Annotated in this window: 47 protein-coding genes, 1 tRNA gene and 1 pseudogene (2 of these 49 cut by a window edge); 23 read left to right on the top strand and 26 right to left on the bottom strand. The window is 40.2% G+C overall.

Annotation, left to right across the window (positions count from 1 at the left end; genetic code table 11):
• Window positions 1-1,033: the 3' portion of an MFS transporter gene (locus tag ACJAZP_RS01180; RefSeq protein WP_415228898.1), read on the top strand. The gene continues 203 nt to the left of window position 1, outside the view; only the last 1,033 of its 1,236 coding nucleotides appear in the window; its start codon lies off the left edge, out of view; its stop codon occupies window positions 1,031-1,033.
• Between the two features lie 106 nt (window positions 1,034-1,139).
• Here ACJAZP_RS01180 and ACJAZP_RS01185 read toward each other — a convergent pair whose 3' ends face one another.
• Together ACJAZP_RS01185 and ACJAZP_RS01190 are read right to left on the bottom strand one after the other, a co-directional pair.
• Complete coding sequence (locus tag ACJAZP_RS01185; RefSeq protein ID WP_415228899.1) at window positions 1,140-1,934, bottom strand: HAD-IIB family hydrolase; 795 nt, start codon at window positions 1,932-1,934, stop codon at window positions 1,140-1,142.
• 217 nt (window positions 1,935-2,151) lie between these two features.
• On the bottom strand, window positions 2,152-3,042 hold the full coding sequence (locus tag ACJAZP_RS01190) for a LysR substrate-binding domain-containing protein (RefSeq protein ID WP_415228900.1): 891 nt from the start codon (window positions 3,040-3,042) through the stop codon (window positions 2,152-2,154).
• A 386-nt stretch (window positions 3,043-3,428) separates the two neighbouring features.
• Here ACJAZP_RS01190 and fdhD point away from each other — a divergent pair, with 386 nt between their 5' ends.
• Window positions 3,429-4,388: a formate dehydrogenase accessory sulfurtransferase FdhD gene (gene fdhD, locus ACJAZP_RS01195; protein ID WP_415228901.1), complete on the top strand. Its 960-nt coding sequence runs from the start codon at window positions 3,429-3,431 to the stop codon at window positions 4,386-4,388.
• 9 nt (window positions 4,389-4,397) lie between these two features.
• Window positions 4,398-6,713: an FdhF/YdeP family oxidoreductase gene (locus ACJAZP_RS01200; RefSeq protein ID WP_415228902.1), complete on the top strand. Its 2,316-nt coding sequence runs from the start codon at window positions 4,398-4,400 to the stop codon at window positions 6,711-6,713.
• 140 nt (window positions 6,714-6,853) lie between these two features.
• On the opposite strand, the gene ACJAZP_RS01205 is transcribed toward ACJAZP_RS01200, so the two are convergent.
• From ACJAZP_RS01205 to ACJAZP_RS01220, 4 genes are all read right to left on the bottom strand, one after another.
• Window positions 6,854-8,227, bottom strand: coding sequence for a TRAP transporter large permease (locus ACJAZP_RS01205; RefSeq protein WP_415228903.1), 1,374 nt, complete (start codon window positions 8,225-8,227; stop codon window positions 6,854-6,856).
• Window positions 8,224-8,829: a TRAP transporter small permease subunit gene (locus ACJAZP_RS01210; protein WP_415228904.1), complete on the bottom strand. Its 606-nt coding sequence runs from the start codon at window positions 8,827-8,829 to the stop codon at window positions 8,224-8,226. Before ACJAZP_RS01210 ends, ACJAZP_RS01205 begins: the two co-directional genes overlap by 4 nt.
• Before the next feature lie 60 nt (window positions 8,830-8,889).
• Window positions 8,890-9,969 (bottom strand): TRAP transporter substrate-binding protein, encoded by a 1,080-nt coding sequence (locus ACJAZP_RS01215; RefSeq protein ID WP_415228905.1) that lies wholly within the window; start codon window positions 9,967-9,969, stop codon window positions 8,890-8,892.
• 387 nt (window positions 9,970-10,356) lie between these two features.
• On the bottom strand, window positions 10,357-11,937 hold the full coding sequence (locus ACJAZP_RS01220; RefSeq protein ID WP_415228906.1) for a BCCT family transporter: 1,581 nt from the start codon (window positions 11,935-11,937) through the stop codon (window positions 10,357-10,359).
• A gap of 408 nt (window positions 11,938-12,345) precedes the next feature.
• Here ACJAZP_RS01220 and ACJAZP_RS01225 point away from each other — a divergent pair, with 408 nt between their 5' ends.
• Window positions 12,346-12,885 (top strand): isochorismatase family protein, encoded by a 540-nt coding sequence (locus ACJAZP_RS01225; protein WP_415228907.1) that lies wholly within the window; start codon window positions 12,346-12,348, stop codon window positions 12,883-12,885.
• Between the two features lie 237 nt (window positions 12,886-13,122).
• On the opposite strand, the gene ACJAZP_RS01230 is transcribed toward ACJAZP_RS01225, so the two are convergent.
• Both ACJAZP_RS01230 and ACJAZP_RS01235 read right to left on the bottom strand, forming a co-directional pair.
• Entirely contained in the window at window positions 13,123-13,686 is a 564-nt protein-coding gene (locus ACJAZP_RS01230; RefSeq protein WP_415228908.1) for a PEP-CTERM sorting domain-containing protein, read from the bottom strand.
• 602 nt (window positions 13,687-14,288) lie between these two features.
• Window positions 14,289-14,740, bottom strand: a pseudogene (locus tag ACJAZP_RS01235) (endonuclease); the annotation flags it as partial.
• Between the two features lie 636 nt (window positions 14,741-15,376).
• Between ACJAZP_RS01235 and ACJAZP_RS01240 the strand changes: the two are divergent.
• Window positions 15,377-16,255, top strand: a complete 879-nt coding sequence (locus ACJAZP_RS01240; protein ID WP_415229017.1) for an NAD(P)-dependent oxidoreductase — start codon at window positions 15,377-15,379, stop codon at window positions 16,253-16,255.
• Window positions 16,256-16,514: 259 nt separating this feature from the next.
• Here ACJAZP_RS01240 and ACJAZP_RS01245 read toward each other — a convergent pair whose 3' ends face one another.
• The 4 genes from ACJAZP_RS01245 to ACJAZP_RS01260 all read right to left on the bottom strand — a co-directional run bounded on the left by ACJAZP_RS01245 (window position 16,515) and on the right by ACJAZP_RS01260 (window position 20,591).
• Window positions 16,515-18,185: an EAL domain-containing protein gene (locus tag ACJAZP_RS01245; RefSeq protein ID WP_415228909.1), complete on the bottom strand. Its 1,671-nt coding sequence runs from the start codon at window positions 18,183-18,185 to the stop codon at window positions 16,515-16,517.
• Between the two features lie 672 nt (window positions 18,186-18,857).
• Window positions 18,858-19,760, bottom strand: coding sequence for a homocysteine S-methyltransferase family protein (locus ACJAZP_RS01250; protein WP_415228910.1), 903 nt, complete (start codon window positions 19,758-19,760; stop codon window positions 18,858-18,860).
• Between the two features lie 277 nt (window positions 19,761-20,037).
• The gene (locus ACJAZP_RS01255) at window positions 20,038-20,385 is read right to left on the bottom strand and encodes a hypothetical protein (protein WP_415228911.1); all 348 of its coding nucleotides are present in this window, start codon (window positions 20,383-20,385) and stop codon (window positions 20,038-20,040) included.
• 5 nt (window positions 20,386-20,390) lie between these two features.
• On the bottom strand, window positions 20,391-20,591 hold the full coding sequence (locus ACJAZP_RS01260) for a hypothetical protein (protein ID WP_415228912.1): 201 nt from the start codon (window positions 20,589-20,591) through the stop codon (window positions 20,391-20,393).
• A gap of 892 nt (window positions 20,592-21,483) precedes the next feature.
• Here ACJAZP_RS01260 and ACJAZP_RS01265 point away from each other — a divergent pair.
• The 3 genes from ACJAZP_RS01265 to ACJAZP_RS01275 all read left to right on the top strand — a co-directional run bounded on the left by ACJAZP_RS01265 (window position 21,484) and on the right by ACJAZP_RS01275 (window position 24,274).
• Window positions 21,484-21,690 (top strand): cold-shock protein, encoded by a 207-nt coding sequence (locus ACJAZP_RS01265; RefSeq protein WP_415228913.1) that lies wholly within the window; start codon window positions 21,484-21,486, stop codon window positions 21,688-21,690.
• Window positions 21,691-22,557: 867 nt separating this feature from the next.
• Window positions 22,558-22,845: a hypothetical protein gene (locus ACJAZP_RS01270; RefSeq protein WP_415228914.1), complete on the top strand. Its 288-nt coding sequence runs from the start codon at window positions 22,558-22,560 to the stop codon at window positions 22,843-22,845.
• Window positions 22,846-23,356: 511 nt separating this feature from the next.
• On the top strand, window positions 23,357-24,274 hold the full coding sequence (locus ACJAZP_RS01275) for an ornithine cyclodeaminase family protein (RefSeq protein WP_415228915.1): 918 nt from the start codon (window positions 23,357-23,359) through the stop codon (window positions 24,272-24,274).
• Window positions 24,275-24,858: 584 nt separating this feature from the next.
• On the opposite strand, the gene ACJAZP_RS01280 is transcribed toward ACJAZP_RS01275, so the two are convergent.
• From ACJAZP_RS01280 to ACJAZP_RS01300, 5 genes are all read right to left on the bottom strand, one after another.
• Complete coding sequence (locus ACJAZP_RS01280) at window positions 24,859-26,040, bottom strand: ABC transporter permease (protein ID WP_415228916.1); 1,182 nt, start codon at window positions 26,038-26,040, stop codon at window positions 24,859-24,861.
• The gene (locus ACJAZP_RS01285; protein WP_415228917.1) at window positions 26,027-27,184 is read right to left on the bottom strand and encodes an ABC transporter permease; all 1,158 of its coding nucleotides are present in this window, start codon (window positions 27,182-27,184) and stop codon (window positions 26,027-26,029) included. Before ACJAZP_RS01285 ends, ACJAZP_RS01280 begins: the two co-directional genes overlap by 14 nt.
• A gap of 3 nt (window positions 27,185-27,187) precedes the next feature.
• Window positions 27,188-28,162 (bottom strand): HlyD family secretion protein, encoded by a 975-nt coding sequence (locus ACJAZP_RS01290; protein WP_415228918.1) that lies wholly within the window; start codon window positions 28,160-28,162, stop codon window positions 27,188-27,190.
• Window positions 28,162-29,574 carry a TolC family protein gene (locus tag ACJAZP_RS01295; protein WP_415228919.1) on the bottom strand — a complete coding sequence of 471 codons (1,413 nt, stop codon included), beginning with the start codon at window positions 29,572-29,574 and terminating at the stop codon, window positions 28,162-28,164. Before ACJAZP_RS01295 ends, ACJAZP_RS01290 begins: the two co-directional genes overlap by 1 nt.
• Window positions 29,575-29,663: 89 nt before the next feature.
• On the bottom strand, window positions 29,664-32,033 hold the full coding sequence (locus ACJAZP_RS01300; RefSeq protein ID WP_415228920.1) for an alpha-galactosidase: 2,370 nt from the start codon (window positions 32,031-32,033) through the stop codon (window positions 29,664-29,666).
• Window positions 32,034-32,325: 292 nt separating this feature from the next.
• On the opposite strand from ACJAZP_RS01300, the gene ACJAZP_RS01305 reads away from it, so the two are divergent.
• Window positions 32,326-32,973, top strand: a complete 648-nt coding sequence (locus tag ACJAZP_RS01305; protein ID WP_415228921.1) for a TetR/AcrR family transcriptional regulator — start codon at window positions 32,326-32,328, stop codon at window positions 32,971-32,973.
• A 202-nt stretch (window positions 32,974-33,175) separates the two neighbouring features.
• On the opposite strand, the gene ACJAZP_RS01310 is transcribed toward ACJAZP_RS01305, so the two are convergent.
• Window positions 33,176-34,624, bottom strand: coding sequence for a DUF6937 domain-containing protein (locus tag ACJAZP_RS01310; protein ID WP_415228922.1), 1,449 nt, complete (start codon window positions 34,622-34,624; stop codon window positions 33,176-33,178).
• Window positions 34,625-34,823: 199 nt separating this feature from the next.
• On the opposite strand from ACJAZP_RS01310, the gene ACJAZP_RS01315 reads away from it, so the two are divergent.
• The 6 genes from ACJAZP_RS01315 (at window position 34,824) to recR (ending at window position 41,494) form a co-directional block, all read left to right on the top strand.
• A complete protein-coding gene (locus ACJAZP_RS01315) occupies window positions 34,824-35,732 on the top strand; it encodes an alpha/beta fold hydrolase (RefSeq protein ID WP_415228923.1) in 909 nt (302 codons plus the stop codon).
• 591 nt (window positions 35,733-36,323) lie between these two features.
• The gene (locus tag ACJAZP_RS01320; protein WP_415228924.1) at window positions 36,324-37,715 is read left to right on the top strand and encodes a hypothetical protein; all 1,392 of its coding nucleotides are present in this window, start codon (window positions 36,324-36,326) and stop codon (window positions 37,713-37,715) included.
• Between the two features lie 325 nt (window positions 37,716-38,040).
• Window positions 38,041-39,504, top strand: coding sequence for an ATP-binding protein (locus ACJAZP_RS01325; protein ID WP_415228925.1), 1,464 nt, complete (start codon window positions 38,041-38,043; stop codon window positions 39,502-39,504).
• A gap of 14 nt (window positions 39,505-39,518) precedes the next feature.
• Window positions 39,519-40,187, top strand: a complete 669-nt coding sequence (locus tag ACJAZP_RS01330) for a response regulator (protein WP_415228926.1) — start codon at window positions 39,519-39,521, stop codon at window positions 40,185-40,187.
• Between the two features lie 162 nt (window positions 40,188-40,349).
• Window positions 40,350-40,640, top strand: a complete 291-nt coding sequence (locus tag ACJAZP_RS01335) for an EF-hand domain-containing protein (protein ID WP_415228927.1) — start codon at window positions 40,350-40,352, stop codon at window positions 40,638-40,640.
• 254 nt (window positions 40,641-40,894) lie between these two features.
• Entirely contained in the window at window positions 40,895-41,494 is a 600-nt protein-coding gene (gene recR / locus ACJAZP_RS01340; protein WP_415228928.1) for a recombination mediator RecR, read from the top strand.
• A 77-nt stretch (window positions 41,495-41,571) separates the two neighbouring features.
• On the opposite strand, the gene ACJAZP_RS01345 is transcribed toward recR, so the two are convergent.
• Together ACJAZP_RS01345 and ACJAZP_RS01350 are read right to left on the bottom strand one after the other, a co-directional pair.
• A complete protein-coding gene (locus ACJAZP_RS01345; RefSeq protein WP_415228929.1) occupies window positions 41,572-43,881 on the bottom strand; it encodes a YgiQ family radical SAM protein in 2,310 nt (769 codons plus the stop codon).
• A 135-nt stretch (window positions 43,882-44,016) separates the two neighbouring features.
• Entirely contained in the window at window positions 44,017-45,987 is a 1,971-nt protein-coding gene (locus ACJAZP_RS01350; protein WP_415228930.1) for an exoribonuclease II, read from the bottom strand.
• Window positions 45,988-46,181: 194 nt separating this feature from the next.
• On the opposite strand from ACJAZP_RS01350, the gene ACJAZP_RS01355 reads away from it, so the two are divergent.
• Window positions 46,182-46,272, top strand: a tRNA-Ser gene (locus tag ACJAZP_RS01355).
• A gap of 261 nt (window positions 46,273-46,533) precedes the next feature.
• On the opposite strand, the gene ACJAZP_RS01360 is transcribed toward ACJAZP_RS01355, so the two are convergent.
• Both ACJAZP_RS01360 and ACJAZP_RS01365 read right to left on the bottom strand, forming a co-directional pair.
• Window positions 46,534-48,321, bottom strand: a complete 1,788-nt coding sequence (locus tag ACJAZP_RS01360; RefSeq protein WP_415228931.1) for a DUF3413 domain-containing protein — start codon at window positions 48,319-48,321, stop codon at window positions 46,534-46,536.
• 5 nt (window positions 48,322-48,326) lie between these two features.
• The gene (locus ACJAZP_RS01365; RefSeq protein ID WP_415228932.1) at window positions 48,327-48,551 is read right to left on the bottom strand and encodes a DUF1414 domain-containing protein; all 225 of its coding nucleotides are present in this window, start codon (window positions 48,549-48,551) and stop codon (window positions 48,327-48,329) included.
• A 173-nt stretch (window positions 48,552-48,724) separates the two neighbouring features.
• Between ACJAZP_RS01365 and yejK the strand changes: the two genes are divergently transcribed.
• The 5 genes from yejK to ACJAZP_RS01390 all read left to right on the top strand — a co-directional run bounded on the left by yejK (window position 48,725) and on the right by ACJAZP_RS01390 (window position 53,207).
• Window positions 48,725-49,780 carry a nucleoid-associated protein YejK gene (gene yejK, locus ACJAZP_RS01370; RefSeq protein WP_415228933.1) on the top strand — a complete coding sequence of 352 codons (1,056 nt, stop codon included), beginning with the start codon at window positions 48,725-48,727 and terminating at the stop codon, window positions 49,778-49,780.
• Between the two features lie 107 nt (window positions 49,781-49,887).
• The gene (locus ACJAZP_RS01375; RefSeq protein WP_415228934.1) at window positions 49,888-50,754 is read left to right on the top strand and encodes a 6-carboxytetrahydropterin synthase; all 867 of its coding nucleotides are present in this window, start codon (window positions 49,888-49,890) and stop codon (window positions 50,752-50,754) included.
• Between the two features lie 70 nt (window positions 50,755-50,824).
• A complete protein-coding gene (locus ACJAZP_RS01380) occupies window positions 50,825-51,175 on the top strand; it encodes an HIT domain-containing protein (RefSeq protein WP_415228935.1) in 351 nt (116 codons plus the stop codon).
• A gap of 71 nt (window positions 51,176-51,246) precedes the next feature.
• A complete protein-coding gene (locus ACJAZP_RS01385; protein ID WP_415228936.1) occupies window positions 51,247-51,846 on the top strand; it encodes a penicillin-binding protein activator LpoB in 600 nt (199 codons plus the stop codon).
• 113 nt (window positions 51,847-51,959) lie between these two features.
• Window positions 51,960-53,207 (top strand): COG3014 family protein, encoded by a 1,248-nt coding sequence (locus ACJAZP_RS01390; RefSeq protein WP_415228937.1) that lies wholly within the window; start codon window positions 51,960-51,962, stop codon window positions 53,205-53,207.
• A gap of 54 nt (window positions 53,208-53,261) precedes the next feature.
• Here the strand turns inward: ACJAZP_RS01390 and ACJAZP_RS01395 are convergent, their stop codons facing one another.
• Window positions 53,262-54,161 (bottom strand): ketopantoate reductase family protein, encoded by a 900-nt coding sequence (locus tag ACJAZP_RS01395; protein ID WP_415228938.1) that lies wholly within the window; start codon window positions 54,159-54,161, stop codon window positions 53,262-53,264.
• 105 nt (window positions 54,162-54,266) lie between these two features.
• On the opposite strand from ACJAZP_RS01395, the gene ACJAZP_RS01400 reads away from it, so the two are divergent.
• Window positions 54,267-54,749, top strand: coding sequence for a YajQ family cyclic di-GMP-binding protein (locus ACJAZP_RS01400; RefSeq protein WP_415228939.1), 483 nt, complete (start codon window positions 54,267-54,269; stop codon window positions 54,747-54,749).
• A 59-nt stretch (window positions 54,750-54,808) separates the two neighbouring features.
• On the opposite strand, the gene ACJAZP_RS01405 is transcribed toward ACJAZP_RS01400, so the two are convergent.
• The gene (locus ACJAZP_RS01405) at window positions 54,809-55,351 is read right to left on the bottom strand and encodes a DUF2058 domain-containing protein (RefSeq protein WP_415228940.1); all 543 of its coding nucleotides are present in this window, start codon (window positions 55,349-55,351) and stop codon (window positions 54,809-54,811) included.
• A gap of 155 nt (window positions 55,352-55,506) precedes the next feature.
• Between ACJAZP_RS01405 and ACJAZP_RS01410 the strand changes: the two genes are divergently transcribed.
• Window positions 55,507-55,923, top strand: coding sequence for a CBS domain-containing protein (locus ACJAZP_RS01410; RefSeq protein ID WP_415228941.1), 417 nt, complete (start codon window positions 55,507-55,509; stop codon window positions 55,921-55,923).
• Between the two features lie 14 nt (window positions 55,924-55,937).
• Here the strand turns inward: ACJAZP_RS01410 and aat are convergent, their stop codons facing one another.
• Complete coding sequence (gene aat, locus ACJAZP_RS01415) at window positions 55,938-56,657, bottom strand: leucyl/phenylalanyl-tRNA--protein transferase (RefSeq protein WP_415228942.1); 720 nt, start codon at window positions 56,655-56,657, stop codon at window positions 55,938-55,940.
• 229 nt (window positions 56,658-56,886) lie between these two features.
• On the bottom strand, window positions 56,887-57,671 hold the 3' portion of the coding sequence (locus tag ACJAZP_RS01420; protein WP_415228943.1) for a citrate synthase. The gene runs 508 nt beyond the window's last position; only the last 785 of its 1,293 coding nucleotides appear in the window; its start codon lies off the right edge, out of view; the stop codon is at window positions 56,887-56,889.

The raw sequence follows: 57,671 nt of genomic DNA on the forward strand, positions 1-57,671 counted from the left end.
GTGGCTTGGAGGCAGCATTGACAAGGTCTCCCTAGAAAAGTTTATTCTATTCTGCACCATTGGACTTTCTCTGGCGGCGCTCACTCTGTGGCAGACCAATAATATAACAACGCTTGTTATCGGGCTTTTTCTGCTGCGTTTTTTTGGTCAGGGACTTTTTCCACACACCGGCATAACCACCATGATGAAAAGGTTTTCTTTGAATCGCGGTAAAGGTCTGAGTGTGGCAACCACAGGTGTACCCTTAGGTGAAATCATACTACCTTCGTTTGCAGTCTTTCTTATTGCCCAATTCGGCTGGCAACAAAGCTGGCTGGTGATCGCACTATTAGTCCCTTTGTTCTATCTTCCTCTGGCACTTTTTCTTATTAAACGCGGCAAAGATAAAAAATATGCCGAACATGATCCAAGGGGAGATAATCAAGCGTCAAAACCTATTAAAGAGGATGGCTCCAGAAGGACGTTACTTTCCGATTTTCGTTTTTGGCTGGCACTGCCCACGGTTCTTTCCTCACCCTTCATCGTCACCGGAATATTTATTCACCAGGGATTTTTTCTACCGCAGATGGGCTGGACCCCCATGCTTTTTGCCAGTTGCTTCGTCTTTTATGGAATTGCCCATTGGCTTTCATCAATGTATGCGGGATCATTGGTGGACCGATTTAGCGGCAGACAACTGTTAAAATATTACCCTATTCCAATGCTCATGGCTTTGCTGCTGGCATCGCTGGTAACAGGTCACTGGGTTGCTTACGCGCTGCTTATTTCGCTCGGCATTGCCATTGGCTCGGGCAGTCCAATCATTAATGCGCTTTGGGCTGAAGTATACGGTACCAAGCATCTTGGCAGAATTCGCGCGCTCATGGCATCTCTTGCGGTGATATCTACCTCGATTTCTCCAATCTTATTTGGTTATCTCATTGACAATGGCATCAGCGGATCTCAGCTTTTCTTGTGGCTCGCTATGTACGTATTGTTGGCAATGTTTCTCGCTTTGTTTTCATATTCTAATGAGAAACAACTGAAAATATGATCCTATCAGCTGTTTTTTTAAGCAAAAAAACCGCCGCCGAGTTGCTGTTTCTTTCTGTAAGGCTAAAACCGGATTATATCAGTTTATTGATTCTTCTATGAGGGTTTTAGCTAACGGCTAATATTAAATCGGAGACACTGTCATATATTTTCAAAGAGACTGCTTTAACCTCTTCCTTGGCATTGTTTACAGCATAACCATTATATTTTTCCAGCATAGGAATATCATTTAAGTCATCACCAATCACGGAAATAAAATTTTTGTTTGCTTTAGAATGCTCAATAATAATATCTAAACCGCTGGCTTTGCTTATCCCTTTAGGTACGATGTTTATGTAATTCAGGTTGATAAATACTTCTACTTCACTTTCATATTTGAGCAGGATTTGTTCTTTTAATGTCTTTGCTTTTTCAAAATTATCATTTAAACAGCCAATCAGTAAGACTTCCCCATCAAGCGCTGTTTCTATTGTTTTCGAATATATTTTAGCGTTTCTTTCATATACTTCTCTGGAAATTTCATTGCTCAGGCTGGCGGTTTTATTGGTCATATTACAACCGTCAAATCCATTGGATATAATCAGTTCATCTCCAAATTTTTCTTTTAGCATGTTAACCAACTCTCGAGCTAATGCGTTGTCCAGTGCTTGTTTAAATAAAACATTATTTTCACCATCGACAATAAAGGAGCCGTTAAGTGCTACGAGATAGTCATAATCTATATTTCTTGTTTTTTTCTCATAAAGCATGCTTGCAACATCTCGACCGGTACTGATCGCGAAAATATTGCCTTTTTTTCTCCAATTGTTAACCGCAAGGAGGTTCATGTTTAAATCCTGCTGATCATTTCTATGGAATGTTTTATCGTAATCGGAAGCAATTAATTTAATATTATTTAACACTTTGTTATCCTTAAGTATTACTGAAACCGTGTATTGAAGTACTTTTTAATATTACATATTAACCGTTTTTACCTGTGCTTACGAAGGAGATAAACGAATTTATTCACAAAACTGGAACCTGCTTATTAAGTGTAATTTGGTCTGATAGCGGATCCTAATTGTCCGGTTTAATTCCGAATGTTGAGAAAACAGATAACGACCTGATTAGAATGACATATTAATCGGATTCCTCAGTGACGTTGAGGTATTCAATACACAAATCGAGAAAGACCTGTGCCTGAGGAGAAATGCTTCGACCGGCCAATTTGAAAATACCAATTTGACGTTCGAGTGGCGGGTTGGTCAGAGGGATCCAAATCAACTGTGTTTCGTTACTTGGAAAAGCGAGCTTGGGCAGTGTTGTGATCCCTATACCTAATGCTAATACCGAGAATAGCGAAGTGAGGTTCTCTATCGAATAAAGTGCTCGCTGGCTAAGCACCCGCGCCGGGGTAGGGTCTAATAACGTAGATGTTCCGTTTTTAATAAAGGGTTGTTTTAACAACGCTTGCCATTTGACTCCCTGTGGATGTGCAGCGATCGGATTATCCCGTAAACACACCACGCCAATCGGATCGTTGATAAGCGGCGTAAAATCTATCGCATCGTCTTCAATGTTGAAGCTGCTGCCAAGCGCTAAATCCACTTCTCCTGCCAGTAATCTAGCTTCAACCGCCGGCGCATTATCGTCAATTAAACTGACTTCTACATTTGGATACTTTTCACAAAATGCGCGCAGTACATTGGGAATAAGTTTGCCTGCCACGGAAGGTACGCTTGCTATTCGGACTCTTCCCTGTTGCCCGCTAGCCGCCGCTTGTAAGTCATTGACTAATGAGGCGTAAGTATTCAGGAACTGCATTATTTTGGGTAAACATATTGTGCCGAATGGGGTGAGTGTAGATTTGTTTCCAGCTTCGAACAGGGGTTGGCCGAGTGTTTTTTCCAGCTCTTTTATGGATGCAGAAAGTGCCGCTTGCGAGCGGTTTGCACGATTCGAAGCGGCTCGAAATCCACCTTCTTCGACGACCATCACAAAATGATTTAATTGTTGGAGTTTGATATTCATTGATAGGATTCCTGGTGAACAATTTATTTACCTTGCTCTTAATAAAGTGATAGATTTTTCTTATCAAATGAATGAATTTTAGCGTTTGATTTATCACAAGTCAAAGAGTACCGTGCAACTATATTGTTGCACAGTTGTCACGTGACTGTTAAATGATTGGGTGGGGTCAGGCGCATGCAAAATAAAAAATACTCAGCTAAAACACCTGTTTTAGCTTCAAAAGCAGCACTGAATGTTTGTTGCATATTGTATTGGGTATTTAATAACAGATAACAAAGTAATAGTTCTGTCGATTTATTACTTTTTATGATTTTTTAAATGCAAATATTATCGAAAAAATGCCTTATAGAAGAGATCCGTTTTGACAGTCAACCTATGGGGAGCCTATGCCTGAACATCAAGTAAATCAGGAAGATTATTCGTTAGATTATAATGATCCGGCTTTTAATCGTAATTTTGAGCAAAATAATCATCCACTGGATCAATCAAGCTTAAAAACGTCATCGGTGATGACCTGTTTTCGTCAGCAGATAAAGGGTACACAAGTAAGCCTTTCTATTGATTCAGTGATTGTCGAAGAGCCCTTACAGATTAGCCTGATTTATAGCGACAGTTCGGGTAAAGAACAAGAGCGTATTTACTTAGTGACTATGCGCACTCCAGGTGAAGACCTTAATTTGGTGACCGGGTTATTTTTGGCAGAAGGTATTATCAAAAGCGCCTGCGACATTACAGGTATCAATGATCAATTAGATGCGAATGAAATTTCCGCAAATAAAATAGTGGTTCGCTTAGCCGCGAATGTGGTTGTTGATTGGGACTTGATCAGCCGTGATACAACCTCATTCTCCAGTTGCGGAGTGTGTGGTAAATCATCAATACAGTCTTTAGAACTGCGCGACATTCCTTACTTAGACACGGCGGAACGCTGGTTGCCGAGTCATGTTATTCCTCATTTTAGTGATCAATTGCGTCAATATCAATCGATGTTTATGCAAACAGGTGGGGTGCATGGCTGCGCCTTATTCGATGCGAAAGGCGCTTTGTTATTAAGCTCTGAAGATGTCGGACGGCATAATGCCTTAGACAAGTTAATAGGCAAATTAGCAAGAGATCCGGCGCTTGATCAGCAGCGAAAAATTGTATTCCTAAGCGGCCGCATCAGCTTTGAGCTAGTTCAGAAAGTCCTTGTTTCCGGCATTTCTGTACTGGTTGCTGTGGGGGCGCCATCAAATCTCGCCATCAATATGGCAAAACGTTTCAATTTAACACTTATAGGCTTCAGTCGTAACGGTGGATTTAACGTCTACCATGGTACTTTCCGTTTAAATCTGACCACAGAATAGAGAATTAAAATGACAGTTAAAAAATATGAAGGCTCAGCCGGTGGCTGGGGGGCCTTATTAAGTACCACCAAACACCTGGTTAAAAGTGAAAATATCACACATAACATTCGCAACCTACTAAAAACAAATCAGGACAAAGGGTTTGATTGCCCTGGTTGTGCATGGGGCGAAACAGCCGAACAAAGTAGCTTTAAGTTTTGTGAAAATGGTGCAAAAGCGGTGAATTGGGAAGCAACCAGCCGCCGTGTTACGCCCGAATTTTTCCAACAACATTCGGTGAGTTGGCTATCACAGCAAAGTGATTATTTTTTAGAGTATCAAGGCAGGCTTAATCATCCTGTTCAGTACAATCGTGAAACGGATTGCTATCAAGCGGTTAGTTGGGAGCAGGCTTTTGCGTTGGTCGCTAAGCACTTAAATTCCCTTGAGTCCCCTGATCAGGCTGAATTTTATACCTCCGGTCGGGCGAGCAATGAAGCGGCCTTTTTATATCAACTTATGGTGCGAAAATTTGGTACTAATAACTTACCCGACTGCTCTAACATGTGCCATGAAGCAACCGGGATAGCCTTAAAAAAATCCATTGGTGTCGGCAAAGGGACGGTCACGATGGAAGACTTTGAACATGCCGATGCTATTTTTTTGTTTGGTCAAAACCCGGGAACCAACCATCCTCGAATGTTAGATACGCTGCGTCAGGCATCACGTCGCGGAGCGGCTATAGTCACTTTTAATACTTTAAAAGAAAGAGGCTTAGAGCGTTTTACAAATCCTCAATCGGTGACGGAAATGCTCACCAATGGCTCGACACAAATTAGTCAGTGCTATTTTAAGCCTAAACTCGGCGGTGATATGGCCGTTGTCCGCGGCATGGTTAAAGCACTTATTGTCGTTGACAAAGCAGAGTTGGACGCTGGTCGTCCATCTATCTTTGACCATGCATTTATTGCGCAGCACACCCAAGGGGTTGATAAATACTTAAAAGCCGTTGCGGCGACAACGTGGAATGAAATCACCGAGCAGGCCGGTTTATCACGATCTGAAATTGAACAGGCTGCCGGCATTTATCGCCACTCCAAACGGGTGATTGTTACCTGGGCAATGGGGATTACTCAGCATAAACATTCGGTGAACACCATTCAAGAAATCACCAACCTGCAACTATTGTTCGGACAATTAGGGAAACCGGGAGCTGGATTATGTCCGGTCCGCGGGCACAGCAATGTGCAGGGCGATCGTACCATGGGCATTGACGAACAACCCAGTGCAGCGTTTATCGAAAATATATCCCATGCCTTTGATTTTCAGGCTCCGGCAAAACCCGGACATAACGCGGTTGCCGCTATCAAAGCGATGCTGGCTGGCGAGAGTAAGGTGTTTATTGCTTTAGGCGGTAATTTTGCGGCAGCAACACCAGACACCGCGTTAACCAAGCAAGCACTTTCAAATTGCAGCTTGACCGTGAGTATCGCGACAAAATTAAACCGTACGCACCTTATTCCTGGGAATGATTCGCTGATCTTACCTTGCTTAGGACGTACCGATGTTGATATGCAGGCAGCAGGCGCACAAAGTATCACCGTTGAAGACTCTTTTAGTATGGTGCATGCTTCAGCAGGGGAAGGGAAAAGTAATATCGGAGAGATGCGCTCAGAGCCGGCTATCATTGCGGGTATCGCAGAAGCTACTTTGGGTAAACAGCCCATAGATTGGTCTTGGGTGATTGAAGATTATGGCAGAATCCGCGACTTAATTGCAAAAAGCATTCCCGGATTTACCGATATGAATACCAAAATAAAACAGCCGGGTGGTTTTTATCTTGGTAATCACGCTGCGCAGCGGCAATGGCAAACTGCCTCTAAAAAAGCGCAATTCATGGAGCATGATTTGCCGCTGCATTTACTGCCGGCAAACCTGCGCGAATTGAGTAAGGATCCGGTGTTCGTATTACAAACGATGCGTTCACACGATCAATACAATACCACTATTTATGGTTTTGATGATCGCTACCGTGGTATTTTTGGAGAGCGTAAAGTTATTTTTGTTAATGCCAACGACATTAGTGCATTGGGGCTGAAAGACAGTCAATTAGTCGATATTGAATCGCTTTGGGCTGATGGTATTAAACGTAAAGTTTTTGGATTTAAGCTGGTGGCTTACGATATTCCGAAGGGTAATATTGCCGCTTATTTCCCTGAAACCAACCCGTTGATGTCCATTGACGGGAAAGGGGATCTCAGTGATACGCCCATTTCAAAAGCGATTCCTGTTATTTTAAGCGCGACGATATTGAAGAATGATAAAATTGATATCGTGACGGCTTAACAACGGCTTAATGACCTATTGCAGCTGCAAAAACGGCTGATTATTCAGCCGTTGTTATATGTATTCTTAACAACAATGATAAACAAAAAAAGCCAGATTTAATCACTTAAATCTGGCTTTTTTTTATCTGAATCTAACCGTTACATCATTGATTCAATACCAAAAAAGTCTGGATAAAAGGCAAGAATACCTAATACGATAATTTGTATAATTATAAAGGGTATTACGCCTCTATAAATTTGCATGGTACTCACCGAGGGTGGAGCGACACCTTTTAAATAAAACAGTGAGAATCCAAACGGCGGGGTCAAAAATGACGTTTGTAAATTCATGGCTATCAATATTGCAAACCATACGGGGTTTATTCCTAAGGCTGCCGCTATTGGCACTATGATCGGCACTATAATATAAGATATCTCAACAAAATCGATAAAGAATCCTAAAATCAGAATGGCCAGCATGGTAAAAAGAATGAATGAAGTCTTATTATCACCCGGCAGGTTATTCATAAACTCGGTAACTATCTCTTCTCCGCCGGTATAAGAAAAAACCATTGAAAATGCAGTGGCTCCGATTAAAATAGCAAAAACCATTGAGGTTATCTTTACCGATTCCTGTGCTGCTGTTTTTATCATCCCTATTGAAAAAGTTTTATACATCAGCGCTAAACCGACCGCGCCGATTGACCCGACGGCTGATGATTCCGTTGGTGTTGCAACGCCGCCAAAAATCGAACCAAGCACTAAAATTATCAGGGTAAGTGATGGAATGATATCAATAAGCGCTTTGTATACTTGTTTCTTCTTTGATCCACGTTGAGGATCAGCAGGGATTGCGGGTGCAACATCTTTTTTAATGTAGGAAACAATCAATATATAGATAATATAGGCAGCAACCAGCGTTAGCCCCGGCCATACCGCCGCTTTAAAAAGATCGCCGACCGGAACCTGAAAAACATCCCCAAGAATAATCAGCACTATTGAAGGCGGGATGATTTGTCCAAGCGTACCCGACGCACAGATAGTGCCTGTGGCTAATTCTGTACTGTATTTGTATTTCATCATAACCGGCAGAGAAATCACCCCCATCGCCACGACGGATGCACCAACAACACCGGTGGATGCCGCTAGTAAAGAACCCACCAACACAGTTGAGATAGCTATTCCGCCTCTGATCTCACCAAATAAAAAGCCCATGGACTCTAGCAGTTTTTCAGCAAGTCCGGTTTTTTGTAATACTATCCCCATAAAGATGAACATCGGAATAGCCATTAAAATGGTGTTTTGCTGTATTGCAAATATTCTAAATGGCATATAGCCAAACATGGTTATGCCTTCATCGAGTCCTTCCATAAGACCGGATATCAGCCCGGCATCAAATCCGCCGTAGGAATAAATTTCTACGATACCTGCGATCATGCCAAAAAGCACCGCAACCGCTGCAAAAGTGAAAGCCACTGGAAAGCCAATCAGTAACAAAAGAAGCGCGGTAAAAAACATTAAGATGCCAATCATTTTGACGCTCCTTTTTTATCAATATCTACAAGATGGTGCTTATGCCCCTCAATATCATGCTTAATATCTTCAACTTCGTGTTTGATTCTATCCATTTCTAATGGGTGTAATCCATTGAATACATTTAAATTTTTTATAAAAAAACCGACCGATGTAATAATTAATAAAAGAAATGAGAGTGGGATCAATGCTTTTACAATCCATCTATATTGTAAACCACCGGGGTTACCGCTCTGTTCCATGGATGCATAAGCGGAAACTGCATTGTCAATCGAACTGATACCAACCAGCAGCGAGATAGGTAAAATAAAGAAAACAGCACCGAGCATATTTATCATCGCTTTCTTTCTATATGAAAGTCGATCATAAATTATATCTACTCTGACATGTCCATCTCCTTTTAGCGTATAAGAAACACCCAGCAGAATAATGACTGAAAATAGATGCCATTCCATTTCCTGCATACCGATACTGCTCATGTTAAAAACGTATCTTGTAATAACATCGTAAAATACATTTAGAATCATTAAAACCATGGCAATAGAGGTAATGGCTCCAATAAAATCTGCGAATCTATCAAACATTTTCTCAAGTTTTAACACAATAAAAATCCTTTGGCGTACTATGAAAAAATCCCCTTTATAAAGGGGATTTGATTTATATTATTGCAGGTTATCTTTTAAATAATTGTAGTCAGACATAATAGTCCACGCTCTCGCTTTTTTCTGGAAAGCTGTTTGTGAATCTATGACCTCTTTTAACAATGGATTGTCTTTAGTCATTTCAACTAATAACTCATTGTTGGCTTTTTTCATGGCATCCATAACCGGTTTTGGAAAAGTCTTTATTTTAATATTTGGATATTTAGTATCTATCTCAGACCATGCATCAGCACTCATTGCATAGTTTTGAATATACATATCATAGGCGCTAAGTTTGATCGCAGTTTTCAAGATAACTTGTAAATCTTTTGGCAATTTGTTGAATTTTCTTTCATTGACTAAAAACTGTAACTCTGTCGCTGGTTCATGCCAACCCGTATAATAAAATGGCGCAACTTTATGAAAGCCCATATTTATGTCCATTCCGGGCCCAACCCATTCCAGTGCATCAAGCACACCACGTTCTAATGAAGTATATAATTCACCCGGCGCAATGTTAGTAACGGCAACACCCAGTTTAGCCATGATTTCACCGGCGAATCCGGGGATCCTCATCTTAAGACCTTTTAAATCATCAACGGTATTAATCTCTTTTCTAAACCATCCTCCCATCTGATTTCCGGTGTTCCCGCCAGGAAATGACAGCATTTTATGAGGAGCATAGGCTTTTTGCATAAGCTCCATTCCGCCACCCTCATAGAACCAAGCGTATTGTTCAGGTGTGGTCATACCAAAAGGCATGGTTGTAAAAGGTAAGGTATTAATATCTTTACCTTTCCAATAATATGATGCGCTGTGTGCCATATCATATTGACCACCTTTAACCATATCAAAAACACCAAATGCTGCTTTATGCTTATTGGAGGCATCTATTCTGATGATCAGCCTGCCATTAGACATCTCTTCAACCATTTTTGCCATATTATGCGGCGCATCAATAAAGGGTGAGAGTGTCGGTCCCCAAGTTGTTGCCAACTTCCAGTTATAGACTCTTTCTGCGGCAAAAGAGGCGGTTGTTAGTCCTGCTAACAAAGCAGAACCTATTAGTAGCTTTGTCGATTTAGATCTTAATATATTCATATTTCATCCTTATTAATGACAGAAAATCACATATACTGGTGTTCTATACAAATTCACACACACACTATTACAGAAGCACAAAATAGCACGAAGGCTGAAATCACCAACGCGCAGGTTCACAAAAGCAAATATTAACTGATATACATTCTCATTTAGATGAGCTAAATCTCTTAATTTAGCCGGGGTTAGTTTTATAACATGAGGAATTTACGGTGGAAATTGATTAGAAGTGGTTGTTAGTGACTCGCAAGTTGAGCGCTGTTTTATGTTCTGGCTGCAAGACCGCTACGGGCGATTTTCTGCGCTTATAATAAAAAATCGCTCTTAAGCATTGGCTTAAGAACGATTCTGAAGTTACCCGATGATCATTTATGTGTCGATCTTAGGTTATTTGTAGAGGTTGAGTTCGCTGTTTAGGCCTTTAACCAGGCTGACGCACATCAATAATAGAACAAAAGTGAACGGCAGGGCGGTTATAACAACGCCAGACTGTAATGCCTGCAGCGCTTCTTTGCCGCCAATCCAAAGCATAACTGCCGCTATCACTCCCTCTATCGTTGCCCAGAAAATTCGCTGCGGAATAGGCGCGTCTATTTTACCGCCCGAGGTGATACTGTCGATCACCAGTGAACCTGAATCCGACGAGGTGATAAAAAATATCAGGATCAATACAATTGAAAGTATAGAAATGGCAGAGCTAAATGGCAGTGCATCGTAGACTTGGAACAAGGTCAGAGATATATCTGTCAAACCATTAGCACCCAACTCTCCGACCTTATTAACCACTTGATCGATAGCAAGTCCGCCGAAAATAGCCATCCAAATAATAGTCATCAGTGTCGGAACAAAGATCACGGCAAACAGGAATTGGCGAACGGTACGGCCTTTAGAGACGCGCGCAATAAACATACCGACAAAGGGTGACCATGAAATCCACCACGCCCAGTAGAAAACTGTCCAGCCGTGCATCCATACAGTGTCTTCACGACCATGAGGGTTGCTCAGAGGCAGGATGTTTTCAACATAGGCCATAAAGGTTTCTGGAATTGAGACCTTGACAACATCAAAGCCGACATAAGTAACGAACACCAGCAAGGCGAATGCAAACACCATATTAATGTTACTTAATACCTTAACGCCACCTTCGATACCGCGAATAACCGATAAAATGGCAATAAAAGTGACGAATGCAATGACCGTCAGCTGCATACCAATACCGCCGTCGGTACCAAATACATGGTTAATACCGCTGGTTGCTTGCTGTGCGCCCAAGCCAAGTGAAGTTGCCAAACCAAACAGGGTCGAGAGTACCGCTAAAATATCAACCACGTGACCTAACCAACCCCAGGCTCTATCACCGAAAATCGGGTAGAAAACCGAGCGCATTGACAGCGGTAGTCCCTTGTTATAGGCAAAAAATGACAGCGCAAGCGCGACAACGGCATAGATAGCCCAACCGTGCAGACCCCAGTGAAAGATGGTTGCGCCCATCGCCAGTGATTTAGCTTCCGGCGTATATGGCGCTACGTTGAAGGGTGTACCCCACCAGTCTGTAAAATAAGCAGTAGGCTCAGCGACTCCCCAGAACAGAAGGCCGATACCCATGCCGGCAGCAAACAACATCGCCAGCCATGAAGCTGTTGAATACTCTGCTGTGGCTTTTATACCGCCAATCCTGATTTTACCAAAAGGAGACACCATCAACAGAATAGTGAATATCAGGAAAAAGTTGGTTGACCACATAAATAACAGGTCAAAATCTTCCATGATGCTATTTCTGACGCTGTTTAATGCTTCTTTAGCGGTCGAGGGGTCGACAATCAGAAGTGCTGCAAGGAAAATGAAAATAAGCCCTGCGCTGGTACCAAAAACAGGGTTGTGAATATCAAATCCCCACTTTTGGATATTGTCCTGACCTACCTCATAGTCGGTCGTTTCTATACTGTATTTGTTCAATTTATTATCCATGGGTGGTACTCATAACATATGTCCTTTAATACTTATTTAATCAAAAAAAACGAAATGGCGGTATAAATTAACGCTATTAGACTACGGCTTAAAAATAGCGGCGAGATATTAACCATTTAATAATCAAAAATCAATTAACAATAAAATTGCAGGGTTGGCTAGTGTTTCAAAGTTGATATGCTTTGCTTTGCTTTGTAAGTGTTTATCTACTCAATCAGTTAAGCCTGAAATTAGACGTTTTATTGCCTTTGTACATGACCTGTGTTTGTTTTATAAATACAACTTATTGATTAAAATATAAATATAAGTAATCTGAATAGATGTTAGCAAGTCGTTTATCCGGCGGGGAACCGTTTTTTAATAATACCATAAGCTTTGATAAGGTAGCGAGCTTTAAGGGGGAAGAGTATGTTAATAAAAGAAAATACAGGTCTTATTATCATCGATATACAGGGCAAACTGGCCACTCTAGTCCATGATAGTGATACTTTTATTGCAAATTGTAAAAAACTCATCAAAGGGGCTCAAACGCTTGATTTGCCAATAATATGGCTTGAACAAAACCCTAACAAAATGGGCCCAACCGTGGACCAGCTCAGTATCCTGCTTGATACTCAAAATCCCATTCCGAAGTTTACCTTTGATGCCTGTGCAGAGCCGCAATTTATGCAAGCCGTACGTACAGCAAATGTAGACACATGGCTTATTTGCGGCATTGAGGCACATATTTGTGTTTACCAAACTGCATTAACGTTAAAGCATACTGGAGTTGATGTGCAGTTAGTTTGTGACTGCATTTCGTCACGTACGCTGGCCAACAAAAATCTAGCGATAAGCAAACTGGTTAAGCATGGCGTTGATGTCACTGGATTGGAAATGTGTCTGTTTGAACTGCTTAATGATTGCCGCGCGAAAGAGTTTAAAGAAATACTGGGTTTAATTAAATAGTAATAGCAAACCCATTAATTTTTTGTTTATTATTAAGGGCTTAAATAAAGGTCAGCCAGATATAAAACCTGCTGAAGCTGTTTAAAATTTTCCCATACTCTTTTGCGTAATCAGAAAAACAGTTTCTGCAATCAATACCTTTGTTTTCATGGAGCCTGGTGCAAGCTGTTACCACGGTATCAGCACTGCGACAAAAAACCCGCAACAGCGGGCTTTTATAGCATCAAATATCACTTATTATGATACTTTTAATGCTCTTCGACGGGCGATTGCCAGACCGAGAATACCCATTGCTAATAGCCCAATTAGGCTTGGCTCAGGTATAGACGTTGATTTGTTATACAACTGTATATGTGAAAGACCACCACCTCTGTCAAACACATTTACAAAGTCCCAATCTCCACCGGTAACACCAGAAATTAGATCAAAAACAAACCATTCGTCTGGGTTATTGCCTGTGCCAAATTTAAAACCGATAGCATCAACTGCTGCTGTTATTGACCAGGTGCCAGAGCTATTGCCAAAATTATCTTTATCAAAATCGACAAAATTACCAGAACCCGCAGCAACATAACCAGCAGCTGTTCCACCCGAAGTCAAAAAGTCATCAGTCCTTGTATTGCCGTTTATATTACCCACCCCCGAGGCGACACAAGATGAGACTTCCGTATCCGACAAGAACATGTGATTTTTAGCGGTGTCTGTTGAACAATTCACAGTCATTATAGCACTGGCTGTAGCTGTGAAAAATCCTAAATAGGCAGCAACTAAAATTGAAGCATACTTATTCATATTACTCATTTAAAACCCCCCTTAAATTTAATTAAAAATATTTTGTTTAAGTAAAAAGCACAGATGCAGTTTAATGATACGAAGCACATTATGTGCCATATTTTAATAAACAAACAAATACAATGACTTATGGTTTATTTTTGATTTTAGTAAATCAGGTTTGTAAATCTTTATCACATGATATTTCCTACTTAAAATACAATAAACCAATATTTCAATAGGTTACAAGGTTTTACTGGTTTTTTATATTCGGACAAGTGTCGCTTTATTTTACAGTTATTAACATGAAACGTTTATATCGCAAACTTGCCATCTGGAGTATTGAACAAATTATACGATGTTTATTTTAAAAATATTTTTATCTCGTTATGATTTTTTTTACTACAAAACCTTAGCAGTCTTTTTTTATTCTTTTGTATGAATAGCAGCAAATTCAGCCATTCGCGCAGTTGGCTCTTTACATACTTTGCCCGGACCAAACGGCTTCAGCGGTCATTTTAACATCGAAGGTGCTTGGTTTATTTAAATATCTTTTTTCAACAACCTTGTTTCTATTACCCTGTAATCTGGCTATCCGTTTTGCACGCTCACATTCCCACCTATTCATCGGTTAAGACAGTGAAGCTGTAATTACTTCGCATTGCATTTACAGCACCGATAGCAGGGTAAAGGTTAAACATATCAGCTTGCATATAGCGATATGCTTTATTCACTTTTTCTGCGCATCTTCTTCCTTTAAAAACCTTTCCCTTGCTATTAATACAAGCTGTGTTGCCACTTCGCCATTTTTCAAATGTTCGCCCAAAATTTCTGCAGGAACAACATGTTCCCATGCGTTCTTTTTGGCCCGTTGCACATACTTAGTCGTTTTAAAGCCATTTGGTGGTGTTATATACTTTTTAGGATCAAAAGCGGCAGCGCAATACAAGGTCACTCTATTATTGTAATAAACCTGTTTCTCTAATATCTTTTTGGCTTTGCTAAAGGAGTCATTGGTTTTATTTTCGGCAAATGCAGAACAGATAAAAAGCACTAAAGAGAGTGTAATAAGCTGTAAATTCATTAACGTTTTCTGTCGACAAAAATAGGGTTAAGAGCTTTTAAATAGTGATGACATTTCTCAATAATGAACTGCACTACTTTGTCTAAAAGAAGGCGTGTTGTTTGTGGAGTTAGTGGTGACACGAGGAATTCAGCCTGAAAAACGGCAAGAACATCCGCCGGGGATAGTTTAGTCGATTGTTATTTTTCTTGTTGACGCTATTCAGGTAAATGAATTAAAAGTCATTTTTTACCGTTCCTAGTGTCATGATAGTGTAATCATATTATTTCTGATAAGTTATTACCTTGCTTAGCATAGTTTCCTAATCTTGAGATGTTTTGACTGTCAGGATCCTTTAGATTATTAAGTTCTCTTTGTTATCGCATTTTCAGTCTGCAAAATAACATTCTGATTTTAATTGGCATCATATTAGATTTAATAAGAAAAACTTTGGATTCCTCATTTTATGCTGCTATAACTTTACGGTCGTTTATGATCGTGGTGTGGTGAAGCCGATTGATTATAAATAACCAGGAAGATCGTTCTTTTTTATTAAATTTTTTCCAATAATGGGAGTGAATTTATGAACATTTTATTAAGAACTCTCAGCAAAATTTAATCGGCAATTTATTATCTTATTTATTTTAAAAGGGCGTTATTATGAAGGTTGCATTTATCGGCTTAGGCGTTATGGGTTACCCGATGGCAGGATTTTTAAAGCAAGCGGGACATGATGTTTGTGTTTATAACCGCACATTAGCAAGGGCACAAAAATGGCAGCAACAATATCAGGGTAAAGTCGGTCTGACTGCGCGTGAAGCCGCTCAAGACGCTGAAATGGTGTTTAGCTGTGTTGGTAACGATAATGACCTACGCGCGGTTGTCTTGGGTGAAGAGGGGCTTCTGGCCGGAATGAAGAACGGCGCTATATTGGTTGATCATACAACGGCATCGGCCGATGTTGCTCGTGAGTTGGCGGCGCTGTGCGCTGAGCAGGGCAAGGAATTTCTCGATGCGCCGGTATCTGGTGGGCAGGCGGGCGCTGAAAATGGAGTTTTAACCATCATGGTTGGCGGTAATAGCGCGGTATTTGCTAAAGTGCGTCCGGTTATTGCTGCTTACGCCCGCTGCGCAGAACTGATTGGTGATGTGGGGAGTGGTCAGCTGGCTAAAATGGTTAATCAAATCTGTATAGCCGGCGCGGTGCAGGGTCTGGCTGAAGCGATTCATTTTGCCAAATGTGCAGATCTCAATGTCAATAAAGTGATTGATGTAATATCTAAAGGCGCGGCGCAGTCGTGGCAAATGGAAAATCGCCATCAGGCAATGATCGACAATAGTTATGAATTTGGTTTTGCGGTTAACTGGATGCGCAAGGATTTAGCCATTACCCTTGATGAAGCTCGACACAATAATGCAAAATTACCAATGACCGCACTGGTTGATCAGTTTTACAGTGAAGTGCAAGGCATGGGAGGAAGTCGCTGGGATACCTCGAGCCTGCATGCGCGGTTAGAAAAATTCACTGATAAATAATTTCTAATTAAGCTGTTACTGTTTAGATAAACCTCATTTTGAACTAAACGGGGTAACAACCGTGCGGTAAATAATGTCCGGCACTTTTTCCATTAACTAGAGGTGGCTGGAAAGCGGGCACCGTACTGGCATAATCTATTAGTTTCTGGCAACCGTCCACGAGGGAATTTTAAAGGCTGTTTGAACTTGCTTTGTAAATAATGATTAAAAGTGTGTATTACAACAGCTTAAATTCTGATGTCTCATTATTTGAGATCCACTAACAAATTTTCAGGGCAGCCGCAGCCGTCAGCGGCCTGGAGAAGAGATACCCCTGCAATAGATTAACGCCTATTGCTTTCATTGCATCGCTCATCTCTTCGGTTTCGATTCCTTCGGCGACAACTTCGATATTTTTATCCTGGCACAGTTTATTCAGGAATGCGATGTAGGCCATTGCTTCCGTGGTCATCATCGACTGGTTGACGACTTCACGATCTATTTTTAGCTGAGTAAAAGGCAGCGTGAAAAAACTATTCAGTGATGAATATCCGGAGCCAAAATCATCCATAGAGACAGAAAATCCTTTATCTCTTAATCTTGTTATCTGCTCTTTTGCAAAGTGATTGGAGTCCAACAAGACTGATTCTGTGATCTCAAGAACAATATCGCTATTATTGAGCATAAATTGACGGATAATAAAAAGTACCCGATCGACAAAATCATGCTGTAATAACTGTACCCCTGAAATATTAATGGCAATTTTTACCCGCCGGTCGTTGAGTTCATGGTAATTGCAGATAAATGAGCAGGCCTGTTCGATCACAAAGTAACCAATATCGATAATATTTAGATTCTGCTCGGCTACCGGGATGAATTCATCGGGCATTATTTCGCCAAAAACAGGGCTGTTCCAACGAATGAGTGCCTCGAAACTGTCCACGTTTTTCGTTTCAGACTGTATGATGGGCTGAAACTTTAATATGAACTCATTTTTGTAAAGTGCTGACTTCATAGCTGTTTTTATATGAAGTCTCTTTTTTACAATGTGATTTATTTGCTCATTAAAAAAAGCAAATTGCTGTTCGGTGTGTTCGTGGGCGTATATCATGGTCAGTTTGACCTGATGCAGGAGAGTTTGTTCACATTCAGCGCTTGACGGTAACATGCAAATACCGATGTTTAAATTAGGGGTGTCATTATCCTGATGGTATTTGCTGGTATCTTTAAATATGTCCAGCAACTGCTCAATTGATTTTTGTATCTGCTCGGCTGAAACAGACTTAGTTATTCTGATAATAAATTCACTTGATTTCTGACGATAAAAATAACAATCGTCAGTGAATAATTCACCCAGACAACGAATTAATTTCTGTACTATTTTATCCCCTGCATAAGGTCCATATGAATCGATATAGAGATGGAAGTTCTTCAACTTGATAAACAATAATGCGCCGATTTGTTGACTAAAGTTATCCTTTAAGTCGAGCAGTAATTTGCCTGCATTCATCAAGCCTGTCTGGGGATCTATATAGGCGGTTTGATAAAGTCGGTGTTGATTTTCTTTTTCTTCGGTCACGTCTTTATGCGAACCGACCATATAAATCAACTTACCATCGGTATCAAATCTGGAGGTACCCTTAGCCGATATCCATCGATATTCGCCAGTTTTATTCTTTACACGATACTCAGTAGCGACAATACTGGTCTTATTATCGATTTGTTGCTCTACCTTTTGAGTAAAGAGATGAACATCTTCGGGATGAACAAGTGCAACCCACTCGTTCAGGTCGGAGCCTTCGCTACTTACATCAAATGAGTTATAGAAACCGCGATTAAAAAAGTTAACCTGAAGATTCGGACTCATTTCCCACAGTCCTTCGTGAGAAGCTTCGAAAATATCTATAAAGCGCTTTAAAGTGTCTTCTTTCGAAATAGAGAGTTGTTTCAAATTATTCCCCTAATTTGTTGTAATACAGACTAATTCCGCAGGCTGTCAAAAGAGTCTTATTGAAAAAACCGCTGCAATATTGCCTGTTTTCTATAAAACTCAGCTAAATAGATATATCCGACATTCAGGTAAAGGCATAACCAATTGATTTAATATAATTTATTTTTTATATTCAGGGTGAATATGAAAAATAAGATTGTTCTTTGAATCAGTTGATTATAGGTGTGGAATACGGGATCTGTTAAGAATACTTTAATTCCTGAGATTATAAAATTGTCTGTTTAAATAGAGTAACTGCTTGTGTTTTTGTTATCTGTACATAGCGCAGAACAACAATAAATAATCAAAATCAGCGCTACTATTTTTATGATTTTCACATGGTTTTTATATTGTTTTCACATAGTTTTTGTATAGTTTTAATGGCTTGGATATGCGCATTAAATCAAACCATGATATTACCGAGACAGAGTTTTTTGTCAATCTATCATCTCCTTAATAATAACAAGGACTAGCGTGTTTTTAAATACTTATCACAGGAGAGTATATTTAATGGTCAATATAAAAATTTTGTTCCAAGACGTGGCAACGTACTGATAATATTGACTACGTCTGGCAACAGTATTGAACATTTAATATCCAATACTTACCTTCTAAGTTTACAGGGCTATAACACTATTTAAGCTCAGCTAATTTTTTAATATGTTCTGGAGAAACCCCGCAACAACCACCGATAATAGATGCACCAGCGCTAAGCCAGGATGATGCAAATTCACTGTATTTTTTGGGCGGGATATCCTTTCTTATGGCGGTGATACCATTATTCGCTTCGTGCAGATCAGCGATCGGAGGGAAATTATTGGCGTACACTCCTAACTGAACTTGGTCCTCGATGCCTTGATCTAATAACGCCTGCTTAGCGGTTATAAGCGCTGTCTCCATCACTTCAGCAGAGCTGCAATTAAACAAGATCGCCGAAACATTTTGTCCTGCTATTTGGCTGACCGCATCATAAACCGACTCTCCTGAACGCAGAGTTGACTCGCTGGTTATTTCATCTTTAACGGTGAACGCAATCCAGGTTGGTTTTTCCGTGACAAGCGTGCGGGATTTGATCATGTTGGCTTCTGCGATAGAAGATATCGTTTCGGCTAACCAGATGTCCACATCAACTTCTTGATTTTTAATAAAAAGCTCAAGTAATGGTTTAGCCTTTTCCTCTGAAAAAAGATCTGCTCGGTAAGAGCCTAACAGCGGCGGAATACAGCCAGCAACTAACAGAGCGGAATTATCATTGATGCACTCTCGTGCTAATCTGGCGGCCAACTTGATGAGATCAGCCCCTTGTTCGTTAAAGCGTTTTTCACCAATATGATATGGAATTAATGCGTAGGTATTCGTGGTAATAACTTCCGCACCGGCTTCGATGAAGCTGCGGTGTACTTGAGAGATAAGATGCGGGGCTTCAATTAGCGCTTGTGCTGACCATTCTGGCTGCTTAAAAGGCGCTCCAATGCGTTGAAGTTCCCGGCCCATTCCGCCGTCAAGAATTATCGGTAAAGTAAACTGTCTTTTCATACTGATATTTTAATCTGTTATTTATAAAATAAGATCAGAATAAACGTGCGCTTGACGTAAAGCAAGCGCTACAGTTAGAACCTCTTAGGTGGCTTGCTAGTGAAAGCTAATAGATGTTCAAAAAGGAAAAGGTCAAGTGTGACGAGGGTTACAACGGGTGGAAATAGGGAGGAAATAGGGAGGAATATATTGAATGCGGCCACCGGCCTAGTTAGCAAGGCAAAAATACCTAAGCGGGTGGCGAGGAATAATCTAAAATGCAGTCAAACTGTAAAGGTTATCTCTTGAACAGAGAGAGCAGGATCGGAACTATTTTTAGCTCCACCGGACCAAACCCAACTAGGTGAGAAAGAAAGCCAGGACGGGACTGTGGACCGACCAGTGCGATGATACGGTCAGCGATTCGAAATTCGATCATCAAATCGGCATGTTTCAGACCGCCATAGATATTTTCCATCATCGATGTACGCTGTCGGCGATTGCTGAGCTGCCGTAACATCGGGTGACCTACCCACAGACTGGGCAGCGTTACCGTGATGGTTTGTTTTTCCGCAGTCACCAAAATCTGTTTGCCGTTTTCGTCGGTCAGTGAGAGCCGTCCGGAGACATCAAGGGGATAGCTCATTATTACTAGCTCCTCTTGGATGTATCCCGGCTGCTGATTTTGATAGTGCCGTTGACTTTCCATTTTGCATGAGTGGCGTCATCACCGGTGCCGCTTGGAATCCAGATTTCCATGTTTTCTAAGGCGTAGGTGATTTCGGCACCACGGCCAGTCAGCTTGTCGTAAAGATCGATTGCCATATCAGGCCATGATTTTGGATCTTCCATGAGTATTTCCTCAATAAGGTTGGAGTGTTGTTACTACGGTGTCATCCATCGATTTGATGAAGTCGAATTAAATATAGACCAAATACCAATGCCGTCAATTTCCGGTTTATTTAAAATATTTTCTATACTACAGTGAGTTATCGTTGTTTATGAATGCTTAGAAAAGCTCCCGGTGGGTAGATGAAAGAAATCAATATGAGGTGTACCCCCACCGGAAAAATCCTCATAGTTGAAGTCGCTAAGGGAATTAGATCACAGATTTAAGGATCATTCAGCGTCTTCATTTTTTAAGCTCTAATTGCACCGTTATTGCCAACTAGATAGGATCACCGTTGACCGACTGCAAGGTGATATAGTGGATTAGTTGTACTGCATAAAAGGTGAAATATTATTTATACACTGTATTGGGATCGCGGAAGGGCCAAGATGGCGATCCATGCCGTACTGGAAGAGCTGGCGCCGCTATGACAGTCGAAATCTACGCCTGTAACTACAAGCTATGCTACAACGTGATTCTATCCAGCAGATGATGTATCAGGAAGGACTGACATTTGAATGTTGATCCGCAGGACGCTGAAGGATAATGTGTGATTTAATAAGAGGGGAAATAGATAAAATGTTTTTTATTGATATCTCTATAAAAGGGATGACATTTTTTAAAAAACGAGTATATATTTGCAAATACTTGCCAGTTTGTTTTTTAAACAAGTCTTGACTTTCAATCTCAATGCTATAAAGTGCCGATCAGCAAGAAAGAAAGCCTTTTGTTTACATTCTTCATTTCGTTAGATTATTAATAATACCTACGTTTTGAAGTTTTTAAGTTCCAGTCTGTTTTTACGCTATTCAGGCCTATTAAGGCAATCGCACATTAAAATATCAGGATAATATTATGTCTAAAGTTCAAGGTACAGTTAAGTGGTTCAACGAATCTAAAGGTTTTGGTTTCATCGAGCAAGAAAATGGTCCAGACGTATTTGCTCACTTTAGCGCTATCGCAAGCGAAGGTTTCAAAACGCTAGCTGAAGGCCAAAAAGTTGAATTTACTGTTACTCAAGGTCAAAAAGGCCCGAACGCAGAAAATATCGTAGCACTTTAATTTGCTGTGATATTTTAGCTCCTATACAGAGCTGAATAAATTTCTAAAAAAAGGTAAATCTTAACGGGTTTACCTTTTTTTTTGCTGATTTTTAAGTGTTATAGCGAAGTGAATTTGGCATTAGATGTGTGCTTTGTAATAGTATTTCCATTAATCATGTCATCTAATAATGTATTCTCTAAATGAACCTAGCAATCATCATGAACGCTATAAACTATATTGAAAATGAGTTTGCTATAGCATATAAATTAAAATAATCTGCAAGATACCCCGAGTATATAACCTTGATCATTTTGATGTCTGGTTTCAAGATGCTTTGCTCAACAAAAACTACAACTCGTCTTGAGCTGAAAAGACACTCGTCCGCGCTCTGTTAAACTGTTTTATTAAACTGGCATTCCCAGCTTTTTATTAAGATCATCATTTATTTATTTTGAAATAAAGTATCCATACACGGTTTTTCTTAGAATATTTTATTTTTAATTTATAGAAATCTCCATGACATCTGTGCGTGACTTATTAAAAAGTAAACATCAAGTAAACACCAAAAATAAAGTATTGCCCTCTGTTTTTTATAAATAATTCTGTTATAAATACTATATATAAATAGCGCATTATTCGAACATTAGTGTGCATGTAGGTTAATGCATTGTCAGGTGTACAGAGGAAGAACAGTGAATTTAAATCAAACGACATTATTCGTTAGAAATATGGAAATATCTATTATAAATATTATCGTGATTTATATTTTACCCAAAGAGTATATGCCTACACATTCCAATCCTTTCAAATGCTCATAAGGAAATTCAACATTTTTATTATCATTGTAAGATATAAAATCAGTTATATTCAGGAAGGAGTTTTATTATGTCAAAGCAGTTAGAAGATTTAAAAAATTTTAAAGCCGACATGGCTAAATATAAAGAGCCTAGATTGACACACAGAGAGCAGCTTACCAAAGCAAAAGATCTAGTTGCTCATCATCAAGTCGCTTCAACTCCAGAAGGTATTGACTATTTCGAAAAAACCTTTGAAAAATATAACAACTCCGAGTTAGGTATCAGTGAATCTTTAAGTTCACTTCATAACGATATTAATGAATGGGCTGACACTCAGATAGAAGCTTGTAAAAACCAGCCACCATATCATCGCTGATGTGGTCAACTAAATTCATCCACCCTAACTAAGTTACTTAGCTAGGGTGCGAGATGAATGTAGTTTTTTATAATTAGCTTTGATACAACTTTCTAAATTAAAAAAGATTAAACCGAATTGATAGCATAGGTCATAATTTTAATTAAACGTCGAGTAAGGCGTTTAAGCTTTTCTAAATTACCTTTTGCTTCAATCGGCCGTTATTGAATTTTTTTAATTTATACTTTTCTAATACTATATTTTCTACTGTGTATTCAGTCATTGCTTGTTCCTCTTTGGTTAATCTTATGCCAGAAAATCATCAACACTTGGTGTTTTTTATGCTCTCTTTCGAGAAAAATTAGTATGGAAATTATTTTTAACTGAGGTTTTAATATACAAATAAATTAGTAAACATTATTAATTTAACGCAAAGCCTGTGACCAAAATTATACCATCCACTAAAATCGATTATTTCTCAGAACACTAGTATGATACAGATACTTTAACTTACACCAAGGATTTCAATCATATGCCTTTCTTTATTAATGCAGAAGATGTTAAGAATAATTTATCCTGGACAGAACTTTGTAATGCTTTACATGAAGGCCACAAAGCGCCGCGAGCTGATATCGACGATATTTTATTTAAGCATGGAGATAATGCTTTATTAAACCGAGCGGCATGGATCAAAGGCAAGGGAATAGGTGTAAAAACTGCAACCATTTTTCCAAATAATGCCAACCTTACTTCGCCTTTGCCAAATGTCCAATCGGTTTTTACCCTGTTCGATGACGAAAACGGCAAGCCGCTGGCGTTTATAGACGGTAATTTAGTCACAAAATGGAAAACGGCCGGAGATTCAGTCTTTGCCGCCAAATTACTGGCAAGACCCGATAGCAGGGTATTAACGATTGTAGGGGCAGGTACAGTCGCATCATCGATGATTGATGCCTATCGGGCATTATTCCCCGGACTGGAAAAGATTCAAATATGGAATCGCACCTTCGTAAAAGCTCAAAAATTAGCAAAGGAAAAAGACGCAATCGCCATTGAACATTTGCCTGAAGCATTAAGCAATGCCGATATTGTCTCTTCTTCGACCATGTCAACAGCATCTTTTATCAAAGGAGAATGGATCAAAGCGGGTACCCATGTGGATTTAATTGGTGCCTATCGTCCTGATATGCGCGAAGCCGATGACGCACTGTTGGTCAAATCGCATATATTTGTCGATTCACGAGAAACCGCAATTCATGAGATAGGCGAACTCGCTACGCCGATAAAGAATGGAATAATCACAGAAAATGACGTTATCGCAGACTTCTACCAACTTTGTAATGACGGACAAGGACGCCAAACCGAAGCGGAAATAACGCTTTTCAAAAATGGCGGGGGCGCACATCTGGATTTAATGACTGCGCTATATATTATGAAAAGGCATACTTAATTCGACAAATTTTTTTTCAAAAGATTAAAAAAGGCAAAGTAGATAATAAATTTCCTGAGTAATTGATAGTTACTGCTATTGAAGCATCTTGGTATGACGGATTGAGGATAATTCGAGATGAATTAACGCATCATGGCACAAAAAATTGCCATAAACACCGAGATACAGGGAAAATTTGATATATGCACACAGGAATTAAGATAAAAGGTAAGCCTTTTTGATTGAAGATATATTTGAGAAAATAGATCAAACATTTTCAGCGGTTAATCAGTTCATAGGGAGGGTTTTTGCGTATTTATATACTCAGTTAAATGATAAACCTGTTCTTCAGTTTGTGGGACCTTTGGCGGTCGAGTGTATACAAGGTATGTATCTTCAAGCGAAGCTGTAGATTTTCATGGTGGCATATGTGATGCTAAAAAATGGTTTGATTTAGATGAAAGCCCAACGTGAATATTCGAAAATAAGTGTTGAGCATACGAAAATGCTAACGAATAAACACTATTAAACAATGGATAAACAGTATTTTGCTGCACTGATTTTTGACTGCCGAGTGATATAGCGCCGGGAGTTTAGATGTGTGCTCAAAGATTAATAGGTTGAACTATCTCTTTCTGAACTCTGTTGAACTTTATTGAAATTTGTTGAGCGCGTTGATAGGCAGCATATGCCAGTATTCCCCAAATAATGACCTGCAACCACAGTAATTGCCACTGCGCGATGATTTGTGAAAAATCAGCCCCCATCTGGTTTACGGCCAAGAAACTTTGAATAGCAGGTGTACATGGAAATAGATTACTCAAGTAGACCATAGCAAGTGGCAAACTTTCCAGCGGCCAAATAAAACCGGCACTAAAGATAAGTGGCATTGAGCTTATTAAAACCACTAAGGTGACTAGCTCTTTTCTTGGCAGTACTGATCCTAGGAAAATACCAATAAAAGCACTGCTCAGCAGAAACGGGGCTAATAAAGCCAGCAGAATGATGGGTGATGCAAGCTTATTGATACCATAAAATTCGAAACTAAAACCGAAGTAATAAAGAGCCATCAGGTAATAAATAGCGACAAAAATTAGTGTTCTGATTGCCAGTATCTTAAATGTGGGTTGTTTATTCCAGTATCCGCTCTTGGTTTTTTCGCTACCGCCTAATAAGCCGATGCCCATGATAAGGGTCTGCTGTAAAATAAGCACAAAAACAGCCGGCACGACATAATTTATATAACCTAGAGTGGGGTTGAAGGTCGGTTTCATGTTTAGCTTAACCTGTGAATATTGCTCTTTTGCCAACGCTAACGGCACCCCGTCTGCCAATAAGCGGGTAATTTTTGCTTTAGCGGCTAAGGTGCCTCCGGCTTTGGCCAGACCTTCGGTTATGGTGCCGTACACTAAAAAATATGATGCATCCCCGGAATAGGAAAGCGTCGGACTTTTTCCTAGTAGCAGATCTCGGTAGAAGTGCTCTGGAATAACTAAAATCCCCCGTACAGTACTGTGCAGAAACTGCTCTTTTGCCTCAATGATTGAGTGAGCTCGGTTAATAATTTTAATTTGTGGTGTAGCATCAACCATGCGCTCCAGTTGATGGCTGGCTAGACTGCCATCGAGATTGACCACGGTTATCGCTTGTTCTCTGGGCGTCTGTTGTGCATAGGGTAAAGGATATAAAAATGAATAAAAAAACACACCGCCAAATACGGTTAAGGTGATAACTGGATTGCGAAAGAGTGCGTTAAGTTCTGTTTTTATCAATTCAAACAGGGTCATGGTTTACGTCCAATTTTCTGAGGTGCTTTTTAACCAATTGTGCTGTTAAAAGCACCGGAATTAAGTAGCCAAACATAGGTGGAGTAAAGTGACTTATTGTTTGCCAAGCACTCAACCCATAACTGACCTGACTGATTTGCGCTTCTATATAATGGCTAATCGGCAATAGACTTCTCCAGATTCGCGCTAAAGTCCCCATATCAGTGACCGGAAAAGTAACCCCCATAAAGGCAAAACCGGGTGCGGTAAATGCGCCCGCAAAACTCAGCGCCCTTGCCGGCTCTAGTGTTAAGAAGAAAAAGAAAGCACCCAAAATCATGCAAGCAATCACGGTTATTAACTGGCTATAAAGAAGCGGCAAGAAACTGCCGGCCATTGGCCAGTCAAGTATACAATAAAACCAAATTAAAAATGCCCAACCTTGAATTAAAAAGACAGGTAAGTAAAACACGGACAGAGACAATAAATTCTTCAAGGGTGCTGCACCCAACATTCTTTTCAGGCCATAGATACGATGGTTAGCGGTTAAAAATAAGATAGTAGAAGCAACAACAACAATTTGCCAAAGGGCTGGCACAATGGCTGAAACAAGAAACTGCGCGTAGTTGACGTTTTTATTAAATAACGGGGTGATCTGAGTTTGAATAGACACTGTTTTAGCAAATGCGCTTGCTCTTGTATTATTGCCTTTAGCAAGTTGATTAATGATGCCCACTTGCGCATTAAAGGTACCATGCGCCTGTTGTGCTGCACCGTTGATCAGTTTGCCGATAAGAATAAACTGGCTGTTATAAAAAACCGTGACCTGTGGCGCTCGACCAATATAGATATCGCGATCAAAGTTTTTGGGAATGACCATATATGCATATATCTTATTACCCACAAACGCATTTTTGGCTGATCCAATATCAGGGAAAGCATACTCAACTTTTAATGAGGCCGTTGCATCAAACTCTCTAACCAACAGCCTTGATAAACTGCTCCGCTGCAGATCAACCACTGCAATAGGGAGATCTCGAGCGACACCCTGTGAAAAAATCCACCAGATAGACAGTGCTATCAATATTGGGATCCAAGTCAGGCTCGACAACAGCCATTTGTCACTGCGCAGCAAATGCCACTGAGAACGTTTAGCGTCAGTCATGATTTAAAGGTCAATTGCTACGCTCATACCGACACGTAATTTATTAGATAAGTTAATCGGGGTGGCTTCTACGGCAAATGTTCTTAGATCAAACCCCTGTGAGGCATCGGTAGCACGCCAAGTCGCAAAATCCCCCATCACGGCAATATGAGTCACTTTAAAATCAACACTTTTATCAAGCGCGGGCAGGTAGGCTGTAAAGATTTTTCCTTTAGGGAAATTTTTGAGCAGATCTTCTCTGACATTAAAAACCGCCCAGGCATCCTGCATGTCAATCACAGTTACCACCGGGAAACCTTGCGGTGCCAGCTCTCCGCTATTCAACAGTACCTGAGAGACTTCCCCATTAAACCAGCTTTTTATATCTGTATCCATTGCATAAGCCTCAACCTCAGCAACCGCGCCTTCTGCCATGCGTACTTTTTCAACAGCCGCCTGCTTGGTTTCAGTGCGCGCACCTTCTTTTGCCATTTCATACATCTGCAATGCTGCACTTTCGCTATATTTAGTAGCTTGCCACTGGGTAAGCACTTCATCGCGTTTTTGTTCAGCAACAACCCCATCTTGGAAAAGATTATCGATACGTTGATAGGTTTTTTCCATTAGTGTTGCTGCCGCTTTAGCTTTATTCCATTGATCTTTGGCCGCCTTGACCTGTTGTATACGAGCGCCGTTTTCAGCCTGCTGCGACATTGCTCTCGCAGCTTCTTTACCGGCAATTGCTTGTTCAAGTTTTGCTTCAATTTCGGGGCTATAGAGGGTAAAGATAGGATCGCCTTTTTTTACGTAATCGCCTTTTTTTACCATCACTTGTTCGATTCTGCCTGCCACTTTAGAAGATATACTATATTGCTGAGCTTCAATTTGCCCTTGCAGGCGAACCGGTTTAGGTTGGTAGGCTTGATAAAAACTGTACCCAATCCAGGCGATGAGGGTAACTGCAATCACAGTATAAAGCAGGGGTTTAACTTGTTTCATTATTTATCCTCAGCGTTGCTAAATTGAATAGAGTTTGCTTCATATTGCGTAAATGTAGGTATTTGGCTGCTTAGAACAAGTAATTTATTTAACGCCATAATGTAGTTAAAACAGGCTACTTGTTGCTGGGTTTTGATGCTTGCTAAATTGAGTTCACTGTCTATAACATCAAGTGAGGTTGATAAACCCTGATTAAAGGATTTTTTACGCAATTTTAAATTTTCTTCAGCTAGGGCTAAGCTCGAATCGAGCCCTTGAACCTCTTCAACTGCCTGCTGTGCGCCAAAATAGGTTTTTTCAACGAGTACCTTGAGATCTTGTTGTGCTTGTTGACGTAAATAATGCACTTGCAGAACGGCACTATGAGCTGCTTGAACCTTCTGCGATCGGCCGCTATTGTCAACCAGCGGAACGCTTATGCCAATCCCTGCAACCCAGTCAGGTGCAAGCTCGCTGGCAAGTGAGTCATCTTCATAAACCACGTAATCCCCATACAGGTATATTTCTGGTTTATACTTTCCTTTTTCAGCTTTTATGGCGCTTTCTGCCTGTTTCTGTTTAGCGTTTAAAATATCAAGACCGGGATAAGTGTTCAGTGTGCGCTCTGTAAATGCATAAAGAGGGGGGAGAGTACGATTAATAAAGAGCGTGCTTTGAGGTCTGACTTTGTCCTTTTGATTGAGAATTTCAGTTAGCGCAGAAATACTGATATCAAGATCTCTTTGTGACTTTTTTCTCTCAACAATGGCTTTTGCCAGTGATGCTTCGGCCTGCAGACGCTCGATCTTTGCAATTTGTCCCTGTTGCTCTAACTTAATGGCAAAATCACGATGTTGTGTCAGCCCTTGCTCAACCGATTGGCGAGTGATTAACACCTCTTTAGCCAGCACTGCACTAAAGTAATATTTAGCCAGCGCTTCGTAGCGAGCTTGGGTTTCCATTTTTAGCTGGGCAATCGCTTGATCGGTTTGGCCCGCCGCATAGGATTGTGCCGCGCTAATTCTTCCTCCCGTATAAATAGCCCATGTCGCATTGATAGAGGAATTAAACATATCTTTTTCTGTAATGGTAGACGTGGTACTACTCAAAAGTGTTGCTAATTCAGATGTCGAGAGATAGGCCTGGCTTGATGAATCTAAGCTATCAAATATCTGCTCGCCGGAGAGCGTGACATCATCATCTAATCGAGTGTAGTTTGCACCAAGCGTTACAGTGGGGTAGTTTAAAGCGTCTTGCCCTTTTTGCAGCTGTTGATAGCGCATCACATTGGCGCGCTGAGCTGCGATTGAGTTGTTTTTTTTCTGCAAGAGCTGCCATGAATCGCTAAAGCTTATCTCCTGGGCATAGACAGGAAATACAGTGATTAGAGAGACAATAGTAATCAGCAGTTTATTATAGTGTTTGTTAAGCATGACAGACAACTCTGTGGTTAATATAAGGTATGGTTTGAATTTTATTAGAACTGATATTGTGAATCTGCTCAAGCACTTATCGTACTCTTCTAATATTTATTATCCAAGGCGAAAATGTGATAAAGGCGAGAACCAAGATCACCGATATAACGTACTTCTTCAGTTATCTCGGTGCCAACAAATTGTATTTTCAGGGGTAATCCGAAAGCAGCCAATTGATCCCCATAGAGTTGATAAGTTTCAGCGTTTACTTTATGCATATAGTTATTAGCGATAATGCCGTGCACAATGCCCCTGTCTTTTATTGAAACCGGAAGCTCTTCATTCACTAAATTACCAAATGTTCTGATATTCATATATTGAGTTCGACTTTCGATTCGATATTCACTGTCGGGATTGAGCATTGCCAATCTTGGTGTTTCCAGATTGGGGTTACTCTCCTGCTGCTGTTGGTAGTAACCTAAAAGAGCTTCAGAGTTGTCTTTATTGACCACTATCCAGAGCATCTGGTTGTGCTTAAAGGGTGACTGTAAACGGTAAAAACGTCCGTATTGCAGGAGTTGGCGGTATTTTTTATAGAAGGCAATTTGCTTTTTGACCACTTTGCTTTCAAAGGCGGTGAGTTTGGTAATATCGAGTTGATAACCTAGGTTGCCAAAAGCGGCAACATTGAAACGGCTTTCAATCGGGGTGTTACGTAATACTTGATGCGATGGTCGTCCGCTAACATGTGCACTCATTGTCGATGGCGGATAGAGTAAGGAGGTGCCATATTGGATACGCATTCTTTCCAGGGCATCGGTATTATCACTTGTCCAGGTTTGTGGCATATAGCAGAGCATGCCTAAATCAAAGCGGTTACCGCCACTCGAGCAGGATTCAAATAAAATATCTGGAAAGGCCGTTGTTAACCTTTCCAGCAGTTGATATACCCCCAGAGTATAACGGTGAGCAAAGCCTGCCTGTTGCTCTTTTGCTAAATAGGTTGAAAAAATATCACTAAAATTACGGTTATGATCCCACTTGATATAATCGACTGCGGCTCGGTAAAAGAGATTGCTCAGCTGCGTAAAAAGATACTCCACGACAGCCGGATTAGTCATATCTAAAATAAGCTGTTCACGACCTAAGGAGGCAGCACGATCGGGTAATTGTACCGCCCATTCAGGATGATCTTGATAAAGTTGACTATCAACAGAAATCATCTCCGGCTCAACCCAAAGGCCGAACTGTAACCCCATTTTTTTTATTTTTTTGCTGATTCGGGCAACACCTCCCGGTATTTTTTTCAGGTGGTCAAAAAAATCACCTAAGCTTGATTTATCATTATCTCGGTGGCCAAACCAACCATCATCGAGTACAAACATCTCGATACCGAGTGCTTTGGCTTTTTTAGCAATTGCCAGTAGCTTGTTGCTATTAAAATCAAAGTAGGTGGCTTCCCAGTTATTGACTTGCACGGGGCGAGGATGGTTATTCCAACGACTGGTGATAAGGTGATTTTCGACCAGCTGGTGGAACTGCTGGCTCATGCCATTTAATCCGCTGTTGCTATAAGTCATCACCACTTCCGGCAAGGTCAGTTTTTCACCGCAATTTAATGGCCAGTTAAAATCGAAAGGGTTGATACCGAGCATTACGCGGGTAAAATCATAGGGAGAGACTTCCACACTGCACTGATGGTTACCGCTATAAACCAGTCCAAAACCGTAACATTCACCGGATTGCTCCTGGCAATCCGGGCGCGCGAGACATAAAAAAGGATTATGATTTGCGCCGCTTACGCCTTTCTTCGAGTCTATTTGAAAGACTCCTTTAGCGATCGGATGGCGAACGATATGGGCTTCTCTAGCCCATTTTCCTTGAAGATGAATAAGATCAAAATTGTTATCTGAAAAATCCACACAGGCACTTAAAGCGCGATCAATCGTGATGCTATGCTCGCTGCAATTAAATAATTCTGCACTGCGGCTGATCACATTGGCTTGCTCAAAGACCGCGTAATGAAGATGAAGCTCAAGGTTTTTAACCCGCTCGACAAGCACAATCGTTAACGCGACATACTCATTTTTACTTGTTGCTGAGTGAGTTTGTGGCAGGCCGTCTAAATTTGGTTTGTGTTTATGTAGCTTGTGACTTTGATAGATAAAATCACTGGTTCTGCTGCCATCATGGTAATTGATCTGTAATGCAGGCTCTCGGTAGTCACCTTTACCATAGCAGGGGGCTTCAAGTTTAAGGGTTTCAAGTGTCAGGTTGCCATATTCTGGGGCATAGTTTGTTGTTGATCCTAATTTTACGTTAAAACGCTGATCTAACACATTAAAATTTACACGTTGAGCAATTTTGTCACCAAAGTGTAGATTAATAAGGTGGCCAGATTCTGCGACCTTTAAAATATAACTACAATTTTCTGTTTGCAGGTGAAACTCACTGGTTTCTGCATTGTGATAAATCATCTATTAGAATCCTGAAATATGGCTGGCAGTTTTTATTTTGACCTTATTATGCCGTCTAATCAACACTAAAGGTGAATCTTATTTACGTTTTATGCGTTTGCTTAATTTTAACTAAAAATGCACACTGAAGAAGATGCTGTTAATGGCTCGATTTAGCTGTTAATCATTGACAGGGATCTGTAAAAAGAACTGCTAAAGTGTAAGGGAAAAGGGAGATAGATTGAGAAAGATTCGTTAATGTATTACATTACTGCAAATTTCATTTGAATAAACTTATTTTAAAGTGAACCTTATGCCAACCAAAAAACCCAAGTTATCAGGTAAAACAACAAACAGAAGAAACCCTTCTCAGATTAGAAGTAAAGAAAGAGTCGAGAAAATTCTTCTGACAGTCAAAACGTTAATTGAGCAGAATGGGATCTCAAATCTTAAGATTGGTGATATTGCCAACCATGCTGGGGTTTCACCGAGCTCTATCTATCAATATTTTTCTGATAAAGAGACCATTATTATTGCTCTGGCTGAGCACTATATGGTGCAAATCAGTAGTCTGATAGAGAAAAATTTAGATAAATTAGAAGAGCATGCGCGTGTTGAAGATGTAATAAGACAAAATTTTTACGATATTTATGAGCTGCACCAGCGTGAACGTGCTTTGCATGAAATTTGGTTTGAATCGGTTGATCCAAAGCTTAACCAGTTGGCTTTTCAGGATACACAAAAAAATGCACAATTAATTTTAGCGCGTATTGAACCCTTTGCGAAACAGGGAATGAGTAAAGAGTTGGGTGAATTTGTTCTGCTGGCCAGTCATCAATTTGCAGCAACGATGCGTTTAAGTCTGGCTATGGGAGAAGAGTGTGGTACTGACTTTATTGAAATGCATTGTAAGATGGTTACCCGAGCTTTAAGCGATTATATTATTGCTGATATTTTGTAATATTATTCCTACAGGGTTAACTGATAGGTGAAAAATTAGAACATTATTTGTACCGTTCTAATTTTATTTTTTATGCTCATTTTCTTGGCTTTGCTCGTCTCGGTTTGTCCCTTTTTTGGAGAGAGCAAACCACATAACACATTTATAAATCGATATTAGCAGCCACTTTTATCGCTTAACCTCAGTTAAATTTATAGGCATGCTATTTTTTTACTGCTAATTCAACAACTTTATAGGCGCCATCATAAATACCGTGTTGTTTTGCTTTTAAGATGTTTTTATTCATTTCTGAGAGTAATTCTTTATCTTTAATAAGCACGTTTAGCATACTGTGAATCTCAGCGCTAGTGGTGCACTCTGTCGTTCCGTCACCTACTTCTGCTGCGCGAAGTGCGCCATAAGCTTCATGTCCACCCACTCTTTTGATCATCAGTTTAGGCACTGGATAAAAGGCCAGTTCGCTTGGCTTGGTAATCAGCAAATCACAAGATCGCATCAATAAATTTGTCGTATAAACCGCAGAAAACAGGTTTTCATCGCAAAATACATGAACCCCTTTAAGGTCTTCACTGTTTAGTGCCATCTCAGCGAAATTTTGGGTAGCAGTCCAGTCATTCTGATAGTAAGATACCTCATCTTTAATCATTGCAAGATCTTGATTGAGTTGATTTAATACTTTGCTGTGATCCCCTATATTGACGTAGATGACCAATTCACCATTTTTTATTTTCTCAGCATTTTTTAGAATAATATCTTTGTATAGTTCGTACTGAGTGCCCGCTCCGCCAATGGTCAGCAGTAATCGTTTTGCTTTACCGTTACGGATTCGATGTAAGCGCTTTTCTGTATCTTCTTCTAAATCTTCTAACAGTTCGTGATCTATGTAGTGGCCTACATCAAACAGAGAGTTTTCAGGCATGGGTTTAGCATTGCCCTTAGTCATCCCTTTTAGGGTTTTATAACCGAAATAGCAAGAAGGAGTTTGTACGGTATGCACGGCACCTTCAGCTAGATGAAGAGCCATTGGCCAGTTATCAGGAATAACATTTATAACCGATTGCATATTTGCATGGACAGCAGCTTGTGCCGTCCAGGTATGTGTAGCAATAAAAGGAATATCTTTTGGCAAGTCACCAAAAATAGAGGTCATTAACTCTGCAACTTTTTGATCTACAGCGTTGAAATCTAGTTTACGAAAACCTTGGCTATTGAGTGGTTCCCAATAAAAGCGATTAAATAATGCTGACTTTTGAGAGAGCCGAGACCCTAACGAATATAAACCATTTAGGTGACTAATGACTTTACCTCCCGTCGTTTCCGGGAAAGAGCTTAAATCAAACCAATAAGGTGTGTAACCTAAGTGCCGAGCGGCTGATGCAATCGCCATGGCAATACGATAATGCCCATACCCCATGCGGATATTACCAATAATAATGGGTTTGTCCGCTTTAAGTGGTTCACCTTTACTCGAAGTCGATATCTTTTGCATATTAAATGCGGGTGTTAGAACGGGATCTTCTTCTAAACAGAGAGGATAGTGTACTTGTCTGTCGTCACCAAATTTACGTAAATACTTTTTTCTATGTTTTTCTGCTTTAGCCTGGGTTTTTGCTGAAATGGGATTGTCAAAGATAGTTTTCGAGCGTTCCATAATTTATCCTAGTTCTAAAGTTGGTTTGATTTTAATGAAAATCAAATGCATATTTTATGTTGATATTAATATAACACAACATGAAGATGATTCATGTTTATGTTTTGAGAGGTGGCTCACTCTTTAGCCGTTTCACTATTGCAGATGAAAAATTGTGGATTATTCTCGCCGGATAGAAAATAAATGCTGAGAGATGACGATGACTAACAATATTAAAATCTATGCGAACGATGGGAGAGAAATAAATTTGTATCAATGGTTACCAGAAGGCAAACCACTCAAGGTGATCCTATTAAGTCATGGTATGGGTGAGCATATAGAAAGATATGCCGATTTTGCAACAGCCTGTAATCAAAATGGTATTGCAGTTATTGCGGCCAATCATCGAGGCCATGGCCCGGATGCGCCGATACTCGGCTATTTTGCTGAGACGGATGGCTGGGATCTGGTGTTAAGCGATATCGCGCGTATTGTTAAACATATTACTGATTCATTTACAGTTAATCCCATTTTATTTGGTCATAGTATGGGATCTTTTGTTGCACGCCACTACGCTTCAAAACATGGAAAAAGCCTCTCCGGCTTGGTTCTTTGTGGCTCAAATCATCAAGGAGGGTTGCTTGTAAAAGTGGGATTGCTTGCTGCTAAACTTGAAAGAATGCGCATCGGAAAATCAACACCAAGTGCATTTTTAGATAAACTTTCATTTGGGGATTTCAATAAAAAAATTAAACCTCTCAGAACAAAGCAAGATTGGTTATGTCGCGATCCTAAAATTGTTGACCAGTTTCTTGCTGACCCTTACTGCGGATTTATCTGTACACCACAGTTTTGGATTGATTTTTTAGGCGGATTAAATGAAATGAGTAAAACGAAAGCATTTAAGGCGATTCCCAAAAATCTACCAATTTATCTTATTAGTGGTGATGCCGATCCGGTCAGCCGATATGGAGCTGGGTTGAGCGAATTAAAGCAAAAGCTCCTGCAATCGGGATCAAGAAATGTGACGGCTCATTTATACGCAGGCGCTAGACATGAGTTACTTAATGAAGTTAACCGTGAAGAGATCTATACGGATTTATTTAATTGGTTAAATAAAATAGATTAAAAGGCTTGCCGATTGTCAGTACTTTTGCTCAACCTTGGAAAGGGCATAATTAAGCCATTAGTTTACTGATGCAGCTAATACTTGGGTTATTCTGGTATTCGCTGTATGCCTTCGTTGCTTGCAAGCGCTAAGTTTAATGATTCGATAGACTCCATATTCAAATGATTGATGGGCTCATCTTTTGCTTCCTGTTTCTCTATTTCTTATCTTTTTAGCTTCCAACCTTTTTGAATCGGTTTTTAATTATATTAATTTTCCATTGAAAAAATTGAGATTGATCTCGGTTTTAATTATCCAGATCGGTCTATTTTATGGTCTTTTATTTGTAGCTAATCGTTAATAGTGACCCCTGTCATGAAACAAGAATGATCTTCACATTTAACTTTGAACTTTTTCGGTTAACCGTGCAACATACAATACATGAATGTGATTCACATTTTCTTTGTCGCTGTTACTGGAATGTGATTGAGGCTCGTAAAGCGGTAAAAAACAAAAGATCTGCATCAAGCCATTTAGGGTTCGGTGTGTGGTAGGAATCTGAGTATCCTATGCCAGGGCTCAGCTCTAAATGGAATATATAGGTGGATAATGATGAATAAATTAAGCCCTCTGTTTTGCACTATGACACTTGCTTTAAGTGTTTCGGCTGCCCATGCGAACACTGATAACTTTATCAGTGATTCGACACTGGATACTAAGGTTAGAAGTATCTTCTACGATATGACGATGGACTATGAAAAAAGTGCTTCTGGTATAGATTTTGATGTCGATGCGAGTATTGAAGATCTTGGGGCTTCACTGTGGCTTAACTACCAGTCTGGTTTGCTGTTTAATATGGTCGGCGTTGAGATTGGTTATCAAGGGGCGCTGATTGCCTGGCAGGATGGAACGGTAGATGTTACTGATACAACATACGACTATTACAATTCTTCAAGCTCGAATGTTCAGTATTATCAGGGGGATCCTGACGCCAGCTCTGTGGGTAAGCTGGCTAATGCGAATATCCTATTACATTTTGGTAATAGTGATAATAATCTGCAATTAAAAGTGGGTCGTTTTACGCCGACTATCTATGATCTGCTGCATCGTCCTGATATTACTTTCTATGCCTTAAGCACTATTTATGAAGGCGCACAAGTAGCGGGAGATTTAACGTGGGGTTGGGGTAAGATTAACCCTTGGTTTAACTATTTTACTGGCTATAGCAGTGAGCATAGTGATGATACTGTGCAGTTTCGTGATTTAGAAACAACCTCAGATTATGATGCATTTGATGCTATCTATAATGTCGGCTTTCATACTGAAACTGATTACTTTACTGCTAGCACCTCATACTCTTATGCAGAAGACTATCTGAGCAATGGGATCATTGAAGTATACTCAGGTATTCCGCTGTCATTACTTGGCTTTAATACCAATGATGATGAGTATTACATTAAATATATGCTCAAATATGGTATGGAAAAAGGGTTAGGCACGGTGAATGAAGATCATTCTACCGATATGACTGAATTTGCCGTGGGCATGCAGGCTGGTAACCTGGATTTCCTTGTCGGAGTGACACAGATTGGTGATGATAGTTTTTATGGTTTTGAAACACAGGATGGTTATAACGCGGGTGGTGGTACTGCCGTGTGGGGTGATATGGCGCTGCTTAATACATTTAAGCATGCAGATCAACAGACGTTGTTTTTTGTCGGTGGTTATAACTTAGATGTACTGAGTCTGCCTAACTGGCGAGTTCAGGCAACTGTCGCAGCCGGAAGTGGTATTGATATGGACAATCTGAGTACGGCCGAATCTTATGTTGTTAATCAGGCCGATTATACCGAAACAGAAATCGACTTGATGTACAGTAAAAATGGTTATCAGGGGCAAGGGATGAGCTATCGTCTGACTTATGGCCAGGATAATAATTACAATGCTAAAGGGATTGGTATTTGGGTTGAGTATAATGGCGATCTGTTAAAAGCATTTGATTAAACGGGGTCAGGCTAAAATGAGTAACAATTAATTAAGTTATATTGATTACTCTTTTAGCCGATGCTTTTAGCATAGTGATTCTGACACTAAGGTAATTATCCACAATGCAGTTTATTGCTAAGCAATATACTGCATTTTTATTTAAAATATAATTTCAAGAAAAACAAGGGTTGCCCGGCCTTTCTTGATAATATACTCCTTTTGCTCATCCAATATGCTCGGTTGGTGTCTTTTTTATTTATCCGGGAGCTGATTTTTTCCTTCTAAAGTGCCCGAATATCGTATTCTTACCGTTCTGCAACAGTTTTAAAAGAGATTTAATGTAATGAAAATTCAGAGTAAACTTTTTTTAATACTGTTTGGCTTTAGCCTGCTCTTGGTGACGGGTTTAGTTTTGTTAATGCAATGGAGCATTGGCCAGGGCATGGTTGAATACGTCAATACTAAAGAGGTTGAAACGTTAAAGCCCCTAGTGGCAGATCTTGCGGAAGAATATGAAAAAGAAAACAGTTGGTTGAAAATGCAGGGGCAGAACAGAAAATTCGATCAGCTGATATTTTCAAAACTTAAAAACAGTGCGTTTTTTCGGCCTGGTCCTTTCCCATTTGCGCGGCATCGCCCCGAGAATGATTTCCCGAATGCTCCCTTTGCGGCAAACCAGAATAAACAGTGGCCACCACCTGCACCTGATGCGGTGCATTTAGCACCTGAACATCAAGGTAATTATGCATTGCTTGATAAGAATAAAAACCTTATTGCCGGCTACTACAGTAAAGATTTAGAATACACCAGAAACGCTATTATGGTTGATAAGGCGCTGGTTGGTTTTTTTGCTGTTTCCAAAAGAAATGAACTGACTGAAGGTTATGAATTAGATTTCATTGAGCAGCAGCAGAATTATTTATGGATTATTGCGTTGCTCACCATGATCCTGGTAGTTTTAGCAACACTGCCTCTCGCCCGGCATTTAGTTGAACCTATCAGGCTGATAACACGCGGTATGCGCAACTTAACGCAAGGTAATTATGAGCATAATATTCACTTACAGCGGCAGGATGAACTGGGTGAACTGAGTCGGGATTTTAATGAATTGGCATTAACGCTTTATAAAAATGAGGGGGCTAGAAAACGCTGGCTGGCTAATATATCCCATGAGTTACGTACGCCGGTTACTATTTTTCGCGGTGAATTAGAAGCGATGCTCGATGATGTCAGGCCCCTCACAAAAAAAAATATAGCGTCAGCCAATGATGAAGTGAAGCACCTTCAAGATCTTATCGATGATCTGCACCAACTCACCAGTGCCGATATCGGTGGTATGCATTATCGTAAAAAAACGGAAGATCTGAGCTTGCTGCTTAATTCGGAAGCAGGTAAATATAGCGGTTATTTGGCCAAGGCAGGTATCACACTTGAAGTTGAAATCAGAACTGCACAGGCGAATATTTTTGCAGATAAAACCAGATTTTGGCAGTTATTTGAAAACATCATTAACAACACTGCTAAATATGCGCAGGCAAATGTACTAAAAATAACAGTTGATATTGATAAAACCGTCGTGGTTATTAAATTTGAAGATAATGGGATAGGGGTTGCCGAGCCGCATTTAGCGCATCTGTTTGAACATTTGTACCGGGTTGAAAACTCCAGAAATCGTAATACGGGGGGGGCCGGATTAGGATTGTCTATCTGTGCTCATATTGTGGCAGCGCACCAGGGTGAAATTTTTGCAGAGCATTCCTGTCTGGGTGGGTTAGCCATCGTAATTAAACTTCCATTAAGCAAATAAATAGAGAATGTAATATGTCAGATTCAATACTGATTGTAGAAGATGAAATAAAATTGGCTAATTTGTTAATGGATTACTTCAAATTAACAAAGTATCAGCCGCATCAAATCCATCACGGAGATGAAGTTATCGAATGGGTGAAAGCCCATCAACCTAAAGCCATTTTGCTCGACATAATGCTGCCCGGCAAAGATGGTATTGAGCTGTGCAAAGAAATTCGTCAATTTTCTAATGTCCCGATATTGATGATCACAGCAAGAGTGGATGAAATAGACAGACTGCTGGGACTCGCGCTGGGTGCCGATGATTATATCTGTAAACCCTTTAGTCCAAGAGAAGTGGTTGCCAGAGTTAAAGCTGTGTTAAGACGGACACAAAGCACAGAAAATACGTCGACATCTCTGCTGCTTAATGAACAGCAATTACTGGTAAGCTATCGTGAGCAAGAAGTATCACTGACCTCGGTAGAATTTCAATTACTGAAACCGTTAGTGACGCAGCCGGGGCGAATCTTTACGCGTGAGCAGCTGATGGATAATATGTATTCAGATCAGCGCATTGTCAGCCATAGAACCATCGACAGTCACATTAAAAAATTGCGCAAAAAATTGACCAGTATCAGTCAAGATGAGGATTTTATTCAATCAGTTTATGGCGCAGGTTATCGTCTGCTTTTTAAATAAGCGGCTGTGTGCGTTGACTTATCCAGCAAAAAACATTAAAAAAATAATGTGCAATATTTTCTCGGTTTAAAATCTGTTATTGCGAACTTCCTTATTTGTTACACATTGTTTGCAATTTTAATGGTTATTCTTATCTTACTTTTATAATATGAGATAAAACTTATGAAGATTAGTTCCAAAACAATAATAGCAATGGTTGTTGGTTTAGCTGTTTCTAGTCAAATTTATGCGGCAGATGGTGATCAAAGCAGAGGTGATATGCCGCCACCTCCACCAAAATTCACATCTGTGGATACTAACTCTGACAATCAAATAAGTCTTGAAGAGTTTTCAACGCAAGAGTTACCTCATGGGGATTATCAGACGATTTTCTCTGAAATGGATAGCAACAGTGATGGTGTGGTCAGCAAAGCAGAATTTGAAGCTTTCAAGCCGCCGCGGCCAGAACGTTAGTTAAAAATCTCCTCAATATTTTTAGCCGGGCCGAAGACACTGTTTTCAGTCCAGCTATTTTTATTTTATTAAAAAATAGCAGAATGCTTTCTATTAAATTTATAACCGTATTAACCTCTTTACGCTGATTCAAACCTCACAACAATTTATTTACTTTCGTATCCATTCTTCTTTCATTATTTTTTAACTTGCTGATTTATGCATCTTCAGGTAGCTTGCTTGATGAAATTTAATTTATCTAATAAGAAGTGAATATGAGTTCTAATTCGTTACTTGAAGAGCTAATGCAGGCATTACAGTGTCTACCCAGTGTCGGCCCGAAATCTGCGCAGCGCATGGTTTATCATCTGCTGGATAAAAATAGAAAGGGGGCTTTAAACCTGAGTTATCTGCTTGAAAGAGCGGTTAATGAAATAGGCCACTGTCAACAATGCCGTACTTTTACGGAGCAGAATTTATGTACTATCTGTGACAATGACAAACGTAATGCAAACGGCACTATTTGTGTTGTTGAAATGCCGGTTGATGTTCTGGCGATAGAGCAAACGGCTTTATTTTCAGGCACCTACTTTGTGCTGATGGGGCATCTGTCTCCCCTTGATGGGATTGGGCCGGAGCAGCTTGGCTTACAGCTTCTTGATAAACAGCTTTCTTCGGGTCAACATTCTGAAATAATATTAGCGACAAATCCAACGGTGGAAGGTGAAGCGACGGCTTATTACATTGCCGATATGGCCAAGCGCTATGCGATAAAAGTAAGTCGAATCGCGCACGGTGTACCGGTGGGAGGGGAGCTGGAGTATGTTGACAGCACCACACTTTCGCATTCATTTTCCGGACGATCGGCTCTTTAACTGCAGCTGCAAAAAAACTAAACAGCAAAAAGGGCGGATAACCGCCCTTAAATAATTAACTCGTCAAGCTTTTACAATCATCTTTTCTTTTGTCCTGAAAAATTAAACTGCTTGTTGCCCTTTGCTTTGTCTGCAATCTTATTATTTGATTGTCCAAGCTTTACCGGTTTAGTGCTGCCTACTTTTTTCCCGCCTGCTGATTTTGTATTAACTGTTGCTTTTTTAAACTGCGCTGAGCCCGTAAAACGGGTGACTGCATTTTGCGCAGGTTTATTATTGGTTACAAATTTACCCTGCTGAGCAATACCCTGCAGCTCATTACGTGATTCCGGTGGGACCAGGTGTTGAGGACTTTTGCCAATCAGTTTTCTCGCCAAACCTAATTTCTTCAGGGTTTCACGAATTAATGGCCAGTTTTCCGGAACATGATAACGTAATATCGCTTTATGAAGTTTACGTTGTCGGCCACCCTTAGGCGATATTACCTCTTCACTGTCTCTGGTGACCTTATGCAACGGATTTTTCTCGGTATGGTACATAGTGGTTGCATTCGCCATGGGCGAGGGATAAAAGTTTTGTACCTGATCAAGTTTAAAATTATTACTTTTTAACCATAGGGCAAGATTAATCATATCTTCATCCGTGGTGCCCGGGTGCGCCGAAATAAAATAGGGGATCAGATACTGTTTTTTGCCAGCCGCCTTAGAGTACTTTTCAAACATCTCTTTAAAGACTTCATAACTGCTCATGGTCGGCTTCATCATTTTATCTAAAGGACCTTTCTCCGTATGCTCTGGTGCAATCTTCAGATAACCACCCACATGATGTTCAACCAGTTCTTTCACATAACGGGGATCTTGAACGGCGATATCATAGCGGACACCCGAAGCTATTAATATTTTCTTAATACCCGAGAGTTTACGTGCGCGGCGGTAAAGATTAATTGTATGCTCATGATCGGTATTGAGATGATGACAAATATCCGGGTAAACACAGCTTAAACGGCGACAGGTTTGTTCCGCTTTGGGACTTTTACATTTGAGCCGATACATGTTTGCCGTAGGACCACCCAAATCAGAAATGACGCCGGTGAATCCGGGCACGGTATCGCGAATAGTTTCAATCTCTTTAATAATAGAATCTTCTGAACGGCTTTGTATTACCCGTCCCTCATGCTCGGTAATGGAGCAGAAAGTACAACCGCCAAAACAACCGCGCATAATATTGATTGAGAAACGGATCATGTCGTAAGCAGGAATCTTTGCATCACCATAGGAGGGATGCGGAACACGTTGATAGGGCAGTCCAAAAACACTGTCTATCTCTTCCGTGGTGAGCGGGTAAGCCGGAGGATTGATCCACACTAAACGTTTACCGTGGAACTGTGCTAAAGCGCGAGCACAGCCGGGATTGGTCTCCTGATGGAGAATACGAGAAGCATGGGCATAGAGTACTTTATCCTCGCATACCTTTTCGTAGCTAGGCAGTTGGATATAGGTATTTTCCCAGGGTTTTTTCTTGCTCGGTTTAAATTCTGCCGGTTGAATAGTGATAACCTGGGTTGGATCATCGTTGAGGCTTTCATCCGCCAGTTTCTGGGTGGCGCAGGCAACGTTGATATCGGCATAGGGGTTGATAATAGGATCTATTTTACCCAGTTGATCAACTTTACGTGAATCAAGACCATCCCAATTAGGTAATGCCGCTTTGGTTAAAATAGCGGTGCCGCGGATCTCCGTAAGGTCACCTATTTGTTCACCCTGTGATAAGCGGTGTGCTACTTCCAAAAGAGGCCGTTCCGCATTGCCGTATAATAAAATATCGGCCTTAGCATCGAGAATAACCGAGCGACGAACTTTATCTGACCAGTAATCATAATGGGCAATACGGCGTAAACTGGCTTCGATTCCGCCAATTACAACGGGCACAGATTTATAGGCTTCTTTACAGCGCTGTGTATACACTAATACGGCACGATCAGGACGTTTACCGCCTTCGTCATTAGGTGTATAAGCATCATCGTGACGCATTCGGCGTTCCGCTGTATAACGGTTGATCATGGAGTCCATATTACCCGCGGAAACGCCAAAAAATAGATTAGGTTTACCTAAGGTCATGAAAGCATCTTTACTCTGCCAATCAGGCTGAGCAATAATACCCACCCGGTAACCTTGTGCTTCCAGCGTGCGGCCAATCACGGCCATGCCAAAACTGGGGTGGTCAACATAAGCATCACCGACAACCAGAATAATATCGCAACTGTCCCAGCCGAGTTTTTTCATCTCCTGGCGTGACATCGGTAGGAATGGCGCTGCCTTTTCGTTTCTGGATTTAAATGACGGATATGAGAAAAGGGGTCTTTCAGCTTGTAATAGATCAACGCTCATTATTTTTGCCTAACTGGAAAATGAGCGGCGATTATACAGGAGAAATTAAACTCTGCGATGCTTTCTTAACCACGATGTTTTTGTGGTTTATAACTCACTGATATTTATAGTGAAATAAGCATCGCATCTGTAGTTTTACTGGGGGATGGTCAGTGGTTCGGCAAGTTTTCCGATTAATTGACCGCTTTCCACCTTGACATTATTAAGCATAACATCAATCACATCGCCGAGTTGTAATTCGGTTTGCTGGGCAATAATGACTTTTCCTAGGGTCTGATTACAGTCGATTTTTTTGGCGTCGCTGCTGTCTTTACAAAGTAGTGAGCAAGGAATAAAGAAGGTCGCACCATTTTCTTGTACTCTTACGCGTAGACCCGCTTTAATAATATCAAAAATCTCTGCTTTATAGCACCACTTGGACTCTACCTGATTCTTTAGATACTGACTGTAAAGGAGATTATTAACGTCTCTTTCGGCTAAACGTTGTAATTTTCGAGCATCATTGAGCAACTGTCCAATCTCATTACCGATCTGAATATTATCTTCTTGTAATAAAACCGATTTAATTAAACGGTGGTTGAGTAAATCACCGTACTTGCGGATCGGAGAGGTCCATGTCGCATAGTGATCTACACCCAGGGTAAAATGTGCTTCCGGGATATTTTTAATATCGGCATAACTGAGCAGTTTACGTAATCTGTGGTCCAGATAAGCATTGTGCAGCCGATTAGTTTGTTGGCGCATTTTTGTATAACCGGCAACGGTTGCCAATGTTTCAATATTACTTTCAATGCCGAACTCGCTCAGCAGAGTGACCGCTTTTTCGAGACGATCGCTGGCAAAACCAGAATGGGTATTAAACACACCCTGCTGTTTATGTTTTGCCAAAAAGTTACCCGCACAGATATTGGCGGCAATCATTGATTCCTCTACAAGACGATTAGCAGTGCGCCTTGGCTCGCAGAGTATTTCGCAAATCTCACCTTTACTGTTTAGCTTTAAGGTATAGTCCGGCTGGTTTTTAAACACCGCATTATTATCTGTTCGCCACTGCAGACGTGTTCGAGAAAACAGATCTAAGGTGTGTAGTTGTTCGGCAAGTTGGCTATTAGGTTTCCAATCAGAAGTGTTCAGATCTTCATTTTCCAGATAATTGGAAACATCCGTGTAGTTAAGGCGATAATGTGATTTTATCCATGCCCCATAAAAGACCGGCTCACCCTCAATTTTACCCTCTTTATTAATATGGATAGTACAGCAGAGCGTTGCGCGTTTTTCACCCTCTTTTAATGAACAAAGACTGTCACTCAAATCACGCGGTAGCATGGGCACATTAAAGTTAGGCAAATATAACGTAAAGGCACGACGTTTAGCTTCAGCGTCCATGTCGCTGTTTTCCGGCACGTAGGCCGACGGATCTGAAATTGCGACGGTCAAGTTCCAGCCATTTTCATCGGCTTCGATGTACAGTGCATCATCCATATCCTGAGTGTTAACACCATCAATGGTAAAAAAGGGGTATTTTGTTAAATCACTGCGGGGTAATTGCGGATCGATGATTTTCCATGGATGATCAAATTCAGGGGCTTTGTTGGCTAAGTTATAGGTCGCAACGGTCAACAAACGATAGGCAAAGGGATCATTACCATCGGTTATTTTTTCGATAATCTGGGTTAAAAAACCATTTCCCTCAAGCGCGTGATTTAATAATTCAACTTTAACCCAATCACCATCTTGATATCCTTTGGAGAGTAAAGATTGGCTGCCTTTTATTTTGAAAAAGCCTTTAAGCAGGGGATTTTTGGGTATAAGAGAGATATTTTTTTGCTTGATAACTAATCGTGCAATAAAAATCGCGGAATCTGTTTTCTTGAGCTGATCTGGCTCCGCCGTTGATTTATCACCCGTACCGCGAATAAATGCATTAATGCGGTCACCGTGTAATACTTTTTTCATCTCACTCGGCGGGATAAAAAAACGCTTACCTTTATCTGTTTCTAAAAAGCCATAACCACGATCAGTTGCTTTAACCGTTCCCTGACGTTTGGGAATATCTTCTTGAATTTGTTTTTTTAATTGACTTAGCAACGGATTGTTCTGAAACATAAAATAAAACCTTAAATAGATGTCGGTATAAACAGCCTATTTTGAGAGGAAATACGCTTAGCTGTTTAACAGTGTTGAATATAAAGGTGATCGCGTTTTAATAAAAGAGGCAATGCGATAAAAACAGTAAATATAAAACAATTTCCAAAAGCACTTGACTTTTTAAGCAGATCTCACTAATATGCGCCTCGTTCGGAGGGGTGGCAGAGCGGCTGAATGCACTGGTCTTGAAAACCAGCGAGGGTTAATAGCTCTCCGAGAGTTCAAATCTCTCCTCCTCCGCCATACATTAAAAGCCCGCTGTTTTTACAGCGGGCTTTTTGTTTTATACGACTGGTATAATATGTTCTGAGAGTCTGAATCTCTGCTGTTCTTTATTCTCCCAGATGTAAAAAGGCTTCTCATTGAGAAGCCTTTTTTCGTTTAAGCATTCCTGTGCTATTAAAGTCCTGTCCGCAGAAAGAAAATCCTGCTGAAATAAAGATTGAGTTGCTGATTTCATTAACAACGGCCAGCTACTGCAACTTCGAGCCGAGGGGAACGTGATTAACGATTAAAGCGGCGTAACTGCGAGACAACATTAATCAGCAAGGTGGCATTATCTTCCTCTTCAGCAAGCGGTTTTCCATTCCAATCTATACTGTTGAGATCCCCATCATTTGAAAATTGAGTGATTTTGTGTTTTTCGTAAACCACATATTTGTTTAAATCCCCCGATAATAAAAACTGCCGTTCACTATCATCAAACAAGCTTTGCCCGCTGCTATATAAATTTGCATTAGATTGACTGCCTAAAGACTTTTCCATCAAAGTCGGGACAATATCTAAATGACTTGTCATGCGAGAAATTTGAGCGCTATTTTCACCTGGCCATAAGACAACCAAAGGGACATGTGCATTGTTTATCGCGCTTTCCGCGGAACTGTCTTTTGCGAAAGACACCGCATTGGTGCCAGTAATAATCACGATAGTATTTTGCAGTTGCGCTTTACTTTTCAGGGCCTTGGTTATCTGTGCTATCCGCTGATCAATTGCTGCGACCTGTTTTTGATATAACTCCAGTTTTTTGGTGTGATCCGTGAAGCTGACATGATCGGAGTTATGTGAAAATGATTTATCCGGTTGTTCATAGTATAAAAAACTGAACCAATTATTGCTGTCATTTTGCTGATTTAACCAATCCTGCCATTGCTTGGTAATCTTCTCATTACCATAGGTTGTACTGGTGTTTTTTAGCTGCTCTGTTTCTAAACGGCTGAAACTGCTTTGTAAAAATTCGGGTTGATTGAAGCCAATACTTGAAAATAAGCCAAAATGATAGTGCTGATGTTGTAATCGGTTTAGGAAAACCGGAGGAATATAATTAAGCGTTATATCGGACCAGTAATTATTTGGTAAAGCATAAAATAAGCTGAAAATACCCTGAGCACGATTACTGGCACCGCTGTAATGGTTTGTAAAATTTAACCCCTGCTGGCTGAGCTGATATAGTTTGGGCATGTTTTGTTCATTTAACATGTCTGCACGTAATGCTTCAACGGTCACCAATAAAATATTTTTTGCGGGTTGTGACGGCTGAAAAGTTAAGGGGGTTATCGGGTAATTTAATTCATTCTTAAACTCATTACCCTGGCGACTGATAGACTCCTGTAACTTATCTTCGCTTAACCAGCCCTGATTTTTCAAGAAAGTACGGGCTGTCATCGGATAGGAGAGCGGGTAGTTTGCTTTTTGTTGGGTAATAGGGCGATATTGTTTGGCATCGGCCCATATATAGGCTAAATGGGTAATAATAAAAGCACTAAACAGTACAACTGCTATCGGTTTACCAATACGTTTAGCCTGTAATATACGGCATTTTTTCCATACAATATAAGACACAAAAAATTCAATAATGAAGAGAATAGGAATCGAAATATAGTGCAGATTAATGGAATAAATTTGCTCAACTTGAGCGGGAGTTTGTAAAAAATGCCAAATTAAAGGGTTAAGGTGAAAATTATAAAGTTTGAATATTTGCGTATCAATAATCAAAAATGTGATCAAAATAGTGCTGATAAAAATGGCAATAAACCGGTACAAACGCGGAAAAGGGATTAAAAATGCTAATGGGAATAGGATTACCATAAAAACAGCGGCACAAAGAAAACTGAAATGACCAATTAAACTAATAAATTGGTACATAACCCCGGCAACGGAATCTGCCATCCCGCTATAGGCGATATATCGTAACCCAATCAGGGAAACAATTATCATATTAAAAAATGTAAACCAATGTGCCCAGCTTATTAAGCGGGAAACCTTATCATGGAATTTATTACCGGTTTCTACCATATTATTTATTTTTCTTTAGAATTAATCGAAGCCGAAAGTGCTTTGACAAATTTGTCGTTGATTTGTGTGCGTTTGCTGACCGGAACCTGACTATTAATGACGTGCGTGATGGCATTACCAAGAACCATTAAACTTAAATCAACGGAAACATCATTTTTATGGAGTACTTCCATTACTTCATCAAGTATTGTTTCAATCTTTTGGTTTGAATATTTAGAAATTATTGGCATGTTTACAGGTTCACTTTAAAGTAAAAAGGTGATGATAACTTACTCTTTCAATTATACCAATCACTAAGGGTGGTTGTTTTTATTTTTATCCGATGAATAGAAACTATAGGCTATTTATTCATACACTCTGTATAATTTACTGCTACCTCTTTATCAATATGGTGCAAAAATTTATGAACATCTCTGCCAGCAATATTATTTTACATTCTTTAACCTACAATTCTGAAGGGGTTTTACAATGTAAAATGCGAGAAGGAGAGTTGCCTGTTTCAGCTTCGATCGATGAATTTTTAACTAAACTGCATCGTACTTACCAAAGTAAAACCAATAAAGCCTTTGCTTCTTTTTGTGATGAACCCGGTAAGTCAGACCGTTTTAGAAAGGCGCTTACTGAGCAGATGTCCCAACAGCTTGATTTTGTACGTTTTTCACAACAAGCGGCCAGTTGTTTAGTGGAAGAGTTACAAAAGCATGATTTTGCTGAAGAAGGGATCCTGTTAATCAGTAAATACAGTTGGACAGCAAGTGATTACCTGTTAATCGCGTTACTGCAAAATAATCAGTCGATCAGTGTTAATGAAGACCTTGAGTTACAGGTAAGTCAGCATATTGAAACCAGCAAAATACAACTGGTTGCACGTATTGATTTAACCTTGTTGTCACGCGATCCGCAGTCAAATCGTTATCTCTCATTTATTAAAGGTCGTGCCGGACGTAAAGTGTCCGATTTTTTTCTGGATTTTATGGGTGCGCAGGAAGGTTTTGATGCAAAAGAGCAAAATCAGGGTTTAATGAAGGCTGTTGATGAATTTTGTGAAAATCAGTCCTTACCCGTGGCGAAGAAGAAACAGGTACGTGAAGTTGCCTTTGACTATTGTAATGAACAGATGAAGCAGGGTGATGACATTGAACTTTCCGTCTTATCGGAACAACTTCAAGATGCCCCCAAACTTGAAGGCAGTTTTTATGACTTTGTGAGTGAAGATTATCAGTTAGAAAATAGTTTTCCCGCCGATCGCAGCGTGGTTAGAAAGTTGACCAAATATGTGGGGCAGGGTGGCGGGATGAGCATTAGTTTTGATCAAAAACACCTTGGGGAAAGCATTTCTTATGATCCGGACAGCGATACATTAACGATTCAGGGGATCCCGCCAAATTTACGGGAACAGTTAAAACGTGATAACTTTGCCGAAGGTGATCAACAGGATGATCAAAACCCGCCATTTTGACAAAGCATTTGCTATAAGTTTGATTGTTACAATCATATTAACGAAAATAGGTATACATTCGGCAAGCAAACACAGATTTTGACTGTCGTTTATTGAATGAGGAAAGAATGAAATTATTTGTACGCGATTTAACGGTTATAGATGCGTCATATTTAGATGCAAATCGAGGTTTTGTCGGTGAAAGTTATCTGGTCGATGTGGTTTTAACGGGTCTGCTTGATAATCAGTCCATGATCCTTGATTTCTCTTTAGTAAAAAAACAGATCAAAACGATTATTGATGCCGAAGTCGATCATAAATTATTGGTACCGCGCAGTGCAGATAATTGCACCGTCACTGTGGATGATAAGAGAACAGAAGTTAATTTCGAGCTTAATGATAGCTCAGTTATACAATTAAATTGTCCCAATCAAGCCTATTGTGTATTAGACAGCACAAGCGTTTCTGTTAACGTCTTAGAAGCTTATCTTACGCAGGTTATTCTGCCGCAGTTACCTGAAAATGTGCAGGAGCTTGAAATTAAATTACGCAATGAAAATATTAGCACGCCCTTTTACCATTACACCCACGGATTAAAAAAACATAACGGTAACTGTCAGCGTATCGCCCACGGGCATCGCTCTAAAATTGATGTGTTTATTGATAATAAATACAGTGAACAATGGGTAGCAGAGTGGGCTCAACGTTGGCAGGATATCTATTTAATCAGCGCTGAAGATGTTATTAAAAAATCAGAGCTGTCTTTTCTCGCTGTAGGCAAAAATGGCACAGAAATATGCACCGCTTACAATGCACCGCAAGGTTATTTTGAGCTGCTTATGCCGATAGGGCGTAGCGAAACCTTGCCCAACGATACGACGGTAGAATCGCTCTCTGAATTTATTTGCGGGCAGATAAAAGCTCGTGTGGGTGATAAAAAAGTCACAGTGTATGCTTATGAAGGTGTCGGTAAGGGCGCAATTTCAGAACGTTAATAAGGATTGCAATAAGCGTTTTTCTGCCTTAAACAGCAGGAAAACAGGTCTTTAACTTAAGGAAAATATCATGGCAGAAGAAACTATTTTTAGAAAAATTATCAACAAGGAAATTCCGGCTGATCTGCTTTATCAAGATCAGTTCGTGACCGCTTTTAGGGATATCCATCCTCAGGCACCGACGCATATTTTAATCATCCCGAATAAATTAATTGCCACTGCTAATGCGATAGAAATAGAAGATGAGCTGTTAATTGGTAAGCTTTATACTGTGGCAAAAGAATTAGCCAAACAGGAGGGCATAGCAGAGTCCGGATACCGTTTAATTATGAACTGTAATCAGGACGGCGGTCAGGAGGTATATCATATACACTTGCACCTACTCGGCGGAAAACCGCTTGGAAAGTTGATTTCTGTCTGAAATAGAATAGTTAAACTTGATTTAATGTCACTATAATAGAGCCTATGTTAATTTGAAATAACGGAGCAATAATGAAAATACAAACAACTCGATGCCTAGCCTTAGCGGTTATTTTTATGCTAAGCGCATGTTCAACTTCGGTTGAACGAATAGACGCTCAAGAGCAAATTGATTTAAGCGGTGCGTGGAATGATACGGATTCTCAGCTGGTAGCTCGGGAAATGATTGACGATTCATTGAGTCGGCCCTGGATTGTCAGGTTTGTAACGCAAACAGGTAAAGACCCCGCGGTCATTATTGGCAGCGTTAAAAACTTAAGCCATGAGCATATTAATACCAATACTTTTGTGGCCAATATGGAGCGTGAATTAATTAATTCAGGACAAGTGCAGTTTGTCGCTTCAGCGGATGCGCGTCAGGAGATTCGGGCTGAACGTGATGATCAAGATGTAAATGCAACCAGCGATACGCGTAATGTAGGCGGACAAGAATACGGCGCTGATTTTATAATGCAGGGACAAATCAATACCATTATTGATATGGAAGGAAAAACCCAAGTGCGTTATTACCAGGTGAATTTGGAGTTAATCAGCATCAAAGATAACCGTAAAGTGTGGGTTGGTGAAAAGAGAATTAAAAAACTGGTCAGAAACAGTCAACTACGCGGGTAATAAAAATCTTAATCAGGTCTTATGGCAATGCCGCTAAGCAGAATATCTAATTAGCGGGTTTATGGTCATGTGCGCGTGGTTTTTACTCTCCAGTCTTATTGTTCGGTAATTGTATGTATAAAATCTTATGGATTGTTGTTATTACGCTACTTTCCGGTTGCACCGGATACCAACGGGATTCGAATCAGTTGGCCGCTGCTCTAACTAACCAATCGCCAGAGAGTATCTTAGCAAAGTTACAGGATACCGAACCCAAAGCGCGGGATTCTGCGCAATTTCACCTTAATCAAGGTTTTTTGGCGTTTATCACCGGGGATTTTGACAGTGCAATAACAACACTGACTTTAGCTAAAAAAGAGATGTCTGCATTAGCAGCAACTTCCATCAGCGAAAATGTCGGCGCGGGAACAATCAGTGAAACCTTAAGAAGTTATAGCGGTTATCCGACAGACAGAGTGATGGTGCATAATATTCTAGCCCTCAGTTATCTATTCAACGGGGATATTGAAGGCGCGCGGGTAGAAATACTGCAGGCAGATATTGCCATGAAAAAACTGGTGGATAAAAATTCCTTAAGTGGACAACTTGCAAGTGCTCATCTTATTGCCGGAATAGTTTATGAGATGTTAAATGAACAATCCAATGCCCTGATAAGCTATCGCTTTGCACTGGATATTATTAAACAACATTATATGCCTGTACCCCTTGGATTAAAACAAGCATTACTGCGCATGAGCTTTAAATTGGGCGCTGAGCAGCAGTTTGTCGACTATCAACAGGACTTTCCTGATTTGCCAAAACCCAGCAAAAAGACAGAGAATCAAGTGTTTGTTTTGTATTTCGATGGCGTAGTCAGTCATAAGGTTGAAAGAAGCGTGGTAGTGCCAAGCCCCAATCTTGAGCAGTTGATTAGCATCTCAATGCCCGGTTACCCAAGCGCAAATCCAAATATCAGAAGTATGCAATTAAGACTCCCTGAGCAACAGGTAAAAACCGAAACGGTCGAAAATCTGAATGTCCTTGTGAGAGATGATTTAGACAGAGAAACTCCTTCTATTTTATTACTGACAACAACCCGCGCAGTGGCTAAATATGAGCTGGTGCGGCGCGTAAATCAACAGAACAATCTTCTCGGGCTGTTATTCAATTTGGCGACAGTTGTCACGGATAGGGCTGATTTACGCAGTTGGAATATGCTGCCTGCCAATATTCAATTTGGTTATCTTGAAACAACGGCCAACGAAGTCCAAATTGACGGATTAAATAACCGTCCGGGTAAAATTGCTATTCTTAAGGGTTCACAAAATATAATATTAATTGATAGTTTATCGGATCATATTTTTCATTATCAACAGCTTTAATTAATGTGCCACTCGCGCAGCAGTTTAAGCTTGGCAAAGATGATTAACTGGCTCTTATTTATTGGCGACAGAAGCTTGCTCCAATGCCTTGATTTGTTGATAAAAGTACCTAATTGTCGGAGTATGAATCTGCTTAAAAGCACCTGCTTTTAATAAATAACCGGCGATAAATTCATTTTCAGTATGTCTTCGATAAAAGATATCTCGGTTCATGGAAGAAAAGTTTTCTGCTGTCAAGGTGATCACCTGTTCAATGATGGCCAATATCTCCTCTTTTTCAAAGATAATACCTTCAGCTTTAGCCACTGCTAAACTTTCATCTACCAGATTGTTGATTAGCGGTTGAAAAGAGGCATTTTTTAACTGCCCATTTTTTATTTGATAAATGGCCGTTAATGGATTTATAGCCATATTGATGATCAGTTTAAGCCATAATTTTTCATTAACATCCTCACACCAGCAGGTATTAGCAAGTGCTGAATTCAGAGGCAGCAGTAATGATTGGAAAAGTTTCCCTTGGTTGTTATAGGCTCCTAAATAGGTGACACCTTTACCCGTCTGCTCAATATTTAAGGGTGAATGCAGTAAGCTTGCATTTGCCGTTGTCGCGCAGATGATTGGATTGTCAGGTAATAACGTTGCCACCTGTTGCGCACAGCCCATCCCGTTATGCATTAAAATAATAGGCTGCTGTGGATCGATTGAAACCTGATGCGTTGTAATGGCCTGTATGACCTGGGTGGCTTTGACACAGACTAAGATAGGAGATGATGAGCTGCACAGGGATAGGCTGGTTGAAACAGGGAAAGTAAAGGATTGTTTTAACAGATCCTGATATTGCAGCACATTAACAGCGCAGGGGCGGCGAGTGATCAACTGGACTTTTTCTCCGATCCGCAATAAGTTAGCGGCCCATAAACAACCGATTGCGCCCGCACCTATAATTTGCCACATATTCTCTGCCTAAAACAATTATTTTAAGGATCATAACATAGATGAAATTGCAGTTTTCTGGTAACTTAACGTTATTAAATTTTTAATAAAAAATAGGAAGATAAAATGCCATCATTTGATATTGTTTCAGAAATTGATATGTCTGAACTTAAAAATGCCATTGATAATGCTAACCGTGAACTAGATACTCGTTTTGATTTTCGTGGTGTTAAAGCAAGTTTTGAATTCACTAATGACGTGGCAAAATTGTCAGCAGAGCATGATTCGCAGTTAAGACAACTTGTGGATATGCTGCGTACAAATTTGATTAAACGGGGGGTTGATTCTCGCGCAATGGATATGGAAACGCCTAGCCACAGTGGGAAAACATGGACGCAAGTGATTAAATTCAAGGAAGGGGTAGATCAACCCACGGCTAAGAAATTAGTTAAACTTATCAAAGATAATAAAATGAAAGTTCAGGTTGCCGTGCAGGGTGAGCAACTGCGTGTTACGGGGAAAAAACGTGATGATTTACAGGCGGTGATGAGCTTGGTTAAAGCAACGGATCTCGAGCAGGGATTTCAGTTTAATAACTTTAGAGATTAATTCACTAAAATGTAGTCTTTAACATCAAAAAGACTACATTTAGTGATCGCCGATAAAATTTACCAGATAAGATCATCTGGAATAGCAAAATCAGCGTAAGGATCATCTTCAGGTGCTGTTAATTGCTCTTTTTTGTCATGCAAAGCAACCAATACCGAGGCATCAATCTCGGCTAATATCGCCGCAGCCTCTTTATTGATCAGATAAAATGCGTCATTTAATACGCAAATTGCTAGGTCACCACGAACCAAACCCTTCTGTGTATTACTGTCAACGGCAATACGTTTAACTTTGTTGTTGCAGGTAAAATGATAGTCAATTTCACCTTGATAATTTTTTTCGCAATGTTGAGCAATCATCTGAATCAGTTTACCGTGTGCTGCGCGCAGCGCTAATTCATCCTGTGTTTTTCTGTTTTTCTCCAAATCCTGCTGTTTATTTTGTTGTTTTTGATCGTTGAGCGACATTTGAACGTCAGAAACTTCAACACTGCCTTTTTTCTTTTTTTGTTTTGCTTTACGGCGTTTATCCGTTTGTACCTGTTGTGCTTTTTGTTTATTGATAAGACCGGATTTCATCAGTTGTTCTTGTAGAGAAGCCATAAAATACCTTAGTGCTGGAATATGTATATCTGTTAGTTTATCGAGTAAATATATTGGAAGGAAACAAAATTTCCGAGTAACCCTCATATTTATCGCAAAATAATCGACAATTAGCTAAAAAAGATTAAGCTTTAAATATATTAAGGGGAGATTTTATGGAAAATTTGCAAATATTACACTGCATGTCCGGTAAAAGTATTTTTTTTAAAAAAGAGATGCCGATTGAGACGGCGGTAGTAAAATTGCTCGCTAGTAAAGAGATTGGCGGGCCTGTTCTAGATGACCGCGGACATGTTGTTGGTTGGTTATCGGAGCAGGACTGTTTAGCTAAAATGCTAGAAGCAAGTTACTACTGCGAATTAGTTGCATTAGTTGAGGATGTGATGGTTAAAACGCCCCTGACGGTCCAAGCAACCATGAGTATCGTTGACTTGGCTCAGTTGATGTTATCTGCGAAGCCAAAAATTTATCCCGTTGTAGATGAAAATAATAAGTTTATCGGATTAATTGCAAGAAAGGACGTTCTAGCCGGAATGACCAAACAATTTAATATTTGTTCACCGATGATGTAATAAAGCAGGCGATTTTACCTACCTGTTTTAATGACAATCGTCTGTTTGTCCCAGCATTTTTTATCTATTTCTATGTTTTTATACTGCTTCAGATTATTTGTAAAATTTTCTCGAGAAACATTTTGCACTCCAAAATTGTGCAGATGCTTAGTTAATATTTGACAATCTACTAACTGTCCTTTAAATCTGTCAAAGTGCTGGCATAAGGCTATAAAGGCCATTTTAGAGCTATTATCCTCTTTGCTAAACATCGACTCACCACAAAACACACCGCCAATACAGAGTCCGTATAAACCACCAACCAACTTATCACCCCGCCATACTTCAATTGAATGGGCGACACCTTGTCGATGAAGACGACCATAGGCAGCTAGCATATCGTCAGTGATCCAAGTCTCAGGCTGATCTGCCCGGGGCGCTGCACAGCCATAGATCACATCATTAAAGGCAAGGTTAACAGTTACATAGAAATTATTTTTGCTAATGATTTTTTTCATGCTGCGACTGATATGTACAAGCTTGGGTTTGATGGTGGCGCGTTGTGCCGGGCTCCACCACAAAATTGGCTGTCCGTCACTAAACCAGGGGAAAACCCCATGCCTGTAGGCGCTGATGATACGCTGCGGATTTAAATCACCGCCCATCGCCAAAAGACCATCGGGATCGCTTAATGCTGAGTTTGTATCTGGGAAAATATGATTATTAAGGGGCAATTCTGGAATGTATATTGTCATAACTATTCACAAATTAAGGAAATAAAAGAACCAGTAGGAGTATTACCTTGAATAAATAGAGGGGCAACTATGCCCATCCTGCTTGAAGACGCGGAATACACTGTTTAAAGCGGTTTCTGCTGTAGAGAAATGCGTTAATAAAGAGATCAAGTATTGCACCGTAAAAATTATTTCTAGGCAATTCGGATTAATTTTAACTTGCAATACTGATCAGCTTTTTCGTTATTTATTAATTAGAACGATTATCAACGTCATCAATTCTTAGACCTACTTTACCAGTATATAACTGACGTGGTCGTCCAATTTTTAGGCCTGGCTGATCATGCATCTCTTTCCAATGCGATATCCAACCAATAGTACGTGAAATTGCAAAAATAACCGTAAACATTGATTTTGGAATGCCCATTGCCCGCAGTACAAGACCTGAATAAAAATCGACATTAGGGTAGAGTTTTTTCTCTACAAAATACGGGTCTTCAAGGGCAATTCTTTCAAGCTCCATGGCAACATCAAGAAGAGGATCATTGATTTTTAAATCATCTAATACTTCATGACAAGCTTTTCGCATTACTGTGGCACGGGGATCATGACTTTTATAGACACGATGTCCAAAACCCATTAAGCGGAACGGGTCATTTTTATCTTTTGCTCTGGCGATAAACTCAGGTATGTTTTCAACACTGCCTATCTCTTCTAACATATTCAAACAAGCTTCATTGGCTCCACCATGGGCAGGTCCCCATAAAGATGCGATGCCCGCAGCAATACAGGCAAATGGATTAGCACCCGATGATCCTGCCAGACGAACTGTTGAAGTAGATGCGTTTTGCTCATGGTCTGCATGAAGGATAAATATTTTATCCATGGCACGTTCAAGCACCGGGTTTACTTTGTACTCCTCGCAGGGCACAGCAAACATCATTTTTAGGAAATTACCGGCATATGAAAGGCGATTGTCAGGGTAAACAAAGGGTTGACCATTTGAATATTTATAGGACATGGCCGCTAAGGTCG

It is taken from the genome of Psychromonas sp., assembly GCF_047632955.1.
Classification (GTDB): Bacteria; Pseudomonadota; Gammaproteobacteria; order Enterobacterales; family Psychromonadaceae; genus Psychromonas.

What these genes read in the sequence shown, in the direction of transcription:
- ACJAZP_RS01350 (WP_415228930.1), bottom strand. Translation starts at nt 45,987, where the DNA reads ATGTTTCAGAACAATCCGTTGCTAAGTCAATTAAAAAAACAAATTCAA.
- ACJAZP_RS01400 (WP_415228939.1), top strand. Translation starts at nt 54,267, where the DNA reads ATGCCATCATTTGATATTGTTTCAGAAATTGATATGTCTGAACTTAAA.
- ACJAZP_RS01260 (WP_415228912.1), bottom strand. Translation starts at nt 20,591, where the DNA reads ATGGAAGATCCAAAATCATGGCCTGATATGGCAATCGATCTTTACGAC.
- recR (WP_415228928.1), top strand. Translation starts at nt 40,895, where the DNA reads ATGAGTTCTAATTCGTTACTTGAAGAGCTAATGCAGGCATTACAGTGT.
- ACJAZP_RS01285 (WP_415228917.1), bottom strand. Translation starts at nt 27,184, where the DNA reads ATGACTGACGCTAAACGTTCTCAGTGGCATTTGCTGCGCAGTGACAAA.
- ACJAZP_RS01290 (WP_415228918.1), bottom strand. Translation starts at nt 28,162, where the DNA reads ATGAAACAAGTTAAACCCCTGCTTTATACTGTGATTGCAGTTACCCTC.
- ACJAZP_RS01280 (WP_415228916.1), bottom strand. Translation starts at nt 26,040, where the DNA reads ATGACCCTGTTTGAATTGATAAAAACAGAACTTAACGCACTCTTTCGC.
- ACJAZP_RS01250 (WP_415228910.1), bottom strand. Translation starts at nt 19,760, where the DNA reads ATGAAAAGACAGTTTACTTTACCGATAATTCTTGACGGCGGAATGGGC.
- ACJAZP_RS01190 (WP_415228900.1), bottom strand. Translation starts at nt 3,042, where the DNA reads ATGAATATCAAACTCCAACAATTAAATCATTTTGTGATGGTCGTCGAA.
- ACJAZP_RS01380 (WP_415228935.1), top strand. Translation starts at nt 50,825, where the DNA reads ATGGCAGAAGAAACTATTTTTAGAAAAATTATCAACAAGGAAATTCCG.
- fdhD (WP_415228901.1), top strand. Translation starts at nt 3,429, where the DNA reads ATGCCTGAACATCAAGTAAATCAGGAAGATTATTCGTTAGATTATAAT.
- ACJAZP_RS01295 (WP_415228919.1), bottom strand. Translation starts at nt 29,574, where the DNA reads ATGCTTAACAAACACTATAATAAACTGCTGATTACTATTGTCTCTCTA.
- yejK (WP_415228933.1), top strand. Translation starts at nt 48,725, where the DNA reads ATGAACATCTCTGCCAGCAATATTATTTTACATTCTTTAACCTACAAT.
- ACJAZP_RS01405 (WP_415228940.1), bottom strand. Translation starts at nt 55,351, where the DNA reads ATGGCTTCTCTACAAGAACAACTGATGAAATCCGGTCTTATCAATAAA.
- ACJAZP_RS01255 (WP_415228911.1), bottom strand. Translation starts at nt 20,385, where the DNA reads ATGAGCTATCCCCTTGATGTCTCCGGACGGCTCTCACTGACCGACGAA.
- ACJAZP_RS01225 (WP_415228907.1), top strand. Translation starts at nt 12,346, where the DNA reads ATGTTAATAAAAGAAAATACAGGTCTTATTATCATCGATATACAGGGC.
- ACJAZP_RS01310 (WP_415228922.1), bottom strand. Translation starts at nt 34,624, where the DNA reads ATGGAACGCTCGAAAACTATCTTTGACAATCCCATTTCAGCAAAAACC.
- ACJAZP_RS01205 (WP_415228903.1), bottom strand. Translation starts at nt 8,227, where the DNA reads ATGATTGGCATCTTAATGTTTTTTACCGCGCTTCTTTTGTTACTGATT.
- ACJAZP_RS01375 (WP_415228934.1), top strand. Translation starts at nt 49,888, where the DNA reads ATGAAATTATTTGTACGCGATTTAACGGTTATAGATGCGTCATATTTA.
- ACJAZP_RS01330 (WP_415228926.1), top strand. Translation starts at nt 39,519, where the DNA reads ATGTCAGATTCAATACTGATTGTAGAAGATGAAATAAAATTGGCTAAT.
- ACJAZP_RS01395 (WP_415228938.1), bottom strand. Translation starts at nt 54,161, where the DNA reads ATGTGGCAAATTATAGGTGCGGGCGCAATCGGTTGTTTATGGGCCGCT.
- ACJAZP_RS01220 (WP_415228906.1), bottom strand. Translation starts at nt 11,937, where the DNA reads ATGGATAATAAATTGAACAAATACAGTATAGAAACGACCGACTATGAG.
- ACJAZP_RS01300 (WP_415228920.1), bottom strand. Translation starts at nt 32,033, where the DNA reads ATGATTTATCACAATGCAGAAACCAGTGAGTTTCACCTGCAAACAGAA.
- ACJAZP_RS01275 (WP_415228915.1), top strand. Translation starts at nt 23,357, where the DNA reads ATGCCTTTCTTTATTAATGCAGAAGATGTTAAGAATAATTTATCCTGG.
- ACJAZP_RS01215 (WP_415228905.1), bottom strand. Translation starts at nt 9,969, where the DNA reads ATGAATATATTAAGATCTAAATCGACAAAGCTACTAATAGGTTCTGCT.
- ACJAZP_RS01345 (WP_415228929.1), bottom strand. Translation starts at nt 43,881, where the DNA reads ATGAGCGTTGATCTATTACAAGCTGAAAGACCCCTTTTCTCATATCCG.
- ACJAZP_RS01315 (WP_415228923.1), top strand. Translation starts at nt 34,824, where the DNA reads ATGACTAACAATATTAAAATCTATGCGAACGATGGGAGAGAAATAAAT.
- ACJAZP_RS01365 (WP_415228932.1), bottom strand. Translation starts at nt 48,551, where the DNA reads ATGCCAATAATTTCTAAATATTCAAACCAAAAGATTGAAACAATACTT.
- ACJAZP_RS01320 (WP_415228924.1), top strand. Translation starts at nt 36,324, where the DNA reads ATGAATAAATTAAGCCCTCTGTTTTGCACTATGACACTTGCTTTAAGT.
- ACJAZP_RS01360 (WP_415228931.1), bottom strand. Translation starts at nt 48,321, where the DNA reads ATGGTAGAAACCGGTAATAAATTCCATGATAAGGTTTCCCGCTTAATA.
- ACJAZP_RS01270 (WP_415228914.1), top strand. Translation starts at nt 22,558, where the DNA reads ATGTCAAAGCAGTTAGAAGATTTAAAAAATTTTAAAGCCGACATGGCT.
- ACJAZP_RS01305 (WP_415228921.1), top strand. Translation starts at nt 32,326, where the DNA reads ATGCCAACCAAAAAACCCAAGTTATCAGGTAAAACAACAAACAGAAGA.
- ACJAZP_RS01325 (WP_415228925.1), top strand. Translation starts at nt 38,041, where the DNA reads ATGAAAATTCAGAGTAAACTTTTTTTAATACTGTTTGGCTTTAGCCTG.
- ACJAZP_RS01410 (WP_415228941.1), top strand. Translation starts at nt 55,507, where the DNA reads ATGGAAAATTTGCAAATATTACACTGCATGTCCGGTAAAAGTATTTTT.
- ACJAZP_RS01385 (WP_415228936.1), top strand. Translation starts at nt 51,247, where the DNA reads ATGAAAATACAAACAACTCGATGCCTAGCCTTAGCGGTTATTTTTATG.
- ACJAZP_RS01390 (WP_415228937.1), top strand. Translation starts at nt 51,960, where the DNA reads ATGTATAAAATCTTATGGATTGTTGTTATTACGCTACTTTCCGGTTGC.
- ACJAZP_RS01335 (WP_415228927.1), top strand. Translation starts at nt 40,350, where the DNA reads ATGAAGATTAGTTCCAAAACAATAATAGCAATGGTTGTTGGTTTAGCT.
- ACJAZP_RS01265 (WP_415228913.1), top strand. Translation starts at nt 21,484, where the DNA reads ATGTCTAAAGTTCAAGGTACAGTTAAGTGGTTCAACGAATCTAAAGGT.
- ACJAZP_RS01200 (WP_415228902.1), top strand. Translation starts at nt 4,398, where the DNA reads ATGACAGTTAAAAAATATGAAGGCTCAGCCGGTGGCTGGGGGGCCTTA.
- ACJAZP_RS01230 (WP_415228908.1), bottom strand. Translation starts at nt 13,686, where the DNA reads ATGAGTAATATGAATAAGTATGCTTCAATTTTAGTTGCTGCCTATTTA.
- aat (WP_415228942.1), bottom strand. Translation starts at nt 56,657, where the DNA reads ATGACAATATACATTCCAGAATTGCCCCTTAATAATCATATTTTCCCA.